52 protein-coding genes (2 of these 52 cut by a window edge) are annotated in these 55,723 nt (G+C 71.0%); 29 read left to right on the top strand and 23 right to left on the bottom strand.

Going from position 1 to position 55,723, the window contains the following annotated elements:
- Both HNQ09_RS06885 and HNQ09_RS06880 read right to left on the bottom strand, forming a co-directional pair.
- Positions 1-1,182: the 5' portion of an aminotransferase class V-fold PLP-dependent enzyme gene (locus HNQ09_RS06885; protein WP_184027191.1), read on the bottom strand. Its footprint begins 114 nt before the window's first position; only the first 1,182 of its 1,296 coding nucleotides appear in the window; it begins with the start codon at positions 1,180-1,182; its stop codon lies off the left edge, out of view.
- A gap of 66 nt (positions 1,183-1,248) precedes the next feature.
- Positions 1,249-1,725, bottom strand: a complete 477-nt coding sequence (locus tag HNQ09_RS06880; protein ID WP_184027189.1) for an Rrf2 family transcriptional regulator — start codon at positions 1,723-1,725, stop codon at positions 1,249-1,251.
- A 263-nt stretch (positions 1,726-1,988) separates the two neighbouring features.
- Here HNQ09_RS06880 and HNQ09_RS06875 point away from each other — a divergent pair, with 263 nt between their 5' ends.
- From HNQ09_RS06875 to hmpA, 3 genes are read left to right on the top strand one after another with little or no spacing between them, the layout of a single operon-like run.
- Entirely contained in the window at positions 1,989-2,414 is a 426-nt protein-coding gene (locus HNQ09_RS06875) for a group III truncated hemoglobin (RefSeq protein ID WP_184027187.1), read from the top strand.
- Positions 2,404-2,694, top strand: coding sequence for a cupin domain-containing protein (locus HNQ09_RS06870; protein WP_184027184.1), 291 nt, complete (start codon positions 2,404-2,406; stop codon positions 2,692-2,694). Before HNQ09_RS06875 ends, HNQ09_RS06870 begins: the two co-directional genes overlap by 11 nt.
- A 45-nt stretch (positions 2,695-2,739) precedes the next feature.
- Complete coding sequence (hmpA, locus tag HNQ09_RS06865; protein ID WP_184027181.1) at positions 2,740-3,993, top strand: NO-inducible flavohemoprotein; 1,254 nt, start codon at positions 2,740-2,742, stop codon at positions 3,991-3,993.
- A gap of 136 nt (positions 3,994-4,129) precedes the next feature.
- Here hmpA and HNQ09_RS06860 read toward each other — a convergent pair whose 3' ends face one another.
- Together HNQ09_RS06860 and HNQ09_RS06855 are read right to left on the bottom strand one after the other, a co-directional pair.
- Complete coding sequence (locus HNQ09_RS06860) at positions 4,130-5,692, bottom strand: bifunctional metallophosphatase/5'-nucleotidase (protein WP_184027178.1); 1,563 nt, start codon at positions 5,690-5,692, stop codon at positions 4,130-4,132.
- 174 nt (positions 5,693-5,866) lie between these two features.
- Positions 5,867-6,148 (bottom strand): hypothetical protein, encoded by a 282-nt coding sequence (locus HNQ09_RS06855; RefSeq protein ID WP_184027175.1) that lies wholly within the window; start codon positions 6,146-6,148, stop codon positions 5,867-5,869.
- A 487-nt stretch (positions 6,149-6,635) separates the two neighbouring features.
- Here HNQ09_RS06855 and HNQ09_RS06850 point away from each other — a divergent pair, with 487 nt between their 5' ends.
- The 3 genes from HNQ09_RS06850 to HNQ09_RS06840 all read left to right on the top strand — a co-directional run bounded on the left by HNQ09_RS06850 (position 6,636) and on the right by HNQ09_RS06840 (position 9,686).
- Positions 6,636-7,163 (top strand): DinB family protein, encoded by a 528-nt coding sequence (locus tag HNQ09_RS06850; protein ID WP_184027172.1) that lies wholly within the window; start codon positions 6,636-6,638, stop codon positions 7,161-7,163.
- Positions 7,160-8,302 carry an N-acetylglucosamine-6-phosphate deacetylase gene (gene nagA / locus HNQ09_RS06845; protein ID WP_184027169.1) on the top strand — a complete coding sequence of 381 codons (1,143 nt, stop codon included), beginning with the start codon at positions 7,160-7,162 and terminating at the stop codon, positions 8,300-8,302. Before HNQ09_RS06850 ends, nagA begins: the two co-directional genes overlap by 4 nt.
- Positions 8,303-8,465: 163 nt before the next feature.
- Positions 8,466-9,686, top strand: coding sequence for an erythromycin esterase family protein (locus HNQ09_RS06840; RefSeq protein ID WP_184027166.1), 1,221 nt, complete (start codon positions 8,466-8,468; stop codon positions 9,684-9,686).
- Positions 9,687-9,749: 63 nt separating this feature from the next.
- On the opposite strand, the gene HNQ09_RS06835 is transcribed toward HNQ09_RS06840, so the two are convergent.
- Together HNQ09_RS06835 and HNQ09_RS06830 are read right to left on the bottom strand one after the other, a co-directional pair.
- The gene (locus HNQ09_RS06835) at positions 9,750-10,547 is read right to left on the bottom strand and encodes an alpha/beta fold hydrolase (RefSeq protein ID WP_343057643.1); all 798 of its coding nucleotides are present in this window, start codon (positions 10,545-10,547) and stop codon (positions 9,750-9,752) included.
- 56 nt (positions 10,548-10,603) lie between these two features.
- Positions 10,604-12,400, bottom strand: a complete 1,797-nt coding sequence (locus HNQ09_RS06830) for an acyl-CoA dehydrogenase (RefSeq protein WP_184027160.1) — start codon at positions 12,398-12,400, stop codon at positions 10,604-10,606.
- Between the two features lie 117 nt (positions 12,401-12,517).
- On the opposite strand from HNQ09_RS06830, the gene HNQ09_RS06825 reads away from it, so the two are divergent.
- Complete coding sequence (locus HNQ09_RS06825; protein WP_184027157.1) at positions 12,518-13,492, top strand: NADPH:quinone oxidoreductase family protein; 975 nt, start codon at positions 12,518-12,520, stop codon at positions 13,490-13,492.
- Positions 13,489-13,995, top strand: a complete 507-nt coding sequence (locus HNQ09_RS06820) for a MerR family transcriptional regulator (RefSeq protein ID WP_184027477.1) — start codon at positions 13,489-13,491, stop codon at positions 13,993-13,995. Before HNQ09_RS06825 ends, HNQ09_RS06820 begins: the two co-directional genes overlap by 4 nt.
- 84 nt (positions 13,996-14,079) lie before the next feature.
- On the opposite strand, the gene HNQ09_RS06815 is transcribed toward HNQ09_RS06820, so the two are convergent.
- From HNQ09_RS06815 to HNQ09_RS19115, 4 genes are all read right to left on the bottom strand, one after another.
- Positions 14,080-14,751: an alpha/beta hydrolase gene (locus HNQ09_RS06815; RefSeq protein ID WP_184027154.1), complete on the bottom strand. Its 672-nt coding sequence runs from the start codon at positions 14,749-14,751 to the stop codon at positions 14,080-14,082.
- Entirely contained in the window at positions 14,748-15,638 is an 891-nt protein-coding gene (locus HNQ09_RS06810; protein ID WP_184027151.1) for a VOC family protein, read from the bottom strand. Before HNQ09_RS06810 ends, HNQ09_RS06815 begins: the two co-directional genes overlap by 4 nt.
- Positions 15,639-15,712: 74 nt before the next feature.
- On the bottom strand, positions 15,713-16,147 hold the full coding sequence (locus tag HNQ09_RS06805) for a DoxX family protein (protein WP_184027148.1): 435 nt from the start codon (positions 16,145-16,147) through the stop codon (positions 15,713-15,715).
- Positions 16,148-16,213: 66 nt separating this feature from the next.
- A complete protein-coding gene (locus tag HNQ09_RS19115; protein WP_184027145.1) occupies positions 16,214-16,699 on the bottom strand; it encodes a MarR family winged helix-turn-helix transcriptional regulator in 486 nt (161 codons plus the stop codon).
- Between the two features lie 184 nt (positions 16,700-16,883).
- Between HNQ09_RS19115 and HNQ09_RS06795 the strand changes: the two genes are divergently transcribed.
- The gene (locus HNQ09_RS06795; RefSeq protein WP_343057642.1) at positions 16,884-18,257 is read left to right on the top strand and encodes an MATE family efflux transporter; all 1,374 of its coding nucleotides are present in this window, start codon (positions 16,884-16,886) and stop codon (positions 18,255-18,257) included.
- 106 nt (positions 18,258-18,363) lie between these two features.
- Here the strand turns inward: HNQ09_RS06795 and paaK are convergent, their stop codons facing one another.
- The 3 genes from paaK to HNQ09_RS06780 form a co-directional block, all read right to left on the bottom strand.
- Positions 18,364-19,644: a phenylacetate--CoA ligase PaaK gene (gene paaK, locus HNQ09_RS06790; RefSeq protein ID WP_184027139.1), complete on the bottom strand. Its 1,281-nt coding sequence runs from the start codon at positions 19,642-19,644 to the stop codon at positions 18,364-18,366.
- On the bottom strand, positions 19,631-21,061 hold the full coding sequence (locus tag HNQ09_RS06785) for an FAD-binding oxidoreductase (protein ID WP_246363202.1): 1,431 nt from the start codon (positions 21,059-21,061) through the stop codon (positions 19,631-19,633). The genes paaK and HNQ09_RS06785 overlap by 14 nt, the downstream gene beginning before the upstream one ends.
- Positions 21,062-21,174: 113 nt before the next feature.
- The gene (locus HNQ09_RS06780) at positions 21,175-22,320 is read right to left on the bottom strand and encodes an ABC transporter substrate-binding protein (RefSeq protein WP_184027131.1); all 1,146 of its coding nucleotides are present in this window, start codon (positions 22,318-22,320) and stop codon (positions 21,175-21,177) included.
- A gap of 402 nt (positions 22,321-22,722) precedes the next feature.
- Between HNQ09_RS06780 and HNQ09_RS06775 the strand changes: the two genes are divergently transcribed.
- Positions 22,723-25,590 (top strand): sensor domain-containing protein, encoded by a 2,868-nt coding sequence (locus tag HNQ09_RS06775; RefSeq protein WP_184027128.1) that lies wholly within the window; start codon positions 22,723-22,725, stop codon positions 25,588-25,590.
- Here the strand turns inward: HNQ09_RS06775 and HNQ09_RS06770 are convergent.
- Entirely contained in the window at positions 25,575-26,777 is a 1,203-nt protein-coding gene (locus HNQ09_RS06770; RefSeq protein WP_184027125.1) for a PucR family transcriptional regulator, read from the bottom strand. The two genes, HNQ09_RS06775 and HNQ09_RS06770, sit on opposite strands and share 16 nt — an antisense overlap.
- A gap of 121 nt (positions 26,778-26,898) precedes the next feature.
- On the opposite strand from HNQ09_RS06770, the gene HNQ09_RS06765 reads away from it, so the two are divergent.
- The 8 genes from HNQ09_RS06765 to hpaI all read left to right on the top strand — a co-directional run bounded on the left by HNQ09_RS06765 (position 26,899) and on the right by hpaI (position 34,916).
- Positions 26,899-27,699: a fumarylacetoacetate hydrolase family protein gene (locus HNQ09_RS06765; RefSeq protein ID WP_184027123.1), complete on the top strand. Its 801-nt coding sequence runs from the start codon at positions 26,899-26,901 to the stop codon at positions 27,697-27,699.
- Between the two features lie 62 nt (positions 27,700-27,761).
- A complete protein-coding gene (locus tag HNQ09_RS06760) occupies positions 27,762-28,520 on the top strand; it encodes a hypothetical protein (RefSeq protein WP_246363201.1) in 759 nt (252 codons plus the stop codon).
- The gene (gene hpaE / locus HNQ09_RS06755; protein ID WP_184027119.1) at positions 28,517-30,073 is read left to right on the top strand and encodes a 5-carboxymethyl-2-hydroxymuconate semialdehyde dehydrogenase; all 1,557 of its coding nucleotides are present in this window, start codon (positions 28,517-28,519) and stop codon (positions 30,071-30,073) included. The genes HNQ09_RS06760 and hpaE overlap by 4 nt, the downstream gene beginning before the upstream one ends.
- Positions 30,070-30,879: an NAD-dependent epimerase/dehydratase family protein gene (locus tag HNQ09_RS06750; RefSeq protein ID WP_184027117.1), complete on the top strand. Its 810-nt coding sequence runs from the start codon at positions 30,070-30,072 to the stop codon at positions 30,877-30,879. The genes hpaE and HNQ09_RS06750 overlap by 4 nt, the downstream gene beginning before the upstream one ends.
- Before the next feature lie 2 nt (positions 30,880-30,881).
- Positions 30,882-32,369, top strand: a complete 1,488-nt coding sequence (gene hpaB / locus HNQ09_RS06745; protein ID WP_184027115.1) for a 4-hydroxyphenylacetate 3-monooxygenase, oxygenase component — start codon at positions 30,882-30,884, stop codon at positions 32,367-32,369.
- Complete coding sequence (gene hpaD / locus HNQ09_RS06740) at positions 32,362-33,336, top strand: 3,4-dihydroxyphenylacetate 2,3-dioxygenase (protein WP_184027112.1); 975 nt, start codon at positions 32,362-32,364, stop codon at positions 33,334-33,336. The genes hpaB and hpaD overlap by 8 nt, the downstream gene beginning before the upstream one ends.
- Positions 33,326-34,162, top strand: a complete 837-nt coding sequence (gene hpaH, locus HNQ09_RS06735) for a 2-oxo-hept-4-ene-1,7-dioate hydratase (protein WP_184027110.1) — start codon at positions 33,326-33,328, stop codon at positions 34,160-34,162. Before hpaD ends, hpaH begins: the two co-directional genes overlap by 11 nt.
- Complete coding sequence (hpaI, locus tag HNQ09_RS06730; protein WP_184027107.1) at positions 34,152-34,916, top strand: 4-hydroxy-2-oxoheptanedioate aldolase; 765 nt, start codon at positions 34,152-34,154, stop codon at positions 34,914-34,916. Before hpaH ends, hpaI begins: the two co-directional genes overlap by 11 nt.
- Positions 34,917-35,005: 89 nt before the next feature.
- On the opposite strand, the gene HNQ09_RS06725 is transcribed toward hpaI, so the two are convergent.
- From HNQ09_RS06725 to HNQ09_RS06715, 3 genes are all read right to left on the bottom strand, one after another.
- On the bottom strand, positions 35,006-36,490 hold the full coding sequence (locus HNQ09_RS06725; protein ID WP_184027105.1) for a DEAD/DEAH box helicase: 1,485 nt from the start codon (positions 36,488-36,490) through the stop codon (positions 35,006-35,008).
- 266 nt (positions 36,491-36,756) lie between these two features.
- A complete protein-coding gene (locus tag HNQ09_RS06720) occupies positions 36,757-36,957 on the bottom strand; it encodes a type II toxin-antitoxin system antitoxin (RefSeq protein ID WP_184027103.1) in 201 nt (66 codons plus the stop codon).
- Between the two features lie 11 nt (positions 36,958-36,968).
- Entirely contained in the window at positions 36,969-37,886 is a 918-nt protein-coding gene (locus tag HNQ09_RS06715; protein ID WP_184027102.1) for an SPFH domain-containing protein, read from the bottom strand.
- Positions 37,887-38,113: 227 nt separating this feature from the next.
- On the opposite strand from HNQ09_RS06715, the gene HNQ09_RS06710 reads away from it, so the two are divergent.
- Genes HNQ09_RS06710 through HNQ09_RS06695 form a run of 4 tightly spaced genes read left to right on the top strand, consistent with a single transcriptional unit; the run spans position 38,114 to position 42,428 of the window.
- Complete coding sequence (locus HNQ09_RS06710; protein ID WP_184027100.1) at positions 38,114-39,163, top strand: branched-chain amino acid ABC transporter permease; 1,050 nt, start codon at positions 38,114-38,116, stop codon at positions 39,161-39,163.
- Positions 39,160-40,935, top strand: coding sequence for a branched-chain amino acid ABC transporter ATP-binding protein/permease (locus HNQ09_RS06705; RefSeq protein ID WP_184027098.1), 1,776 nt, complete (start codon positions 39,160-39,162; stop codon positions 40,933-40,935). Before HNQ09_RS06710 ends, HNQ09_RS06705 begins: the two co-directional genes overlap by 4 nt.
- Entirely contained in the window at positions 40,935-41,672 is a 738-nt protein-coding gene (locus tag HNQ09_RS06700) for an ABC transporter ATP-binding protein (protein WP_184027096.1), read from the top strand. The genes HNQ09_RS06705 and HNQ09_RS06700 overlap by 1 nt, the downstream gene beginning before the upstream one ends.
- A gap of 39 nt (positions 41,673-41,711) precedes the next feature.
- Positions 41,712-42,428: an HAD family hydrolase gene (locus HNQ09_RS06695; RefSeq protein ID WP_184027094.1), complete on the top strand. Its 717-nt coding sequence runs from the start codon at positions 41,712-41,714 to the stop codon at positions 42,426-42,428.
- Between the two features lie 29 nt (positions 42,429-42,457).
- On the opposite strand, the gene HNQ09_RS06690 is transcribed toward HNQ09_RS06695, so the two are convergent.
- Both HNQ09_RS06690 and HNQ09_RS06685 read right to left on the bottom strand, forming a co-directional pair.
- Positions 42,458-43,336, bottom strand: a complete 879-nt coding sequence (locus tag HNQ09_RS06690; protein ID WP_184027092.1) for a ParB/RepB/Spo0J family partition protein — start codon at positions 43,334-43,336, stop codon at positions 42,458-42,460.
- Positions 43,333-44,109: a ParA family protein gene (locus tag HNQ09_RS06685; RefSeq protein ID WP_184027089.1), complete on the bottom strand. Its 777-nt coding sequence runs from the start codon at positions 44,107-44,109 to the stop codon at positions 43,333-43,335. Before HNQ09_RS06685 ends, HNQ09_RS06690 begins: the two co-directional genes overlap by 4 nt.
- A 723-nt stretch (positions 44,110-44,832) precedes the next feature.
- On the opposite strand from HNQ09_RS06685, the gene HNQ09_RS06680 reads away from it, so the two are divergent.
- The 3 genes from HNQ09_RS06680 to HNQ09_RS06670 all read left to right on the top strand — a co-directional run bounded on the left by HNQ09_RS06680 (position 44,833) and on the right by HNQ09_RS06670 (position 47,696).
- Entirely contained in the window at positions 44,833-46,263 is a 1,431-nt protein-coding gene (locus HNQ09_RS06680) for a replication initiator protein A (RefSeq protein ID WP_184027087.1), read from the top strand.
- Between the two features lie 35 nt (positions 46,264-46,298).
- Positions 46,299-47,121, top strand: a protein-coding gene (locus tag HNQ09_RS06675; RefSeq protein ID WP_184027474.1) for an IS5 family transposase whose coding sequence is annotated in 2 segments (ribosomal slippage) — positions 46,299-46,745 and positions 46,747-47,121 — 822 coding nt in all. Because the reading frame shifts where the segments join, the coding sequence is not laid out codon by codon here.
- 8 nt (positions 47,122-47,129) lie between these two features.
- On the top strand, positions 47,130-47,696 hold the full coding sequence (locus HNQ09_RS06670) for a hypothetical protein (RefSeq protein ID WP_184027085.1): 567 nt from the start codon (positions 47,130-47,132) through the stop codon (positions 47,694-47,696).
- Positions 47,697-47,777: 81 nt separating this feature from the next.
- Here HNQ09_RS06670 and HNQ09_RS06665 read toward each other — a convergent pair whose 3' ends face one another.
- From HNQ09_RS06665 to modA, 3 genes are read right to left on the bottom strand one after another with little or no spacing between them, the layout of a single operon-like run.
- Complete coding sequence (locus HNQ09_RS06665) at positions 47,778-48,404, bottom strand: DsbA family oxidoreductase (protein ID WP_184027083.1); 627 nt, start codon at positions 48,402-48,404, stop codon at positions 47,778-47,780.
- A gap of 52 nt (positions 48,405-48,456) precedes the next feature.
- The gene (locus HNQ09_RS06660) at positions 48,457-49,269 is read right to left on the bottom strand and encodes an ABC transporter permease (protein ID WP_343057638.1); all 813 of its coding nucleotides are present in this window, start codon (positions 49,267-49,269) and stop codon (positions 48,457-48,459) included.
- On the bottom strand, positions 49,266-50,066 hold the full coding sequence (gene modA, locus HNQ09_RS06655; protein WP_184027080.1) for a molybdate ABC transporter substrate-binding protein: 801 nt from the start codon (positions 50,064-50,066) through the stop codon (positions 49,266-49,268). The genes HNQ09_RS06660 and modA overlap by 4 nt, the downstream gene beginning before the upstream one ends.
- Positions 50,067-50,274: 208 nt before the next feature.
- Between modA and HNQ09_RS06650 the strand changes: the two genes are divergently transcribed.
- The 3 genes from HNQ09_RS06650 to HNQ09_RS06640 all read left to right on the top strand — a co-directional run bounded on the left by HNQ09_RS06650 (position 50,275) and on the right by HNQ09_RS06640 (position 54,247).
- Positions 50,275-51,702, top strand: coding sequence for an aldehyde dehydrogenase family protein (locus HNQ09_RS06650; RefSeq protein WP_184027077.1), 1,428 nt, complete (start codon positions 50,275-50,277; stop codon positions 51,700-51,702).
- A 198-nt stretch (positions 51,703-51,900) separates the two neighbouring features.
- Positions 51,901-52,305, top strand: a complete 405-nt coding sequence (locus HNQ09_RS06645) for an HU family DNA-binding protein (protein WP_184027471.1) — start codon at positions 51,901-51,903, stop codon at positions 52,303-52,305.
- 1,465 nt (positions 52,306-53,770) lie between these two features.
- Positions 53,771-54,247, top strand: coding sequence for a hypothetical protein (locus HNQ09_RS06640; RefSeq protein ID WP_184027074.1), 477 nt, complete (start codon positions 53,771-53,773; stop codon positions 54,245-54,247).
- Positions 54,248-54,336: 89 nt separating this feature from the next.
- On the opposite strand, the gene HNQ09_RS06635 is transcribed toward HNQ09_RS06640, so the two are convergent.
- The gene (locus HNQ09_RS06635) at positions 54,337-55,182 is read right to left on the bottom strand and encodes a universal stress protein (protein WP_184027070.1); all 846 of its coding nucleotides are present in this window, start codon (positions 55,180-55,182) and stop codon (positions 54,337-54,339) included.
- 361 nt (positions 55,183-55,543) lie between these two features.
- On the opposite strand from HNQ09_RS06635, the gene HNQ09_RS06630 reads away from it, so the two are divergent.
- On the top strand, positions 55,544-55,723 hold the beginning of the coding sequence (locus tag HNQ09_RS06630; RefSeq protein WP_184027068.1) for a DUF1175 family protein. 525 nt of this gene lie beyond the right edge of the window; only the first 180 of its 705 coding nucleotides appear in the window; it begins with the start codon at positions 55,544-55,546; its stop codon lies beyond the right edge, outside the window.

Below are 55,723 nucleotides of genomic sequence, written 5' to 3'. Positions count from 1 at the left end.
CACCCCCAGCGCCCGCATCAGCGGCTGGGCGCAGTGGTGACCCGCCCGCACGCAGATGTGCGCCTCGTCCAGAAAGGAGGCCACGTCGTGGGCGTGCGCCCCCCGCACGTTGAAGCTGACCACGGCGCTGCGCCCGCCGCCGGAAGCGTCCGAAGAATCGAGGGCAGGACCGTAAAGGGTCAGACCCTCGATGGGGCGCAGCTGCTCCAGCGCATAGGCCAGCAGCGCCCGTTCGTGCCCTTCGAGGCGAGCCATCCCGACCGTATCCAGATAGTCCAGCGCGGCCCCGAAGCCCACCACCTCCGCGATGGCGGGCGTTCCGGCCTCAAACCGGGCGGGCGCGCCCGCGTAGGTGCTGTGGGTCGCGAACACCTCGCGGATCATGTCGCCGCCGCCCAGGAAGGGAGGCAGGTCGCCCAGCCGCCCCGGCCCGGCGATGAGGGCACCCACGCCGGTCGGGCCGAACATCTTGTGGCTGCTCAGCACGTAGAAGTCCGCCCCCAGCGCCGTGAGGTCGAGCGGCAGGTGCGGCGCCGCCTGCGCCCCGTCGAGCAGGATCGGCACCCCGCGCGCGTGGGCCAGCCTCACCAGCTCGCGCGCCGGGTGGACCGTGCCCAGCAAGTTGCTGACATGCTGAAGCGCCACCAGCCGCACCGGAAGCCGGGCCAGCTTGGCCGCGTAGTCTTCCAGATCCAGGCGCCCGTCAGGGGTCATGCGGACCGCCTCGACCCGCGCGCCGACCCGCGCCGTCACCAGATGCCAGGGCACGAGGTTCGCGTGGTGTTCCATCTCGCTCACGAGCACCACGTCCCCGGCCCTCAGCCTGTCCAGGCCCCAGCTGTACGCCACGAGGTTGACCGCCTCGGTGGCGTTGCGGGTAAACACCACCTGGTCGGGCGACCCGGCGCCGAAGAAGCGGGCCACCTTCTCGCGCACCGCCTCGAAGCGCCCGGTGGCCTGCATGGACAGGCCGTAGGCGCCGCGGTGGATGTTGGCGTAGTCGTGCGCGTAAAACTCCGCCACCGCCTCGATCACCTGCCGGGGCTTCTGGGCCGACGCCGCCGAGTCGAGAAAGGCGAGTTCGGGCCGGTGCGTGAAGATCGGAAAGTCGCCGCGCAGCTCGGCGCTCAGCGTTCCCGCCAGCGTGGGGGAGCCGTGGGGTGCCGGGGAGGGAAGGGTCATGGTGGGGGCCTCCTGGAGGTAGACCTGCCGGGGGAGCGAGCGGGGACGCGCGTGACGTTGGGCCGCTCAGGGGGCGGACGGCTCCAGCGCGCGGGCGAGCAGGCCCGGCGCCGGGTCGGGCGTTCCCGTGCCCGGCGCGCCCGGAACCGTGAGCGCCGGGTCGATCATGTCGTGCAGCGTCTTGCTGGCCAGCTGGCGCTCGATGTGGGCCACGGCGTCGTCGATCTGGCGGTGCAGCGGGCACAGGGCCGTGTGCTGGGGCAGGCCCAGCGGACACTCGCGGACGCGCCCCAGCGGCCCCACGGCATTCACGACCTCCAGCATCGGGATGGCGTGCGCCGGGCGGCTGAGGCGGTAGCCCCCGCGCAGCCCGCGCGAGGCCTGAATCAACCCGGCCCGGCCCAGGGTTTGCAGCACCTTGGACAGGTAGCCGGGCGGCACCTGGGTGCGTTCGGCAATCTCGGCGGTGGTCAGCGGGCGGTCTGCCGCACCCGCGAGCGTGACCACGGCCCGCAGCGCGTATTCGGTCGTCTGTGAAAACACGGGCGCCTCCTCCTGATCCCCGGTCCACCGCAGGGTTCCAAAGTGGACCTTGACATCCAGTTTACCGCGCTTTAGCCTGACGCCGTCAATGGATAAGTGGACCCGTATGTCCACAACTCCGGAGGTCACCCCATGTCCACCCTCGCCTGCCCGTCCTCGCCCTGCCTGCCCGGCGCAAGCCTCCGCGCCTCCTGCCGGGCCGGGGGGCCTGGCCTGAAGCTGCCCTCCCCTCTCCCCCCCTGCGGAACTGGCGCGGTGGTCCGATGACGCTGTCCCTCACCCCGGAGACGAGCCTGTTTGCCCGCGTGGGCGAGGAGGCCTTGCGCCGCCTGCTGTGGACCTTCTACGCCCGCGTGACCCAGGACCCTGACCTCGGCCCGGTCTTTGCCCGCAAGATCGGTCCCTTTCCGCGCGCAGGCTGGCCCCTGCACATCTCCCGGCTGGAAGGCTTCTGGCGGGCGGTGACGGGCGGGCCGAGCGCGTACCGGGGTCAGCCCGGCCCCGCGCACGGCGGCCTGGGCATCGGCCCGGCGCATTTTGACCGCTGGCTGACGCTGTGGGAGGAGACGCTGAGCGAGCAGCTCGGTCCCGCCGAGGCCACGGCCATGCTGACCCTGGCCCGCCGGATGCGCCCCAATCTGGAACGTTTCGCTCAGCCTTTCCCGGAGGTCCCCGTCCATGACCACTGACTCCATCCGGCCTGCCGCCCCGCAGGTGCTGGTCAAAGCGCCCGGAGGCCGCGCCCTGCTGTTCGAGTACCGCGCGGGCCAGGGCCTGCCGCCGCACACCCACGCCGGACAGGCCGTGGTCGTCGCCGTGCTGGGTGGGCGGCTGCGCCTGCACGTGGACGGCCAGCCGCGCGACCTCGCGGCGGGCGAGGTGACCCACGTCCAGACGGACGGCTTCTTTTCCAGTCAGGCGCTGGAGGACGGCACCCGCGTCCTGGTTACCCTGCTCGACCTCGCCTGAGCCTTCCTTCCCGCCCCCTTTCCCGCTCACGGAGAACCCCGACCCATGCTGACCCCCCAACAGACCGCCATCGTCAAGGCCACCGTTCCCGCGCTCGAAGCGCACGGCGAAACCATTACCCGGCTCTTTTACGCCTCCATGTTCCAGGCGCACCCGGAACTGCTCAACATCTTCAACCCGGCCAACCAGAAGACCGGACGGCAGGCACGCAGCCTGGCCGCCTCGGTGCTGGCCTACGCGGCGAACATCGACCACCCCGAGCGGCTGGGCGGCATGGTGGGGCGCATCGCGCACAAGCACGTCAGCCTGGAGGTGCTACCCGAGCACTACCCCATCGTGGGCGAGCACCTGCTGGGGGCCATCGCCACCGTGCTGGGCGACGCCGCCACACCCGAGATTCTGGACGCCTGGGCGGCGGCCTACGGCCAACTCGCCGAGATCATGATCGGCGTGGAGGACCGGATGTACACGGGCGCGGCCGAGCAACCCGGCGGCTGGCGCGGCTTCAAACCCTTCCGGGTGGTGGGCAAGGTGCAAGAAAGCCGCGTGATCGCCTCGCTGGTCCTTGAACCCGTGGACGGCCAGCCGCTGCCGGACTTCCGGCCCGGGCAGTACCTCAGCGTGAAGGTGCGGGTGCCGGGCCAGGACACCGACCAGATTCGCCAGTACAGCCTCAGCGACGCGCCGAACAGCCGCACGTACCGCATCGCGGTCAAGCGCGAACTCGCCCCGCAGAGTGACCCCTTCGCCCCCGGCGGCCTGATTTCCAACTTTCTGCACGACGACGTGCAGGAAGGCGACGAGCTGCTGGTCCACACCCCGGCGGGCGACTTCTGCCTGCAAGATTCGGAGCGCCCGGTCGTGCTGCTGAGCGGCGGGGTGGGGGTCACGCCCATGCTGTCCATGTTGAATGCGCTGGTGGCCTCCGGCTCTGACCGCCCGGTCCTGTTCGTCCACGCGACGCTGGGCGCCTCGGCCCACGCCTTCCGCGAGCATGTCAACGAGCTGGCCCGCACGCACGCCCACATCCGCAAGCTGGTCTACTACACCGACGTGACCGCCGAAGACCGCCCCGGCGAGCACCACGACGAGGCCGGGCTGATCCGGCTGGAGACGCTGCGCCCGCACCTGCCGCAGGGGGGCGCCGAGTACTACTACTGTGGCCCGGAAGGCTTCACCCAGGCTGTGGAGAACATCCTCGACCGCCTGAATGTGCCCGCCGAGCGCCGCTTCACCGAGACGTTCGGCCCCAGCCAGAGCTTCGCGCCCGTGCTGGCGCCAGCGGGGGCGGCAGGCTGACCCGGGGGGGCTGACTCTGGCCCCCCGGCCCGCGCCGGATCACTCGGGGCGGCAGGCTTTCGCTTCAGCACACAACACCGCACACGGGGGAGGCACGCTCTACACGCGCCTCCCCCGTGTGATTGCAGGTCTGGAGTTACTTGGGTTCGTTCACCAGCACGATGCGGCCTTCCGGCTGGGCGTCCACGGTGGGGTTGGCCTTGAAGTAGTTCACCAGCAGGTCCACGTCGAGGGTGCCGGTGTCCAGGCGGCGGCCCTTCGCGTTCTTGAACACGTCGAAGCCGTCGCCGCCCTTGGCGGTGAAGGTGTTCATCGCGACCGTGTAGGTCTGGGTGTCGGACAGCGGCTGACCGTTCAGGGTGACGGCGGTGACGCGGCTTCCGGCGGGTCTGGAGAGGTCGAAGGTGTAGCTCACGCCCTTGGAGACGTGCAGGAACTGGCCCTTGTTCTCGCTCCAGGTCGCCACGCCGTGCTCCAGCGCCTGCTTGATCTCGGCGCCGGTCAGGTCGAGGATCGTCAGCGTGTTGCCGAACGGCTGCACGGTGATCGCCTCCTCGAAGGTGATCGGCCCCGCGTCGATGGAGGAGCGCACGCCGCCGCCGTTGACGAAGGCCATCACCGCACCGGCGCGCTGCCCGGCGGCCAGGGCGGCGTCGGCCAGCACGTTCGCCATGCCGCTCTCGCGCTTGCGGACAATTTCGCGGGCGCCGTTGAGGCCCGACGTCGTGTTGCCGATGACCTGACGGCGCAGGGCGGCGATGGGCACGCTGAGCGTCTCGATCATGCGCTTGGCGGTGGGGTCCTCGGCCACGTCGGCGGACACCACGATGGGGTTGCCCTCGAAGGCCTCGACCGCGCCCGCGTCGTTGAAGGTGACCTTCAGGCGGCCCAGCACCTTGCCCCATTCCCAGGCAGCGACCAGCAGCGTGCGGTTGCCGTCGGGGTTGGGGACGACCGTGGGGTAAGGCCCCTCCGGGGTGGGGAAGTCCTTGTTGTCGAAGGTGCCCAGCAGGGTGTGCGAGTGCCCGCCCACGATCACGTCGATGCCGGGCACGGTCTTCGCCACTTCCTGCTCCAGCGTGTAGCCCAGGTGCGAGACCAGAATGACCTTGTTGATCCCCTCGCCCTGAAGCGCCTTCACACTGTTGTTCAGGCTCGCCATCAGTTCGAGCATCTTCACGTTGTCGCCAGGCGAGCTGATCAGGGGCAGATCGGGCGTCACGGCGCCGATCACCCCGACCTTCTGCCCGCCCACGTTGAGGATCGCGTAGGGCTTGATCAGGTCTTTGAGCAGCGGCTCGGCGCTGAGGTCGAGGTTGGAGGCCAGCAGCGGGAACTGGGCCTTCTGGGCAAAGCGGGCGAGGGCCTCGGGGCCGTTGTCGAACTCGTGGTTGCCCACCGCCATCGCCTGATAGCCCTGGTAGTTCATGAACAGCACGTCGGCCAGCCCCTGGTAGACGTTGTAAAAGAGCGTGCCCTGGAAGGTGTCGCCGCCCGACAGCACGAGGGGATTGGGGTCCTCGGCCGTGTGCTTGCGGACCAGCGTGGTCTGGCGGGAGTAGCCCCCGTAGGTGCCCTCGCCCACCTTGACCGGATCGAGGTGACCGTGCAGGTCGTCGGTGTGGAGGATGGTCACGGTGAGGGGCGCGGCGGTCGCGGCGGACCCCAGCAGCGCGGCGGTAAGCAGCCAGAATTTCATAGCGGGTTCATCATAGGGGCTGGGTCGCCGCGCTGGATGGGAATGGAGGTCGGTTCAGCCTGCTCCCCCGACTGGTTCCGCGCCGACCCTCGTTCAGAGCGGCTGAAGCAAAAACCGCCCGGCCCAACTTGCAGAAAAACCTACCCAGGCCCACTTTGCCGACCGGACGATGCATCAATCCGCCAGCACACCGTCAAAAGTGACCAGCTCACCACCCGTTACGTTGATGGGCGGGAAGCCGAAATGAAGGGGGTGACCGTCTACGGTGCAGCGATAATTCCTCGTATCCGAGTCCGTGAGGCAAATGAAGGAGCGTGACCGGCCGTTTAAATTCACGTAATCTCGACTGACGACATCCTCTCCTATAAAGGTATGACGCCGCACAAAATCGCGCCCCGCTTCCGAAGCAGCGAATTGCTCCATGCTGACGCCCTGTAACCCCAGATACTCCCTCATAGCACTCTCTCCAGGCACCAGATAGATACGGGGAGAACCGAGGTCACCGTATCTCTGAAAAGGGATACAGCCGGAGTGGATACAGCTTCGAAGTTCACTCCTCGCGGTGGTAGGAACCAAGGAATATCGCTCGCAACTCGTCATGATTGCCAAACTCAGGGCGCTCGACAGAAGCACTGCTCGTGAAAGCAGGCCGGTTCCGGTGGGGTTGCTGGGCAGCCCGACGGCCATAATCTCCTCCTGAGCATCCTGGGCGGTCAGGCCCTGAATACAGCCTCGACGGGGAACCAGCCTGAGCCTCACTGCTATTATTCCAGGAAGATCGGGATTTTGCAGGTCAAGTTGTTAGAACGATTCACCTTAACATGGGCATAGGCAGCTCGACTGCGAAAGCCTCAATCACGGTCACCCAGAGACCAACATTCCGGTTACAGGGAGTGCTGGGCCTACTGGCCGAAGGAAGCGCGGGCATGGCAGACTCGGGAGCATGACCCAAGCAGAGTGGAGCGGGAGCGTGGCGACGTTGCGGTCCCTGGGAAGCTCGCCCGCCGAGGTAGGCGCGCGGCTGGAGCGCGAGCTGAACGCCTTCGAGGCCGCCGTGGCCGCCGCGCAGCCGCGCTGGCACCAGCGGCTGCCGGGCCGCGAGTGGACGGCCGCGCAGGAGAGCGAGCACGTGATTCTGGTCAACGAAAGCTCGGCGCGCATCGCGGCGCTGCTGGTTTCCGACCGGGCGCTGCGGCCCACGCCCCAGGTGCCCGGCGAGCAGATCGGCGGCAAGCGGGTGGCGCCGCCCGGCACGGTGCCGGGGCCGGATCAACCCTGGGAGGCGCTGGCAGGGCGCCACGCCGCCGCCCGGGCGGCCCTGCTGGCGGGGCTGGAGCGGGCGACCGACAACCCGGAACGGACCTTTTTCCACCCCTTCATGGGCGAGCTGACCGCGCTCGACTGGCTGCGGATGGCCGCCTACCACGTCGGGCACCACCGCAGGCAACTGGAGGGCCGGGGGCAGGGTTGAGCCGGGGGCCACAGACCGTCTTGCGTGGCCAGCTCGTGGGGCCGGGGGGCGTGGTTCCGGGCGAGCTGCGCTTCGGCGAGCGGCTGGAGGCGGTCACCCCGCTGGAGGGGGCGCCGGACGACCTGTACCTGTTGCCCGGCTTCGTGGACACCCACGTCCACGGCGGGGGCGGCGGCGACACGATGGACGGCCCCGGTGGGATCCGGACCCTGGCCCGCCTGCACGCCCGCCACGGCACGACGACCCTGCTGCCCACGACGATCACGGCGCCCTGGGAGCAGGTGCTGGCGGCCCTGCGGGGCGTGCGCGAGGTGATGAACGCGGGCGGCGTTCCGGGCGGCGCGGACGTGCCCGGCGCGCACCTCGAAGGCCCCTTCATCAGCCCGGGGCGGCTGGGGGCGCAACCGCCGCACACGCTGGAGCCGACGCTGGGGCGGGTGGCGGAGGTGCTGGCGACGGACACCCTGCGGGCCGTGACCCTGGCCCCCGAGGTCCCCGGCGGGCGGGAGGCCGCGCTGGCCTTTGCCCGCGCGGGGGTACGGGTGGGGATCGGCCACACCCGCGCCGACGCCGACCCCGTGACCGCGCTGCTGGAGGCGCTGCACGCGGCGGGCGGGCGGACCTGCGCCACCCACCTGTTCAACGCGATGGGGGGCATAGAGGGCCGCGTTCCCGGCCCGGCGGGGGCGCTGCTGGCCGATTCCCACGCCTGCGCCGAGGTCATTCTCGACGGGCTGCACGTCCATCCCACCGTTTTCCGGCTGGCGCGCGCCGCCGCCCAGGGCCGGGTACTGCTCGTCACCGACGCGATGCGCGCGGCGGGCCTGGGCGACGGCGAGAGCGAGCTGGGGGGACAACCCGTGACCGTGCGGGGGGGCCGCGCCACCCTGGCAGACGGCACCCTCGCCGGAAGCGTGCTGACGATGGATCAGGCGCTCAGGAACGCCGTCGCGGCGGGCGTCCCATTGCCTGGGGCGAGCGTGATGGCGAGCACGGCCCCCGCCGCCTCGGTCGGGCTGAAGGACCGGGGACGGCTGGAGGTGGGCCTGCGCGCCGACGTGGTCGTGCTCGACCGCGCATTGCAGGTGCGCGCCGTGTACGTGGCGGGCAGACCGGTTGAGCTGACAGCTCGCGCCTGACTGTAAGCGGCGCGCCGCTGCGCTGGACCTTCCCCTTCGACACAGCCGCCGCCGGGAGATTCATAAAGGTTCGGTCAAGACAATCCCGTAAGAGTCCTCACATCTTCCACAGGAAGCATGAGGGGGCCAGAGCGGGCGCGCCCTGTGGCAAAAGGAGCACACCATGTCTGACCGGATCCCCCGGCCACCCGGCTGGGACATGACCGAGCCGCGCCGCGCCCTCTCGGCCTTTCTGGACGCCTTGCCCGCCCGGCCCCAGTTGCTGGGCCTGGGTGAACCCACCCACGGCGTGGACGCCTTCCCCGCGTGGCGCAACCGCATCTTCCAGGCGCTCGTGGAGGACCACGGCTTCCGCTCCATCGCCCTGGAGAGCGATATCGTCGCGGGCCTGCGGGTGGATGCCCACGTCACGGCGGGGCAGGGCACCCTGGACGGGGCCATGCAGGGCAGCTTCAGCCACGGCTTCGGCGGGGTGCAGGCCAACCGCGACCTCGTGGCGTGGATGAGGATCTTCAACACGGGCCGCGAGCGCGCCGACCAGCTGCGTTTCTACGGCTTCGACCCACCCCTGGAGTGGTGGGCGCCCAGCCCCCGGGCCAGCCTGCTCGCCCTGCACGCTTTTCTAAGCGAGCAGCTCGACAGCCTGCCCGTGGACCGGGCCACCCTGGAGCGCCTCTGCGGGGACGACGCCCGCTGGGCTGATCCGGCCGCCGTGATGGACGCGGCGCAGTCTATCGGGAACAGCCGTGAGGCCCGGCAGCTCCGGTTGCTGGCCGACGACCTCTGGACCCTGCTGCAAACGTCAGGGCCGGGGCTGGCCGATCACCCGGATGTCTGGGAGGCGCAGCTTCAGGCCCGCACGGCGGTGGGGCTGCTGCGCTACCACGCGGGGCTGGCGGACCCCGCCCCGAACTACCGCCGTCTGGAACGGGGATCGGCCCTGCGTGACCTGATGATGGCCGACCACCTGGGCGCCATCGCCGAGCGCGAGGGCGGGCGCGGGCCGACGCTGGTCTTCGCCCACAACGTCCACCTGCAACGCCCCCGCAGCACGATGAAGCTGGGAGACTGGAGCGTGGCGTGGTGGAGCGCCGGAGCGCACGTCAGCAGGCGCCTCGGCACCGGGTACGCCTTTATCGCCAGCGCTCTGGGAACGGCGCCGGACAGGGGCATCGGAGACCCGGCCCCGGACACGCCAGAGGGTGCCCTGGTGGACCCGGCTCACCCGGCCACCCTGTACGCCTCCCGGGAACTGACCGCCGCCCTCCCGGGAGGGCTGGCGACCCGGACGGATCTTCCCGCTCAGGCCGGGTATTTTCCGCTGGAGGTGGAAGGGCTGGCCCTCACCGACGGCGTGCTGATGCTCAACCGCGCCGCCGACTGAGCCTCTCGGGGGCCACCCGGGGGGTCACGCGCCCCTGGCGCTCGGCGTGGCCCGCCCCAGCGTTCAGCCGTGCGTCTCCAGAAAGCCGCGCAGGTCGCGCAGGAAGTCGGCCGGCCGCTCCAGGTGCGGCATGTGCCCGGTGCCGGGGTACACCCGCAGCCCGGCGCCCGGAATGCCCGCCGCCAGCCGTTCGGCGTTGGACAGCGGAATCAGGTCGTCGTGCTCGCCGTGCAGGACCAGGGTGGGCGCCTGGATGCGGGCGAGGCCCGCCGTGGTGTCGTGCGCGCGGATCGCCTGGAACTGCCGCCGGAAACTCTCGGCGCTCATGGGATGGCGCTCCGCGTTCGCGGCGGCCTGGGCCAGCGCCCCCGGGTGGGCCTCCGTGAAGCCCGGATGGGTCATCAGGGTCAACGCCTGACGGGCACGCTCGGGGGCAGGCAACTCGGCGGGCAGGAACAGCGCCGCGCGCCCCCGCTCGGTCGCCGGGGTGGAGGCGCGGCCTCCCGGCGTGGTGGCGACCAGCACCAGCCCGCGCACCAGCTCCGGGTGCCGCAGCGCGAGGTGCTGCGCGACCATCCCGCCCATGCTTAGGCCCACCACGAAGGCAGGCGCGGCGGCCACCGCCCGCAGAAAGGCCGCCGCGTCGTCCGCGAGATCGGCCAGCGTGAAGGCGTCCGCGCAGGCCTCCGAATCCCCGGTGTCGCGGTGGTCGGGAGCGAGGGCGCGGTAGTCCTGCCCCAGCTCCCGCACCACGTCCGCCCACCCCAGCCGCGAGCCGCCGAGCCAGGAGAGAAACAGGACGTGGGCGCGGGGCTGGGCCGGGGCCACCTCCAGGTAGGCGAGCGTCCTGTCCCCCACCACGACGCGCTGAACGTCCTGCCCAGCGGACGGCGGACCGCTGAGAGCCGACCGCGCCCTCAAAACCACGCCTCCGCCATCTCATACGTCGTCCGGTCCGCGCTCGCCAGCAGGTCGGCGTGTGCCTTCACCTTGGGCAGCTCGTACACGGCAAAGAAACGGGCGGCGTGCAGCTTGCCCCGGTAGAAGTCGGCGTCGTCGCCCCTCGCCTCCGGGAGCTTGCGGGCCGCCACCGCCGCCTGCCGCAGCCACATCCAGCCGATCACCGTGTGGCCCAGCATCTCCAGCGCGCTGTTCGCGTTGGCGAGAAAGAGGTCGGGGCCAAGCTCCGGGGCCTTGCCGAGGACGCTTTGCAGGGCCGCGCCGCTCTGGGCCACGGCTTTCTGAAGGGCCGCGCGAATCTCGTCCAGCCCTTCCAGCCCCTCGGCGGCGGCGAGATCGGCCTGAATCTTCTCGACCAGCACCTGCAACCCGCGCCCGCCCGATTGCGTCACCTTGCGGCCCAGCAGGTCGTTGCCCTGGATGCCCTCGGTGCCCTCGTGGATAGGGTTGAGGCGGTTGTCGCGGTAGTACAGCTCGACCGGATAGTCGCGGGTGTATCCGGCCCCGCCCATGACCTGAATCGCGTCGCTGAGTGCCTCCTGGCTGTACTTGCTGGGCCAGGATTTGACGATGGGCGTCAGCAGGTCGAGCAGCAGTCCCGTGTCCTCGCGGCTCTCCTGGGGGCCGGTCTGCTGGTCATCCACCAGTGCCGAGGCGTACAGCCCCAGCGCGAGGCCGCCCTCCACGATGCTCTTCTGGCGCAGCAGCAGGCGCCTCACGTCGGCGTGGCGGATGATCGGGATCATCGGGCTGGCCGGGTCCTTGGCGCTGGCGGCGCGGCCCTGGAGGCGGTCGCGGGCGTACTCCAGGCTGGCGAGATAGCCCGCGTAGCCCAGCATCACCGCGCCCATGCCAACGCCGATGCGCGCCTCGTTCATCATCCGGAACATGTACGCCAGACCCCGGCCCGCCTCGCCCACGAGTTCGCCCACCGTCTCGCCGCCCTCGCCGAAGTTGAGCAGCGTGTTGGTGGTGCCCCGGTAGCCCATCTTATGGTTCAGCCCCGCCAGGACGACGTTGTTCGGTTCACCGACGCTGCCGTCCGCGTTGACCCGGTAGCGCGGCACGATGAACAGAGAGATGCCCTTCACCCCCGCCGGAGCGCCCTTGATACGTGCCAGGACGAGGTGGACGATGTTCTCCGACAGCTCGTGCTCGCCGCCGGAAATCCACATCTTGGTGCCGCTGATCGAGTAGGTGCCGTCGTCTCTGGGCGTGGCGCTCGTCGTGATGTCGGCCAGCCCCGACCCCGCGTGCGGCTCGGAGAGGGCCATGGTGCCGAACCAGCGGCCTTCGAGCAGCGGGAGCATGTATTTCTCCTGCTGCTCGGGCGACGCGAACTCGCGTTGCAGGTTGGCGTTCCCGATGGTCAGGAAAGGATAGCCGCTGCTGCCGATGTTCGCCGCCTGGAAATGCGCCTGCACCGCCTGCATGACCACCCAGGGGAGTTGCAGGCCGCCCAGCTCCTCGTCGTGGTGGGCGCTGAAAAATCCGGCGTCGCGAAAGGCCTTCATCGCCTCCGTGACGGCGGGCACCAGCCGCACCTTGCCGTCCACGACGTGCGGCTCATTCAGGTCGGCCTCGCGGGTGTGGTTGGCGAAGTACTTGTCGGCCACGTTGTAGGCGAGGTTCAGCACGTCGTCATAGACCTCGCGCGAGTGCTCGGCGAAGCGGGGGCGCCCCGGCAGCGCGGCGGTGTCGAGCACCTCGTAGAGCTGGAATTGCAGGTCACGGCGGGACAGGAAAGGGGCCATTGCGCAGCGTCTCCTTGGGGGCGGGAGGGGGGGATGTGTCCGTGAACGTCAACTTTGAACGTTGGCGTTAATATAGGCCAATCCGCCCCGCCCCTTCCCGCTTCACCGGAGGTATTCATGCGCGCCCTGACCTGCACCGCCTTTGCCGAACCCGAGGCCCTGACCGTCCAGACCCTTCCCGACCCCACCCCCGGCCCCGGCCAGGTCGTGCTGGACGTGCGGGCAGCAGGTGTGAACTACCCCGACGCCCTGATGGTGATGGGGCAGTACCAGGTCAAACCGCCGCTGCCTTTCACGCCGGGGGCAGAGGCCGCTGGGGTAATCGCTGCTGTCGGGGAGGGTGTTCAGGGGTTGCAGGTCGGGCAGCGGGTCGTCGCCTTCACCGGGACCGGGGCCTTCGCGGAGAGGTTGCTCGCGCCCGCCCATGCCGTGATGCCCCTTCCCGACGGGCTGGATTTCGATGTGGCGGCGGGACTGCCGCTGGCTTACGGCACCTCGATGCACGCCCTGAGCGACCGGGCGGGGCTGAAGGCGGGCGAGACGCTGCTGGTGCTGGGCGCGGCGGGCGGCGTGGGCCTGGCGGCGGTCACCATCGGCAAGGCGCTGGGGGCGCGGGTGATCGCGGCGGCGAGCAGCGAGGAGAAGCTGGCGATCACGCGTGAACATGGGGCGGACGAGACGCTGAACTACGCTGCGGAAGACCTGCGCGCCCGGTTGAAGGAGCTGACCGGGGGCCAGGGGCCGGACGTGATCTTCGACCCGGTCGGCGGCGAGCTGGCCGAACCCGCCTTCCGGTCCATCGGCTGGGGCGGGCGCTACCTGGTCGTGGGCTTCGCGGGGGGCGAGATTCCCCGGCTGCCGCTCAACCTCCCGCTGCTCAAGGGCGCCTCGCTGGTGGGCGTGTTCTGGGGCGAGTTCGCGCGCCGTGATCCACGCGGCAACGCCCGGAATCTGCGGCAGCTCGCGGCCTGGGTGGAAAGTGGCACCGTGCGGCCCCTGGTCAGCGAGCGCTACCCGCTGGAGCGCACACCGGAAGCGCTGCGTGCCCTGCTGGAGCGACGGGTGACGGGCAAGGTGGTGGTGACGCCCTGACCTCCCCCTCCTCGGTCACCTTCTACACGACCGCCGAACTCGCGCGGGAAGCGGGCGTGACCCGGCGCACGGTGATGCACTACGCGGACCTGGGGCTGCTGACGCCCGATCAGGTCACCGCGTCGGGCCGGGCGCTGTACGGTCCCTACGCGCTGCGGCTGCTGCGCGACGTGATGGACCTGCGGGCGCTGGGCGTGCCGCTCGACGAGGCGCGCGACATGGTGACCCTGCGCCGCGCCACCCATACGCTCGACGGCACCTACCGCCGCGACTGGACCCGCGACGACATTCCCCTGGGCGACGAGCGCCTGCGCGCGGTTCACGCCCGGCTGCGGCTGCTGCAAGACGCCTACGCCCGGCAGGCCGAGGGGCTGGCCCGCTTCGACCGCTGGCTCACCAAGCGCTTTACCGGGGGGGACCTGCCCGCGCTGGACATCGGGGAGGGCGGCGAGGAAGAGGCGGCGGAGAGCGGGGCGCCGGAGAGCGCGGAAAAACAGGGCTGAGGGTCACTCCTGCCGGGAAAAAACGCCCGCAGAGGTGACCCCCGCCCTCCTTGTTTCGGCTGAACCTGTTCCCGCCTCGGCGCTTCAGGGGAGCCGGGCCGCGTCCCCCAGCCAGGCGTTCAGGTCCGCGATCTCCTCCGCGCCGATCTCGTGGCCTAGGTCGTACTCGCGGTAGGTGAGGTCCACCCCGAGGTCGCCCAGCAGCGCCCGGCTCGCGCGGGCATGGTGGATGCCCAGCTTGCCGTCGTGGACGCCGTGGCCCACGAAGACGTTCAGGGCGGCGAGGTCCTCCCTGGACCGGAAGTGCGGCTGGGCCTCGGGCAGAATCCGGCCCGACAGCAGGGCCAGCCCCGCGACGAGGTCCGGGCGCGAGAGGGCCACGCTCGCCCCGATGATCGCCCCCTGGGAAAAGCCCAGCAGAAAGACCCGCGCGGGGTCGAGGTCATAACGGCGCACCAGCTCGGGCAAAAAGGCGATCAGCGCGGCGCGGCTGGCTTCGGCCTCCTGGGGCACGATCACGGGTTCGGGCGTGAAACGCACGTGGAAAAACCCGTACCCCCCCGAGGCCAGCGCCAGCGGCGCGCGCACGTGGACGAGCGCGAAGCGCCCACCCAGCCGCGCGGCCAGGCCCGCCAGGCTGGTCTCGTTGCCGCCGACCCCGTGCAGCAGCACCAGCGCGGGCGCCTTGCCCGGCTGCGGCGAGCGCGGGGGCTGGAAGGTGTGGACCAGGGCCGGGGCCGCCGCGAGGTCGGTCACGCGCCTCCCCCGAGGAAGGTCAGGCGGGTTCCCGCCGGGTCACGCACTTCCAGACGGCCCGCCTCGCGGGTGAAGGGGACCCCGGCGGCCTCCAGGCGCCCGGCGAGGGGATCGAGGTCCGTCTCCTGCGGCAGCGTGAAGGTCACGCCTTCCAGCCGGGCCGTGCCCTCCGGCGCGGGCCTGCCCCCGGCGCTTTGCCAGGCGTTCAGGCCCAGGTGGTGGTGGTAGCCGCCGACCGAGACGAACAGTGCCCCCGGCCAGCGCGCGACCACGTCGAAGCCCAGGACCGAGCGGTAGAACGCCTCGGTGGCCTCCAGATCGCTGACCCGCAGGTGGACGTGGCCCATCACGGTGCCGTCCGGCAGGCCCGCGAAGGGCTGCCCCGCCCCCGGCTCGTTCAGCAGGCCCGCGACGTCGATGGGGTCGGACGCCATCTGCACCTGATCGAGTTGCCAGCGCCACTCGCTGCGGGGCCGGTCGCGGTAGACCTCGATGCCGTGCCCGTCGGGGTCCTGAAGGTAGAACGCCTCGCTGACGAGGTGGTCACCCTGCCCCACCCGCAGGCCCAGGCCCGCCACGTGCCGGACCCAGCGGGCGAGGTCGGCGCGGGTGGGCAGCAGCACCGCGAAGTGGTACAGGCCCGGCGAGCTGGCGGGCGCGGGCCGGGCGCCGGGACGCTCGCCGAGGCGCAGCAGCGGAAGCGTGCCGACCCCCAGCGTGGCCGAGCCGTCCGCCTGCGCGAGCACCTCCAGGCCCAGCACCTGCTGGTAGAAGTCGAGGCTGCGGCGCAGATCGCTGACGGTGAGGTCCACCGGGCCGACGCGCAGGTCGGGGTGCAGGCGGCCGGGGGCAGAAGGGGCAGGCGTCTGGTGGGCAGGCTGGGTCATGGGGGGGTCCTCCCGGAACAGGGGCGCGAAGACGGAGCGGCGGTGTGTGGGGGCGGCGGCGGTGGGGAGGCGGGTCAGCGGCGGCGCAGGGCGTCGAGCGAGAGGCGGCCCGGCCCGGTCAGCGCGAGGGCCACGCTGGCGGCCAGCAGCGCGAGGGGAAACTCGACCCCGTTCGGGGCGAAGAATCCGGCGGGCAGGTGAACCAGCAAGATGGCCCCCAGCATATCGAGCGCGAGCAGCGAGGCCACGACCCGGGTCAGCAGACCGGCGACCAGCGCCGCGCCCCCGGCCAGTTCCAGCACCGCCACCAGCGGGGCGACCAGCCCGGGCAGCGGCACGCCCATCTCGCCAAACGCGGCCGTGGTTCCCGGCAGCGTGAAGGTAAAGAGCTTCTGGGCACCGTGCGCGATGAAAATCAGGCCGATCACGACCCGCAGCACGGTCAGGGCGAGGTCGAGGCGCTGGGCAGCGGAGGCGGTCGGGGCGGCGGGGGCACTCTGCGTGGTCATGGGGTCTCCTGGGTGGGGGAACGATGGTCGTTAGAACGAATAACAGGCCGGAGGAGAAAGGCGGGGTCAGCCGGGGCTGCCCTCCTCGGCGGTCGGGGGCGCGGCGGCCTCGTACAGGAGGCCAAGCAACGCCCCGAGCCGCTCGGGGGGCAGGTGCGCGAACTGACGCCGGTGCAGCTCGGCCAGGGGAGCGTCGAAGCGGCCCAGCAGCGCCCGGCCTTCCGGGGAGAGGTGGGTCAGGACCACCCGGCGGTCGTGTTCGCTGCGGGCGCGCTCGACCAGGCCCAGCTTTTCCAGGCGGTCGAGCAGGCGGGTCACGTCGGGGTCCTTGTTGATCAGCCGCCCGCCGATCTCGCCGCAGGTCAGGCCCTCACGGCCCGAGCCGCGCAGGATTCGCAGCACGTTGAACTGCGTGACGCTGAGGCCCCCCGTCTTGAGCAGCGCCTCGGTCTCGTCCCGCAGCCGGGTCGCGAGGCGCTGGAGGGTCACGTAGGCCTCGTGTTCCGGGCTGGAAAAGGGTCTGGGGGGCGAAACGGCGCGGCTGGTGCTCATCTCCTCTCTCCTTGAGGCCGGTCGGCCTGACCTGAAATATATTTGTTATAACGACTTTCGTCAAGAGGCAGGCGCACGGCGGTTCCGGTTGCGGGTCGGTGCGGCAGAACCGGACGGCGCCGGAGACCCTCTCTCCCGCCCACTTCCCGGCATGGCCCGGCGCGGGGCCGCGTACACTCTGGCGGTGACGCCCGGTACCCGTCCTCTCCCCTTTCCCACCTCGCGGCGGGCAGAGCTGTCGGCGCTGGTGCGGCTGGCGGGGCCGGTGGTCGTGTCGCAGTTTGCCACCAACGCGCTGACGCTGGTCGCCACCGCCGTGATCGGGCGGCTGGGCGCGGCGCAGCTCGCGGCGGCGGCCTACGCCAACGCCACCTACTACCTGGTGTTCATCGTGCTGGTGGGCGTGCTGCTGTCGGTCGGCCCCCGGGCCGCGCAGGCCCACGGGGCCGGGGACGCGGCGGGCGTGGCGCGGGCGCTGCGGGGCGGGCTGTGGCTGGCGCTGGCCCTTTCGGCGGTCGCGCTGCCGCTGATGTGGGGGGTCGCAGCGTTGCTGCCGGGGCTGGCGCCGGAGGGCATCCGGGCCGACCTGGCGGCGACCTACCTGCGGGTGTACGCGCTGGGCATGTTGCCGGTGCTGGCTTTCACGGCGCTGCGGGGAGCGCTGGAGGGCACCGGGCAACCGCGCACCGTGACGGCAGTCGCGCTGGGCGGGGTCGGGCTGGTCTTGCTGCTCAGCCCCGCGCTGGCGTTCGGGTGGGGGCCGCTGCCCGCGCTGGGGCTGGCGGGCGCGGCGGCGGCGAGCGCGCTGACCGCCTGGGCGACCGCGCTGACGCTGCTGCCGCTCGCGCTGCGGCGGGCGCCGCGGGTGCCGGGCATGGGCAGCGTGCGGCCCGAGATCGGCGCGCTGCTGCGGCTGGGCTGGCCCATCGGCCTGACCCTGGGCGCCGAGGGCGGCATGTTCAGCGTGACCGCCCTGCTGATGGCCCGCTTCGGCTCGGACGCACTGGCCGCGCACAACGTGGCCCTCCAGGTCATCACGGCGGTGTTCATGATTCCGCTGGGGCTGGCGACCGCGACCGGTATCCGGGTGGCGCACGCGGCGGGGGCGGGCAACCTGCCGGGCGCGCGCCGCGCGGGCCTGACCGGCATCGGCCTCGCGGCGGGCGTGATGGTCGCTTTCGCCGCGCTGGAGCTGCTGGCCCCGCGCACGGTCCTGGGTGTGTTCGTGAACGTGGACGCCCCGCAAAACGCCGCATTGATCGGCACCGCGACCGCGCTCCTCGCCATCGCCGCCCTGTTTCAGACGGTGGACGGGATGCAGGTCACGGCCAACGCCGCCCTGCGGGGCCTGCACGACACCCGCGTGCCCATGCTGATCTCGCTGCTGGCCTACTGGGCGGTCGGGCTGGGGGTGGGGTCGCTGCTGGCCTTTGCGCTGGACCTGGGGCCGCGCGGCCTGTGGTTCGGGCTGACGGCGGGGCTGGTCACGGCGGCGGCGGCGCTGCTGGGCCGGTTCCTGCGGCGCACCCGCGCGGGCAAGCCGCCGCGCCCGGCCTGAACCCGGCGCCCGGCGGCAAGACGAGGAACCCGGTCCAGGCCGACGGGGAATCCCTGCCGCTCTGCGCCTGCATTCCCCGCCCCCTGTCTCCCGCGCTCTCCTGCGCTCAGTCCAGCACGCGCAGGTCCGTCACCCGCTTGAGTTTGCCGCCCTCGCTGCGGGGCAGGCTGCCGGGCACGCACAGCTCGCAGCGCACGGTCACGCCCACCAGCGCCTTGACGCTGCGCTCGATCTCGGCGCGCAGGGCGGCGTTCTCGGTGCCGGACTCGACGCGCAGCAGCAGGTCGTCGCGGGTACCCGTGCGGGTCAGGACGATGTGGTAGTGCGGGCTGACCTGCCCCATTCTCAGCAGCACCGCTTCGAGCTGGGTGGGGTAGACGTTGACCCCGCGCAGGATGATCAGGTCGTCGGCGCGGCCCCGGATGCCGTCCATGCGGCGCAGCGTGCGCCCGGTCGCGTTCGGCTCGGGAATGAGCCGGGTGATGTCGCCGGTCCAGTAGCGCAGCACCGGCAGGGCGGTGCGGGTCATGGACGACAGCACCAGCACGCCCCACTCGCCGTCGGGGAGGACCTCGCCCGTCTCAGGGTCCACGATCTCGGGATAGAAGTGGTCTTCCCACAGGTAGCTGCCGCGCTGCTCGGCGGCGTCCTCGTTGCTGACGCCGGGGCCGATGATCTCGGAGAGGCCGTAGATGTTGGTCGCGGTCACGCCCAGGCGGGCCTCGACCTCGCGGCGGGTCTTCTCGGTCCAGGGTTCGGCGCCCAGCACGGCGGAGCGCAGGGCCGTGTCCCCCGGCCCCACGCCCAGCCGCGCGAACTCGTCAGCCAGAACGAGGGCGTAGCTCGGGGTGCAGGCGATCACCTCGGGCTGGAGGTCGAGAATCAGCCCGACCTGCCGCTCGGTGCCGCCGCCCGAGACCGGCACGGTGCACAGGCCCAGGCGCTCGGCACCCCCGTGCAGCCCCAGGCCGCCGGTAAAGAGGCCGTAACCGTAGGCGTTGTGAAAGGTCATGCCCGGCCGCGCGCCCGCCGCGTACAGGCTGCGGGCGACGACCTCCGCGAACACGCCCAGGTCGTTCTGGTCGTAGGCGACCACCGTCGGCTTCCCGGTCGTGCCGCTGCTGGCGTGCAGCCGCCGGAGCTGGCTGCGCGGTACGGCGGTCAGGCCCAGCGGGTAGTTGTCGCGCAGATCCGCCTTGCGCGTCAGCGGAAAGCGGGCGAGGTCCCCCAGCGTCCGCAGGTCGTCCGGGGTCAACCCCAGCGCCTCGAAGCGGGCGCGGTAGGCGGGCACGCACTCGTATTGCCGGGCCACCATCGTCTGGAGGCGCGCGAGTTGCAGGGCGCGCAGCTCCGCGAGGGGCAGCGCTTCACGGTCAGGTTGGAACATCGGGCCTCCAGTTGGAATTCCAGCCGGGCAGGGTGGACGGGTCGCCCACGACCTTGCCGGGGTTGAGCAATTCAAGCGGGTCCAGCAGAGCCTTGAGGTCGCGCATCACGTCCAGCGCGTCCCCGTGCTCGGCGCGCAGGTAGGCCCGCTTGCGCAGGCCGACCCCGTGTTCGCCCGTGCAGGTGCCGCCGACCGCGACGGCGTGGGTGGCCAGGGCATGCAGGACGTGGTCGATGCGGGTCCAGGCGTCCTCGTCGTCGGGACGGGCGTGCAGCAGCAGGTGCAGGTTGCCGTCGCCGATGTGGCCGACCAGGGGCGCAGTCAAGCGGGAGGTTTCCAACAGGTGCTGGGCCAATGCCGCCGTTCCCGCCAGCGCGGGCAGCGGCACGCACACGTCCGCGATGCGGGTCGCGTGACCGGGCCAGGCCGCCCGCAGCGCGTCGTAGACACCGTGCCGGGCGGCCCACAGCGCGCTTTCCGCCTCGGGCGTGCGGGCCTCGCCCACCAGCGTGCCGCCGTGGGGCGCGGCGGCCTCGCGCAGCAGGGCGAGCTGCGCCTCCACGTCCGCGCGGTCGCGGCCCGCGACCCCCACCCAGAGGGTCGGCGCTTCCGGGTCGCGGCGGTCACGGTGGCGGTTGACGGCGGCCACCGTCGCCGCGTCCACGAATTCCAGCCGCTCGGGCGCGAGGCCCAGCCCGCGCACGCTCACGCTGGCCGCCACCGCCGAGGCCACGTCCCCGAAGGCGAGCTGCACGCTGGCCGCGCTCGGCGGCAGGGGATGCAGCCGCAGCGTGAGCGCCGTGATGACCCCCAGCGTGCCCTCCGACCCTATAAAGAGCTGCCCCAGGGCATACCCGCTGCTGCTCTTGCGCGCGGCGCGGCCGAGGCTCAGTACCCGCCCGTCGGTCAGGGCGACCCGCAGCGCCGCCACGTTCTCGCGCATTCCGCCGTAGCGCACGGTGGTCGTGCCGCTGGCGTTGGTGGCCGCCATCCCGCCTAAGCTCGCGTCGGCGCCGGGGTCCACCGGAAAGAAGAGGCCGTGCGGGCGCAGGCGGCGGTTGAGGCTCAGCCGCCGCACCCCCGGCCCCACCGTCACGGTAAAGCCGACCGGGTCCACCTCGCCCACCCCGTCCAGGCCGCCGAGGTCGAGCGAGAGCGCCCCCGGCAACGGCAGCGCCGCCCCCTCCAGGCTGGTGCCCGCGCCCCAGGGCGTCACGGGCACCCGGAAGGCGCGGGCCACCGCCAGCGTCTCCAGCACGTCCGCCTCCGACCCGGCGAAGACGACCGCGCCGGGCGTCCAGGTCAGCGGGGTGCCCTCGTCGTGCGCGTGCGCCGCCAGGTCGCCGGGCTGGACGCTGACGCGCCCCTCCAGACGTGCGCGCAGCTGCTCCAGCCAGCCTGCCGCCGGGTCCGTCAAGGGTCCACCTCTCCTCTCCCCCGTCATCGCTTCCGCTTGTCTTCATAGGTTGGGGGGGGTGCCGGATACCACGCTGCGCCCGGCCTCCCCCCGCCTCCCGGGTCCGCCGCGCGTTACCTCAGCAGCTTCCAGGTGCCGTTCACGACCTGCACCATCACGCGGCTGCGGGCGTCGAGGCCCAGGTGGTCGGTGGGCGACATGTTGAAGATGCCGTGCGCGCCGATCACGTTCTTGGTGCCTTCCAGGGCGTCGCGCAGGGCGGCGCGAAACTGCGGGGTGCCGGGTTTGGCCTTTTTCAGCGCGACCGGGATCGCCTTTTGCATCAGCAGCCCGGCGTCCCACATGTGCGCTCCGAAGGTACTGACAGAATTCTGACCGAAGCGCGCCTCGTAGGCCTGGGTGTAGCTCAGGCCCACCCGGCGGTTGGGGTTGGTCGCGGGCAGCTGGTCGGCCACCAGCACCGGCCCAGCGGGCAGAATCGCGCCCTCCACATCCTTGCCGCCCACCCGCAGAAAGTCGGCATTGGCGACCCCGTGCGTCTGGTAGATCTTGCCCGCGTAGCCGCGGTCGTTCAGCGTCTTTTGCGGCAGCACGGCGGGCACGCCCGAAGCGCCGATCAAGACCGCGTCGGGGCGCGCGGCCACGACCTTGAGAATCTGCCCGGTCACGCTGGTGTCACTGCGGCCGTACTTCTCGACCGCCACCACCCGGATGCCGCGCGCCGCCGCGTTCTTCTGAAGTTCGGCGAGCCAGCCCTCGCCGTAGGCGTCGTTGAAGCCGATGTACCCCACGGTCTTGACCTTGTTCTGCTGCATGTGCGCGGCGATGGCGGCGGCCATGATCGCGTCGGTCTGCGGGGTCTTGAAGACCCAGCTTCTCCGGGCGTCCACCGGCTTGATGATCGCCTCGGACGCCGCGAGGCTGATCATGGGCACCTTTGCCTCGGCGGCCACATCGATCATCGCCAGCGAGGCGGGCGTGGTCGTGGTCCCGACGATCAGGTCCACCTTGCCCTCCTGAATCAGCTTGCGCGCGGCGGTCACGGCGGCGGTGGTGTCCGAAGCGTCGTCGAGGATGGTGTAGACGACCTTCTGGCCGCCGATCGTCTGGGGCAGCAGGGCCACCGTGTTCTTCTCGGGAATGCCCAGGCTGGCCGCCGGGCCGGTCGAGGAGACCACCACCCCCACCCGCACGTCGGCCAGCGCGAGCGAGGAGGAGGCGAGCAGGGCGGTCACGAGCAGACGGGCAGAACGCTTCATGGGATAGACCTCCACGGGGGGACGCGCCGCTCGGGCAGAGGGCCGGACGGCAGGAACGCTGAAACTGTGCTTGCCCGGATGCTAGCAGAAGGCGCGGCCAGCGCGGCGGCGGGGCGCGCGCCCCTGTCCACGCATGCCGTCCGGTCTGGCCGGGCACCCCCGCCCGGCGGGGGGCACGCCGCACACCTGCCGGGCGCTCTTCATCCTGTAAGGCATCTCTCCAAGAGGAAAGGAAGCCGGACTCTACATTGGCGCGCCGCCTGGCCCGCGCGCCCCGGGCGTAAGACTTCTGCAAGCGGCGTCATGTCCTGATTCGTCTACCGCCGCTCCCGCACCCTGCCCGGGGTGGCCCGGTCCCCTCTCCCCCTGTGCCCTGGCCGCCTTTCTGCTTCCGAGGTTTCGATGTCCGCTGCCCCTGACCCGCCTTCCGTCTCCTTTGCCCTGTCCACCCTGCCCGCCGGGGCCTTTGCGCCGCTGCTGCGGTTGTGGGCGCGGCTGCTGGGCGCCCGCGCCGCCACGCTGAGCCTCCGGCAGGGCGGGGACCTGTGGCAGGGCAGCTGGCCGGAAGAGTTCACGCCGCCCGCCTGCGGGGAGGCCGAACCTTCGGCGCTGACCTTCGAGCAGGGCGACCTGAGCGGCTCGCTGCGGTTCTGGGGGGCGGCGGCGGGGCCGGGCCGCCTGCCGGGCGACTCTGGCGGTCAGGCCGGGCCGGATCCGCTGGTGGCCTGCTTGCTGCACGAACTGGAGCTGCACGCCGAGGGGACGCGGCTGCGCGAGGCCCACGACCAGCTCGAGGCAGTGGTGCAGGCCGCGCCGCTGGCGGTGTACGCCCTGACGCTGGAGGGCCTGGTCAAGCAGTGGAACCGCGCGGCGGAACAGACCCTGGGGCTGCGCGGCAGCGAGGTGCTGGGCCAGCAGATCGCCCACACCCACCTCGCCAGCGCCTTTGCGGCCCTGCGGCGCAGCGCGGCCCGGGGGCAGGTGCCCACCCCCCCGCAGTACCTTCAGCTGCCGCAGCCGGACGGCGAGCAGGCGACGGTGGCCCTCACGGCGGCCCCGCTGCCCGGCGGGCTGGTGGGCACCGTGCAGCGGGTGTCGCGCGAGGAGGGGGCGCACCACCTCGCGCTGCGGCAACTCGCGCTGCTCGAATCGGTCCTGGCCCACGCCAACGACTCGGTGCTGATCACCGAGGCCGAGCCGGTGGATCAGCCGGGGCCGCGCATCGTGTACGCCAACGCCGCCTTTACCCGCACGACCGGCTACGCGGCCGAGGAGGTGCTGGGCCAGACCCCCCGGCTGCTTCAGGGGCCGCGCACCGACCGCAAGGTGCTCGACCGCATTCGCCACGCCCTCGAGCGCTGGAAAAGTGTCGAGGTCGAGGTCGTGAACTACCGCAAGGACGGCAGCGAGTTCTGGGTCGAGCTGTCCATCGCGCCGGTGGCCGACGAGACCGGTTGGTACACCCACTGGATCTCGATTCAGCGCGACATCACCGAGCGCAAGCAGTTTGCCGAGCACCTCGACCGGGGGCGCGCGCAGGTGCTGGAACTCGCGGCCAAGAGCGCGCCGCTGGAGCAGGTGCTGGCGCAGCTGCTGCGCACCCTGGAGCGGCAGTTTCCGGGACGGCGCGCGGCCCTGGCGCTGCCCGGCGAGCGGCCCGGCGCCGCCCCTGAAGTGTTCACGGCCCACCCGGAGGCCGAACCGGCCACCGGACCCGGCGCGCAGCTGAAGTGGGCCAGGGACGCCGGGACGGCGGACGCGGACGAGGCTGGCCCGGCGGGGGAAGAAGACCCCCGCCTCTGGCGGCATCCGGTGACGGGCGGGGACGGCGGCGCCCGGCTGGGCACCCTGCTGCTGCGCGGCCCGGCCAGCGCGGGGGGCGGGCCGCCCAACGCCGACGAACGCACCCAGCTGGGCGCGGCGGCGCAGCTTGCGGCGCTGGTGATCGAGCGCTATCAGGCCCACTCGGCACTGGAGCGCCAGGCCCTCTACGACGCGCTGACCAACCTGCCCAACCGGGTGCTGTTCGAGCGCGAGTTGCAGCGGCGGCTGCAAGAGGCGCGCGGGGCGGGCGAGGCGGTGGCCGTGGGCCTGATGGACCTCGACCGCTTCAAGCTGGTCAACGACACCCTGGGGCACAGCGTGGGCGACGCCCTCTTGCAGCAGGTGGCCGCCCGGCTGCGCGGGGTGCTGGGCAGGGGCGACACCCTGGCGCGCATGGGCGGCGACGAGTTCCTGATGGTGCTGGGCCGCGCCGAGACCGAACAGGCCGTGCGCGGGGTGGCCGGGCGGCTGATTCAGGCGTTCAGTCAGCCGTTCATGCTCTCGGGGCGCGAGGTTTTCGTGCGCCCCAGCATCGGCTTCAGCGTGTCGGGGCCGGGGGGCGCGGTGGTCGAGGCCCTGCTGCAACAGGCCGACACCGCGATGTACCAGGCCAAGCGCCGGGGCGGCGGCTACGCCCTGTACACCCCGGAAGGCGACGAGCGCCTGGCCGCCATGACGCTGGAAAGTGCGCTGCACCGGGCGCTGGAGCGCGGCGAGTTCGTGCTGCACTACCAGCCGCAGTTCGACCCCCGCAGCGGGCGGCTGACCGGCGCCGAGGCGCTGCTGCGCTGGCAGCATCCCGAGCTGGGGCTGGTGCCGCCCGCCGACTTCATTCCGCTGGCGGAAGTGACGGGGCTGATCGTGCCTATCGGGGCCTGGGTGCTGCGTCAGGCCTGCGAGCAGGCGGTCGCCTGGAGCCGCCTCGCGCCAGGGCTGCGCATGGCGGTCAACCTCTCGGCGCGGCAGTTTCAGCAACCCGACCTGACCGAGGCGGTGACCTGGGCGCTGCGCGCGTCGGGACTGGCGCCGCAGCAACTGGAACTGGAACTCACCGAAAGCATGCTGATGCAGGCGCTGGAAGCCCACGAGACCCTGCACCGTCTCAAGGACCTGGGCGTGCGAATCGCGGTGGACGACTTCGGCACCGGGTATTCCAACCTCGCCTACCTCAAGCAGTACCCCATCGACGCGCTGAAAATCGACCGCTCCTTCACAGCGGGCGTCGCCAGCGGCCTGCCCTCGGCGGCCCGCGACGAGGCGCTGGTGACGGCGGTGATGGACCTCGCCCACGCCCTGGGTCTGGAGGTCACGGCGGAGGGGGTCGAGCATGCCGGACAGCTCGACTTTCTGCATAGGCGCGCCTGCGATCAGGTGCAGGGCTACCTGACCGGCCGCCCGCAAAGCGCCGAGCAGTTCGCCGGGCTGCTCGCTCAGGAGGTGCGCTGAGGCTGACCGCGTCCCGGGTCCCCGGCCCGGGAGCGGGGCGGCGCAGGTGTGCCCGCTTTCCTCTGGGTCTTCTCCCCTCTGGGCGGCTCCCCGGTGCCCGGTTCCGCCTCGAAGGCCAGGTAGAGCCGGGCGAGCAGCGAGGGATCGCGCAAGCTACCCTCCAGCGCTCCCTCGGCGCGGCGCAGGCGGTAGCGCAGGGTGTTGACATGGATGTTGAGCCGGGCGGCCAGCTCGGGCAGCGGGCCGGAGAACCCCAGGTAGGCGCGCAGGGTGGCCTCGGTTCGTCCGCCGTCGTCCAGCGCGCCCAGACGTGCCCGCACCTGATCACGCAGGGTCTCCAGGCCGCCGCCCGCCAGCAGGGCGTAGAGCGGGTCCATCGTGTGGTAGGTCGTCAGCGACCGCTCCTGCCGGGTGGCGGCCAGGGCGTGGCGGGCCTCGCGCTCGGCGGCGGGGGCGTGCTGGGGGCCGGGGTGCACCCCGCTGACGCCCAGGCGCACGTCCTGCGCGGTGCTGGCGGTCAGCGCCGCGTGCAGCCCCGCCGCCTCCCGCGCGAGGTCCCCCGTCTGCCACAGCCACACGGCCCGCCCGCCGCGCACGGTGGAATACGAGGCCAGCCCGCGTTCCAGAAAGTAGCCCTCGCCGGCCGCCGCCAGCACGTCGAGGGCGTGCGCGTGGGCGCTCCGGGCCGCTGTGCCGGGAGCCGGGGGCCGGGCAAAGGCCGCGACCCCCAGCGCCACGGCCTCGGTCTCGGCGGCTCCCCCCTCGGCCCGGCCGCCCGACAGCAGCGCGTCCAGGGTCCGCTCGCCCACCCGCCGCCGCGCCGCGCCCGCCGCCGCCGCTTGCAGCCGCGCCAGCAGGGCATATTCCGCCGCCAGCGGCAGCAGCGGCGCCCAGGCTTCCGCCGCCGCCAGGGTGAGGCGGCCCACCTGCCGCTCGCCGCTCGCGTCCCCATAGCTCAGGCGACGGGTAACGGGTGGCCCCGCCGCCTCCCCCGCCGAGGCCACCACATCGCCCCAGCTCGCGCGGATCTCGGCCCGGCCGCCCGTCACCCGCGCGAGCAGCGTGACAAGTTCGCGCTCGGGCTGCGCGCCCCCGACCGCCGCGCGCAGCGCCGCGAGCAGCGCCGTCACCCCCGGCAGGGCGAACAGGTCCTGGGGGCCGAGGTCAGGGGGCGCCGTGTCCCGCATTTGTCCAACCCTACAACGCGGCGCGGCCAGATTCACCCTCCGCACCAGTAGGCCCGCCCCCCGGCGGACCGTATGCTGAGGGCCACCGCCACGTTTTCGCCTCTCTGAACGGAGTCCCACCTTGAAATATGCCCGCTTTATCGCCGGGGGCCGCTCGCTCAGCGGTCATCTCCACGGCGGCCAGCTTATCGACGCGGCCGGAGTCGCCCACGATCCGAACGGGGTGCAGTTCCGCCTGCCCGTCGACCCGCCCAAGGTGATCGCCCTCGCGCTGAACTACAACGACCACGCGGGCGAACTCGGGCTGACGCAGCCCAGCGAACCGGCCCTCTTCTGGAAACCGAACACCACGCTGCTGCCGCACCGGGGCACCGTGATCTACCCGCGCGGCGCGGAGTTCATGCACTACGAGGTCGAACTCGGCGTGATCATGGGCCGGGACGCCCGCCGGGTGAAGGCGAAGGATGCGATGGACTACGTCGGCGGCTACACTATCGGCAACGACCTCGTGGTGCGCGACTACGTGACCAACACCTTCCGCCCGCCCCTGCGCGGCAAGGGCTGGGACACCTTCGGGCCGTTGGGGCCGTACTACGTGACCGCCGACGAGATCGCGGACCCGCACGACCTCGCGCTCACCGCGCACGTCAACGGCGAGCTGCGCCAGCAGGGCAGCACCCGCGACATGATCTTCTCGATTCCCGAACTGATCGAGCACATCTCACGCTTCATGACCCTCCAGAAAGACGACGTGATCCTGACAGGCACGCCGAAGGGCATCTCGCACGTCCACCCCGGCGACGTGATGCGGTTGGAGGTCGAGGGGCTGGGCGTGCTGGAAAACGGCATTCAGGAGGAGGACGAAGGGGCCGAGCCGATCAAGGGCAAGGAGGCCAGGGAAGGCGAGTGGGACGGGCGGTGAACCGGGCGAGGGGGCCAGCCAAGCGGGGGGCAACGCTCATGCGGCGGGCGGAAGCTGCGGGCATGAAGCGCAAGACTTTGCTGACGCTGGGCTTCACACTCTCGGCCCTCGCCCTGGCCGCGCCGCAGCGGTATGAGATGCGGTCATACATGCAGATTGACGGCAAGGTGCAGCCCGCCTTTGCCTGGTGCGACGCGCCGGACCGGGTGATAGGCGTGACACAGCCGCAGAAGCTGGGACCGGCACCCCAGCCCATCCAACTCCGGCAGGTGCTCAAGCGGCCCGCGCCCAATACGGACGCCTTCGACTATGTGGCTGAATACAACCTGGGGCCGTCCGACGCTGGAGCCGGGCAGGTCTATACCGCCATCACGTTCCCGCTGAGCGGGGGGCGCTATTTCATTCGCACCAGCAACGTCGAGAACGTCCGTGATCCTGCCTACCGGATGACCCGGGTGAACGAGTTTCGCACCCCGGAAGGCACCTTCCCCTGCCGCTATCAGCCGCAAGCGGCGTTCATGGGCGCGACGAGCCGAGAGACGGTCATCGTGTGGGACAACGGCAAGACGGCGACCTACGCCACGCGGAACTTCGACGGCACGCCGGGGGTGTATGTGACGGGCGGACGGAAAATTAATGTCGCAGGTACCGGAGTTATTTATGACTTTCCCGGAGGGAACGGCTCTACCTACCGCGTTATCACCGGTTCTGCCCCCGGCACGTCGGCCATGTTGAACACCACGACACGGGAGGCCCTCAAAGGGCTGACCCAGTCCTTCCTCGCCTACTCCATCAGCCTCCCCGTCAAGGAGCAGCCATGACCCAGACCTCAGCGCACCCCAACCACGACCTCGCCCGCGAGTTGCGCGAAAGCCAACTCACCGGAGGGTTGAAACACTTCATCGGCGGCGAATGGGTGGACTCGCAGAGCGGCGAGACCTTCCAGAGCCACACGCCCACCGACAACTCCGCGCTGGTGACCGTGGCGAGCGGCGACGCGGCCGACATCGACCGGGCTGCCCGCGCCGCCCACGACGCCTTTCAGACGTGGCGCGAGGTGAGCGGGGCCGAGCGCCGCAACATCCTGCATAAGATCGCGGACCTGATCGAGAAGCGGTCGCAGGAGATCGCCGTGCTGGAGAGCGTGGACACCGGGCAGGCCATCCGCTTCATGAAGTCGGCGGCGGCGCGTGGGGCGGAAAACTTCCGCTTCTACGCCGACCGCGCGCCCGGTGCCCAGGATGGGGAGAGCCTGCCCGCGCCCGGCTTCCTGAACTACTCCATCCGGCAGCCCATCGGCCCGGTCGGAGTGATCACGCCCTGGAATACGCCCTTCATGCTGAGCACCTGGAAGATCGCCCCGGCGCTCGCGGCAGGCTGCACGGTCGTCCACAAGCCCGCCGAGTGGAGTCCGGTCACGGCGACCCTGCTGGCCGAGATCATGGACGAGGCGGGGCTGCCGAAAGGGGTCCACAACCTCGTCCACGGCTTTGGGGAGAGCGCGGGCAAGGCGCTGACCGAGCACCCACTGATCAAAGCGGTCGCCTTCGTCGGGGAGACGGTCACCGGCAGCCACATCATGCGGCAGGGGGCCGACACCCTCAAGCGCGTGCACTTCGAGCTGGGCGGCAAGAACCCGGTCGTGGTGTTCGACGACGCGGACCTCGACAAGGCGCTCGACGCCGTGGTCTTCATGATCTACAGCCTGAATGGGGAACGCTGCACGTCGTCGAGCCGCGTGCTCATCCAGGAGGGCATCTACGACGAGTTCACCGCCCGCATCGCCGAGCGGGCGCGGAACATCCGGGTGGGCGACCCCCTGGACCCCGACACCGAGGTCGGGCCGCTGGTTCACCCGCGCCACTTCCAGAAGGTCATGGGATACTTCGACAAGGCCCGCGAGGAAGGCGCCACCATCGCGGCGGGCGGCGAACGCGTGGGCGGCGAGGGGAACTACGTCTCCCCCACCCTCTTTACCGGGGCACGCAACGACATGCGAATCAGCCAGGAGGAAATCTTCGGCCCGGTCCTAACCGCCATTCCCTTCACCGACGAGGCGGATGCTCTGGTCCTCGCCAACGACGTGAAATATGGCCTGGCCGGTTACCTGTGGACGAACGACCTCACCCGCGCCCACCGCTTCGCACATGGGCTGGAGGCAGGCATGATCTGGGTGAACTCCGAAAACGTGCGGCACCTGCCCACGCCCTTCGGCGGCGTGAAGAACAGCGGCATCGGGCGCGACGGCGGCGACTATTCCTTCGAGTTCTACATGGAGACGAAGAACATCGCCATCTCGCTGGGGACGCACAAGACGGCGCGGCTAGGGGTCGGGCAGGCGCCCGTGGTGCAGAAGGAGGTGGCGGAGGGATGACGCCCCACACCGTCCTCCTCACCGGAGCCGCCGGGCAAGTCGGGTCCGCCCTCCGCGACGGCCTGCGCGGGCGCTTCCCGGTCCTGCGCCTGACCGATAACCGCAACCTGGGAGAAGCGCAGGCGGGCGAGGAGATTGTCCCCGCCGACCTGACGAACTTTGACGAGGTCCGGGACGCGATGGAGGGCGTGGGCGCCGTGATCCACCTCGGCGGCATCGCGGACGAGCACACCTATGAGCGCATCCGCGACGTGAACTTTGACGGCACCTACCACGTCCTTGAAGCGGCGCGGCAATTGGGCGTGCGGCGGGTGGCCTTCGCCTCCTCCATTCACGCGGTCGGCTTCTATCCGCGCTCGGAGAAGATCGGGCCGGACGTGCCCGTGCGCCCGGACACCTATTACGGGGTCAGCAAGGTCTTTGGCGAGGCGCTGGGCCGCATGTATTTCGAGCGGTACGGCGTCGAGTTTGTTGGGGTCCGCATCTGCTCCTTCCAGCCGAGGCCGAAGGATGCCCGGCACCTCTCCACCTGGCTCAGTCCCAGGGACGCGGTGCAACTCTTCGAACGGGCCGTCACCACGCCCGACGTGGGCTTTCTGACCGTCGCGGGCATCAGCGGCAATACCCGCCGCTGGATGACCCCCGACGGCTGGGACGTGCTGGGCTACGTGCCCCAGGACGACGCCGAAGCCTACGCCGCCGAGGTCGAGCACCTTCACGGCGACCCGCAGGACATCACCGAACAGCGGCAGGGCGGCATTTTCGTGGACCCCACCTACACCGGCCTCGCCGGGAAGGAGAACTGAGCATGGCAGCCATCACCGGGCAGCAGTTTCTCGACCGCCTGCGGAAAAATCCGCCCACCCTCTACATCGACGGGCAGCGGGTCGAGGACCCCACCACCCACCCCGCGACCCGCAACATGGCGCACTCGCTCGCGGGGCTGTACGACCTCCAGCACCAGCCGGAGCTGCGGGAAAAACTGACCTACGAGGAGAACGGCGAGCGCCACCCCATGAGCCTGATGGTGCCGCGCACCAAAGAGGACCTCGCCCGCATCGGGGAGGCGCACCGCATCCGCGCGAACTACTCGCTGGGCTTCCTGGGCCGCGCTCCCGACTACATGAACGCCAACGTGATGGCGGCGGGCATGGGCGCGGACTACTTCGCCCGCTGCGAGGTGGAGGGCGACCATAAGCCCGACTTCGCGGGCAATATGCGCCGCTACTACGAGTACGTGCGGGAGAACGACCTTTGCCTGACCCACGCGCTGACCAACCCGCAGGTCAACCGCGCGAAGATGGCCTCCGAGATGCCCGACCCCTACATCGCCCTGGGGATCGTGGAGGAGCGCGAGGACGGCGTGGTCATGCGCGGCGCCCGCATGATGGCGACGCTGCCCATCGCGGACGAGATTCTGGTGTTTCCGTCCACCGTGCTCAAGGAGAACGCCGACAAGAGCCGCTACGCGATGGGCTTTGCCGTGCCGACGAACGCGCCCGGCCTGAGCTTCCAGTGCCGCGAGCCTTTTGACGTAGGCCGCGACCCCGAAGACCACCCGCTGGGCAGCCGCTTTGACGAGCAGGACGCCTTCGTGATCTTTGACAACGTGCTCGTGCCCTGGGAGCGCGTGTTCCTGCTGTACGACGTGGAGCTGGCGAACAAGGCCTATGCTGCCACCGACGCCGTGCTGCACATGGCCTATCAGGTCGTGAATCTGAAGGTCGCCAAGACGGAGGCGTTCCTGGGCACCGCGCAGAGCATCGTGAACGCCATCGGGTCGGGGCAGTTCCAGCACGTGCAGAGCAAGGTCGCCGAGATCATCGTGATACTGGAGATCATGAAGGCGCTGGAGGTCGCCGCCGTCGCGGGGGCCACCGTCAACGAGTACGGGGTGATGACCCCGGCGCGTGGCCCGCTGGACGCCGCCCGCAACTACTACCCGGCGGTGTATGCCCGGCTGCCCGAACTGCTGCAACTGCTGGGCGCGTCAGGCATCATCATGATGCCGAGCAAGGCCGACCGCGAGGGACCGCTGGGGCCGCAGATCAGCAAGTATCTGCAAGCCGGGAATGCGAGCGCAGAAGACCGCCTCAAGCTGTTCCGCCTCGCCTGGGACATGTCCATGAGTTCCTTCGGCGGGCGCCAGAGCCTCTACGAGAAGTTCTTCTTCGGGGACCCCGTGCGGATGCACTCGGCGCTGTACGAGGTCTATAACAAGCAGCCCTACGTGGAGCGCATCGGGGCGTTCCTGAACCGCAGCGGGAAGGCGGAAGGGGTGGCCGCCGATGACTGATCCCCGCCCGGACGTGATTCGCATCGCCCACACGGTCTTTACCGTCACTGACCTCGAAGCCTCGCGTGACTTCTATGTGAATCTGCTGGGCTTGAACGTGCTGCACGAGGAACCGGGCGCCCTGTACCTGCGCGGCGTGGAAGACCGCGAGTGGACGCTGAAGCTGGAGCAGGCGCCGGAGGCAGGCGTGCGGCACCTCGCCTACCGGGTGCGGACGGACGCCTGCCTGGACGGATTGGTCGCCCTGGCCGAGCGCGAGGGGCTTCCCTACCGCTGGGAGGAGGAACTGGACCGCCCCCGCGTGCTGCGAATGCAGGACCCCTTCGGCGTGCCCGTCGCCTTCTACCGCGAGAGTCGCACGCACCGCTGGCTGCTTCAGGATTACCACCTGCACCGGGGGCCAGGCCTGCAACGGGTGGACCACGTGAACGTGATGACGCCCGACGTGGGCAGCATGATGGCCTGGTACGGCGAGCGGCTGGGCTTCCGCGCCTCGGAGCTGACCGAGGACGAGGAGGGGCGCATCTGGGCCGCCTGGATTCAGCGGCGGGGCGGCGTCCACGACCTCGCCATGACGAACGGGGCCGGGCCGAGGCTGCACCACTGGGCCTACTGGATGCCCGACGCCATGAGCATCATCCGCGCGTGCGACATCCTGGCGGGGGCGCGGCAGCCCGAACGCATCGAGCGTGGACCGGGGCGGCACGGCATCTCCAACGCTTTTTTCCTGTACGTCCGTGACCCTGACGGCCACCGCATCGAGCTGTATACCTCCGACTACCTCACCGTGGACCCCGACTTCGAGACGATCCGCTGGCAGCGCGACGACCCCCGGCGACAAACGCTGTGGGGCGCGAAGACCCCCCGGAGCTGGTTCGAGGAAGGGTCGCGCATGGAGGCGTTCGGGGGCGGCTGGGCGGCGCTGACCGAGAGTGAGTTGAAGGGGATGCCCATCAATGTCATCTGAGCGGGTGATTCGGGACGACCTCCTGCCTGGCCTGGCCGACGAGCTGGAGGGGGCAGAGGCGACGGGCGTGCAGCTCCCTCCCTTCTCCGAACGCTTTCCCGGCATGACGGTTGCCGATGCCTACGCCGTGCAGCGGGCCTGGGTGACGCGGAAGGTCGCGGGTGGGCGGCGCATCCTGGGGCACAAGATCGGGCTGACCTCGCGGGCGATGCAGATGGCCTCGCAGATCACCGAGCCGGATTACGGGGCGCTCTTGGACGACATGTTCTTCGAGCCGAACGGAGATATTCCCCTATCCCGCTTCGTGGCCCCGAAGGTGGAGGTCGAGTTGGCCTTTTTACTGAAGGCCGACCTGCATGGCCCCGGCGTGACGATCTTCGACGTGCTGCGGGCCACCGAGTACGTGACGCCCGCCGCCGAGATCATCGACGCCCGCATCCAGCGGGTGAGCCGGGAGACGGGCAAGCCCCGCCGGGTGACCGACACCATCAGCGACAATGCGGCCAATGCCGGGGTGATCGTGGGCGGGCGAGCGATGCGCCCGGATGACCTCGACCTGCGCTGGGCAGCGGGGCTGTGCCTGCGCAACGGGGTGGTGGAGGAAACCGGGGTGGCAGCGGGCGTGCTGGGACACCCGGCGGCGGGCGTCGCGTGGCTGGCGAACCGCCTCGCACCCCACGGGGAGGGCCTGAAGGCGGGGGAACTCGTTCTCGCGGGGTCGTTCACCCGCCCGGTGGACATCGCCCCGGGGGACGTGTTCACCTTCGACTACGGGCCACAGGGCAGTTTCTCGTGCCGCTTCACGGGGGTGGCCCGTGGGGGATGAGAACGGGTTCAAAACCGCCCTGGTCCGTGGCGACACCCTCTACGGCCTCTGGCTCTCGCTGGCGGATGCCTACAGCGCCGAGGTCTGCGCTGGGGCCGGGTTCGACTGGCTGGTCGTGGACGGCGAGCACGCGCCCAACGATCTGCGGAGCATCCTTGCGCAGCTTCAGGCGCTGGCCGCGTACCCCTCGGCCCCGGTGGTGCGCTTGCCCGTGGGCGACCCGGTACAGATCAAACAGGTGCTCGACATCGGCGCCCGCATCCTGCTGATCCCGATGGTGGAGTCGGCGGCGCAGGCACGTGAAATGGTCGCGGCCACCCGCTACCCGCCGCAGGGCATCCGGGGCGTGGCGAGTGCGCTGGTGCGGGCCAGCGGTTTTTCGCGGGACGCCGATTACCTGCGGCACGCGAACGACGGCATCTGCCTGCTGGTGCAGGTGGAGTCGGTGGCCGGGCTGGAGGCACTGGACGAGGTCGCGGCCGTCGAAGGCGTGGACGGCGTATTTGTTGGCCCCGCCGACCTCGCTGCGAGCATGGGCCACCTGGGAAACCCCGGACAGCCGGAAGTCCAGGCGGCCATCCGGAACGCGGCCACCCGAATTCGAGCGGCGGGCAAGGCGGCGGGCATCCTGGCGACGGACGAGACGACGGCGCGGCGGTATCTGGGGTGGGGTTACACCTTCGTGGCGGTGGGCGTGGACGTGCTGCTGCTGACCCGCGCCAGCACGGAACTTCTGGCCCGCTTCAGAAGTTGAGACGGGTTGCTCGTCACGTGACGAGCAAATGGAGAGGGAGGGGAAAGCCCCTCACGGCTCTCCCCTCCCTTCACCTTGAAACCCTGCGTTCAGCGGCGGCGGCGCGCAGGCTGCGGGCCGACGCGCCCGGCCCCGGTTCCGGTATCGAGGCGCTGGGCATTGTGGGGGTGGGGCTTGGCGGCCCGCTTCTGGCCCTGCTCGGCACGGCCGTGGTTGGACGCTCCGGCGTCGCGCGGGGCGCGGCTCTGATGCTGCCCCTGGCCTCCGGGGCGTCCGCCTCCACCCGGGCCACGTCCCTGCCCGCCTCCACGTTGGCCGCCGCCACCGCCCTGGCCCTGCTTTTCCTGAATGGCCTTGTCGATCTGACCTTCCTCGCGGGTCAGCGGCGGGTGGAGGGCAGCGGGCAGACCCCGGCGCACGTTGCGCCACAGCTCGCGCTGCTCGGGAATCAGCAGGACGAGGTTGACGCCGGGGCGCCCGGCGCGGGCGGTGCGGCCCGAGCGGTGGACATGGTCTTCGGAGGTGGACGCCACGTCCATGTGGATGACCAGGCGCACCTCCGGCAGGTCGATGCCGCGCCCGGCGATGTCGGTGGCGACCAGCACGCGCGACTTGCCCTCACGCAGCAGGTCCATGGTGCGTTCGCGCTTCTTCTGGTCCATGTTGCCTTGCAGGGCGCTGACCTCCTCGCCGCGCAGCAGCTCTCCCAGGCGCTCGGCGCGGCGTTTGACGAGCGACTTCGTGCGGCAGAAGATCACCACGCAGCCGCCGGGGGCGCGCAACGCCTCGCGGGTGTGCTCGGCGGCCACGTCCAGCACGTCCTCGCGGGTGGTGTGCAGCAGCAGGTGGGTGGCCCCGGTCGCGCCGCCCAGCACGTCGCCGCTGTGGTTGGAGGCGTCCGAGGAGCGGTCCGGCGCGATGTCGATGCGCTCGGGCGAGTGCATGAAGCGCTCCGCGACCTCACGAATCGCGGCCGGGAAGGTCGCGGAGGCCATCGCAATCTGGAGGCCCGGGCGCGCCTGACCCTGGGCCGAACGCAGGATGTCGCCCACGTCCTTCAGGAAGCCCAGCGAGAGCAGCTCGTCGGCCTCGTCGAGGACCACGTAGCGCAGGCCCGCCAGGGACAGCTCGCCGCGTGTGATCAGGTCCTTGAGGCGGCCCGGCGTTCCGGCGATCAGTCCCTTGCCGCTGGCCTCGGTGCGGGTCTGCGAAGGGCTGATGCCCCCGGTGATGCGCCCGGCGGTCATGCCGAGTTCGCGGGCCACGTCGCGGATCTGCACCGCCAGCTCGCGGGTCGGCGTGACGACCAGCACCTCGGGGCGCATTCCGCGCGTCGGCGTCATGCCGATGCCGCGCGCCGCCGCTGGGATCAGGAAAGCCAGCGTCTTGCCGCTGCCGGTGCGGGCGGTGGTGATCACGTCGCGCCCGGCGAGCAGGGCGGGAATCGCTCCGGCCTGGACAGGCGTGGGCGTGCGGTCGCCCAGCAGCGTCCGCCAGTCGGTGACGGGGGCAGCGGAGGGGGCAGGCGTGGACGGGGCAGCGGCTCGGGTGGGCCGGTTTCGGGTCTGGGTCATGGATGTCCTGTCGGCAGAACACACCCTGGGGACCGCCGGGAGCGGCTGTCCGGGTGGAGGCGCAGCGCTGGAGAGCGCGCCGGGGAAGAAAAAGAACGCCTCAGGCGGCCTTGCACCTGGTTCTCCGCGCGGGAAGTGGGTCGTCTGCCTGCTGTGGGGGTCTGTTCTGCCGGGAGGTTTCGACTTCACAGACAAACACGTCAGTATGCCTCAACTCGCGCCGCGCACAAAGTGGCCCCGGACGGTGAGGGTCTGGGGCCAGGGGGTCAGGGCGTTTCTTCGGTGGGCGAAGGGGCCGGGGACGCGGCCTCTTCCCTCTCTTTCAGGCGCCCGGCCTGGCGCACGCTCCGGGTCAGCAGGTACTCGATCTGGGCGTTGACCGAGCGCAGGTCGTCGGCGGCCCAGCGTTCCAACGCGGCGTACAGCTCGGGGCTGATTCTCAGCGGGTAGTTCTTGCGAGGGGGCATCGGGGCCGGGCCTAGTACAGGCTGCCCGCGTTGACGACCGGCTGGGTGCCGCGCTCGCTGGTCAGCACGACGAGCAGGTTGCTGACCATCTGGGCCTTGCGCTCCTCGTCGAGGTCCACGATGTTCTGGTCCGACAGCTCGCGCAGGGCCATCTGGACCATCCCGACCGCGCCCTGCACGATGAGTTGCCGGGCGGCGATGATCGCGCTGGCCTGCTGGCGCTGGAGCATCGCGCCCGCGATCTCGGGCGAGTAGGCCAGGTGCGAGAGCCTGGCTTCCAGCACCTCGACACCTGCGTGCCGCAGCCGGGCGGCAAGTTCGCGGCCCAGCGCCTCGGCCACCTCGTCGGGGTTGCTGCGCAGCGAGAAGCCCTGGCCGTCGTGGTCGTCGTAGGGGTACTGCGCGGCGAGGTGCCGCAGGGCCGTTTCCGACTGGATGGCGACGAACCCGCTGTAGTCCTCCACGTCGAAGATGGCCCGGGCCGTGTCCACCACCCGCCACACGATCACGGCGGCGATCTCGATGGGGTTGCCCGCCTGGTCGTTCACCTTCAGGCGCTCGGAGTTGAAGTTGCGGATTCGCAGCGAGACGTTTTTCCGCACCGTGAAGGGGTTGGTCCAGTAAAACCCGTTGCGCCGCTCGGTGCCCACGTAGCGCCCGAAGAGGGTGAGCACCTTGGCCTGGTTGGGCTGCACGATGAAAAACCCGATCAGGCCCAGCGCCAGCAGCGCCGCCAGGACGGCTCCCGGCACCAGCAGATCACCCAACACGATCAGCCAGGCGGCCAGAGCGGCCAGCACGAGCCACAGCAACACCGCCGGGACCCCCGGCAGCCCGAAAGCTGGACGCTCCGAGCTGGCGACCCGCGAATCGGGCGAGACGCCCCCAGCGGGGCCGACGGTGGGCGGAACCTTCTCCAGTTTGCTCATGGTGCCTCCTATCAGAGTGATATCACTTTGATAAGAGATAAGCAAGGTGTCCAGCGGGTCGGGAAGCGCGGAAAGCGGCGTGTTGCCGTCCCCCGCGCCCAGCACGTATGGTGCAGTCACCCACAATCCAGCCTGAAGCGCGCGCCGTGCGCTCCGGCTTTTCCCTGCCCTCCGCCGTGTCCTCGACCCGCCTGCCTCCCTGTTTTCCCCGCTTCGCTGGAGCCTGAATGCAAATTTTCGATCCGACCATCTTTCCGATTCTGGCGGCGGACGGCCTGACCAACGGCGCCGTGTACGCGCTGCTGGCGCTGGCACTGGTGCTGGTGTTCGCCGTGACCCGGGTGATTTTTATTCCGCAGGGCGAGTTCGTGGTGTTCGGCACCCTGACGCTGGCGGCCCTGCAACTCGGCCGGGTGCCGGGGACCCTCTGGCTGCTGCTGGCGCTGCTGGCGCTGGCGGCCGTGATGGAAGCCTGGTCCCAGACGCGGCGCGGACAGCCCGGACGGGGCGGCGTGACCCTGCTGGGCGCGGCGCTTGTGGGGGGCGCCGCGTACCTGCTGACCGGCTGGTTGGCGCCGCTGAGGCCCCCGCTGTGGGCGCAGGCGCTGCTCACGCTGGCGCTGGTGGCGCCGCTGGGGCCGCTGCTCTACCGCACGGTCTACCAGCCGCTGCGGGACGCCACCGTGCTGGTGCTCCTGATCGCCTCGGTGGCGCTGCACCTCGCGCTGACCGGGCTGGGGCTGGTGTTTTTCGGGCCGGAGGGATCGCGCACACCGCCCTTCGCGCCCGGGAACCTCACGGTGGGGCAGGTCACGCTCAGCAACCAGAGCCTGCTGGTGATCCTGATCTCGGCGGGGCTGATGCTGGGACTGTACTTCTTTTTCGAGCGCACCATGCCCGGCAAGGCGCTGCGGGCAACCGCCGTCAACCGTCTGGGAGCGAGGCTGGTGGGCATCAGCCCCTCGTCGGCGGGCATGCTGACCTTTACGCTGGCGGCCCTGATCGGGGCGGTGGGCGGCATGTTGATCGGTCCCAGCGTGGCGGTCAACTACGACTCGGGCTTCCTGATCGGCCTCAAGGGCTTTATCGGCGCGATCATCGGCGGGCTGGTGAGCTACCCGCTGGCGGCGGCGGGCGCCCTGCTGGTTGGCCTGATCGAGAGTTTCGCCTCGTTCAGCCTGTCGGCCTGGAAGGAAGTGATCGTGTTCACGCTGATCTTGCCCGTGCTGCTGTGGCGCAGCCTCACCACCCGGCACATCCCGGAGGACGAGGAATGAATGCCCGCCTCGTCCTGACCGCGCTGGCGGTGCTGGTGGGCCTGGCGCTGCCGCTGGTGTTGCCGCTCTTTCAGGTCACGCTGCTGGTCAACGTCCTGATTTTCGCCATCGTGGTGACGGGGCTGGTGCTCCTGACCGGCATCGTGGGGCTGACCTCCTTCGGGCAGGCGGCCTTTATGGGTGTGGGGGCCTACACGACCGCCGTGCTGAGCACCGGGGCGGGCTGGAGTCCCTGGCTCACACTGCTGGCGGGCTTCGGCATCACGGCGCTGATCGCCTGGCTGCTGGGGGTGGCGACCCTGCGGATGCAGGGGCACTACCTGCCGCTGGCGACCATCGCCTGGGGCATCAGCCTGTACTACGTGTTCGGCAACTCGCCCGCGCTGGGCGGCTTTACCGGCCTGACCAACATCCCCCCGGTCCAGGTCTTCGGCACGCCCCTGACCTCGCCGCGCACCTTCGCCTACCTCGCCCTGCTGGGGCTGGGCCTCTCGGCGCTGGGGGCGCAGTTTCTGCTCTCCAGCCGCACCGGGCGGGCCATGCGGGCGCTGCGCGGCGGGCCGCTGGTCGCGGAGGCCTTCGGGGTGAACACCTTCGGGCTGCGGGTCAAGGTCTTTGTGCTCGCGGCGCTGCTGGCCTCGCTGGCGGGGTGGCTCTACGCCCACAGCCAGCGCTTCGTGAACCCCACCCCCTTCAGCCTCCAGGCCGGGATCGAATACCTGTTCATGGCCGTGGTGGGCGGCTCGCAGCACGTCTGGGGCGGCCTGCTGGGCGCGGGACTGATCACCGGCCTGCGCGAGTGGCTGCGCGACGTGCTGCCGGGCCTGATCGGCGCGCAGGGCAACTTCGAGGTGATCGTCTTCGGCGTGCTGGTGATTCTGACCCTGCAATTCGCCCGGCGCGGGCTGTGGCCGCTGGTCGAGCGGGTGCTCCCGCAGGAGGGCTTGCGCCTGCTGCCCGAGCGCACCCGCCTCCCCGAGCGCGTCAAGCCCCAGCCCGGCACGCCGCTGCTGCGGGTCGAACACGCGGTCAAGCAGTTCGGCGGTCTGCGCGCCGTGAACGACGTGTCCTTCGAGCTGCGGGCCGGGGAGATCCTGGGCCTGATCGGGCCGAACGGGGCGGGCAAGAGCACCCTCTTTAACCTGATCACCGGGGTGAATCCGGCCACCAGCGGGCAGGTGACCTTCGCCGGGCGGGACATCACCCGCCAGAGTGCCGGGCAGATTCACCGGCTGGGCCTGAGCCGCACCTTTCAGCATGTCCACCTGCTGCCCGACCTCTCCTTGCTCGCCAACACCATGATGGGCGGCTATGCCCGGGGCCGCGCCGGGATGGTCGCCAGCCTGCTGCACCTCGAACGCGCCGAGGAGGCGGCCCTGCAACACGAGGCGCTGCGGCAGCTGCGGCGGGTCGGGCTGGGCGAACAGGCCCACCTGCTGGCCGGGAACCTCGCGCTGGGGCAGCAGCGCACGCTGGAAGTCGCCCGCGCGCTGGTGGCCGATCCCACCCTGCTGCTGCTGGACGAACCCGCCGCCGGCCTGCGCTACGGCGAGAAGATGGAACTGGTCGCCCTGCTGCGGCGCCTGCGCGACGAGGGGGTGACCATCTTGATCGTGGAGCACGACATGGACCTGGTGATGAGCCTGGTGGACCGGCTGGTCGTGATGAACTACGGCGAGCGGCTGGCCGAGGGCACGCCCGCCGAGATTCGCGCCAATGCGGCGGTGCGCGAGGCTTACCTGGGTGTGGACCTGACGGACGAGGTGGCCTGATGCCCCTTCCCCCGACTCCCGCGTCTCCCCCACCGCTGCTCGACGTGCGCGGCCTGCATACCCGCTACGGCCGGGTCGAGGCGCTGGGCGGCGTCAGCCTTCAGGTTCAGGCCGGGCACATCGTGAGCGTGATCGGCGCCAACGGGGCAGGCAAGACCACCCTGCTGAACTCGGTGATGGGCGTGCTGACCCCCTCGGCAGGCGAGGTGCTGTACGGCGGCGAGTCGCTGCGTGGGGTCCCGCTGGAGGCCCGGGTGACGCGCGGCATCACGCTGGTGCCCGAGCGGCGCGACCTCTTCGCTTCCATGACGGTGGCCGACAACCTGCAACTGGGCGCCTACACCCGCCGCCGCGGGCCGTGGCGGCAGGACCTCGACGGAGTGTACGCCCGCTTTCCCCGGCTGCACGAGCGGCGCACCCAGATTGCGGGCACCTTGTCCGGCGGCGAGCAGCAGATGCTGGCGATTGGCCGGGCGCTGATGGGCCGCCCCCGCCTGCTGCTGCTCGACGAGCCGTCGCTGGGGCTGGCGCCCCTCATCGTGCGCGACATCCTGCGGATCGTGCAGGGCCTGCGTGACGAGGGCGTGACCATCCTGCTGGTCGAGCAGAATGCCCGCGCCAGCCTCGCCATCAGCGACGAGGGCTACGTGCTGGAAACCGGCGAGGTCCGCCTGCACGGCCCTGCCCACGAGCTGGCCCGCAACGAGGCGCTGAGCGCGAGTTATCTGGGAGGCTGAAGGCTCGGCCCGCCCCCTCGCCGCTCTAGAGTGGCGGGCATGATCGTCGCCTTTGTCAATCCGGCGGGCCTCTACACGGCGTCCGGGCCGCAGGACGCCGGCCCCGGCGCCGCCGCGCTCGCGCTGGGCGCCCTCCTGACCGCGCAGGCCGAGCTGATCCCGGTCACCGGGCTGGACGAGGAAGGGCTGCTCGACGTTCCGGCGCCCTTCACCTCCTGGCAGGTGCTGCGGCACGGCGCGGTGGTCCTGACCCCCGACGGCGAGGAGGACCCCGCCTGGCGGCGCCTGACCCGCGAGACGCTGACCGAGCGCGAGGGCGCCCTGCGGCTGGCGTTTCAGGCGGCGCAGCATATCGGCTGGCTGGGGCAGCTTGGCACCGAGGCCGAGTTGCACGAGCGGGCGGGCCTGCCCCTCCTCGTCACAGTACGCCACCCCCACGGCCTGGCCCACGCGCTGAGCGCGGCGGCCCGTGAGTGGCGCGCGTGGCTGGAGGAGGGACCTTTTTCCGGGCAACTCCGCCTGATCGAGGCTCCAGACGGCCTGACCCTGCTGCCGCGCGAGGTCAATCCCGAGAGCGCCGTCAACTACGTGCTGGAGCAACTCGGAGATGAGGTGGACCTCTCGCTGGGGGTCAGTGCCCACGCGGCCGACGCCGCCTTTCTGGCGCTGTGTGACTACGCCGCCGCGCCGGGGGGCGGGCCTCTGCTGCGGGCTGCCCTGGCCCAGCTCGACCCGCCGGACACGGAGCGGGAGTAACCTGCTCGTCACGTGACGAGCAGGCCGGGTCAGTTCTGGTCGAGCAGCTCTGCCACCTGCCCCAGCAGCCGCTCGACCTTGCGCCGCCGGGCCGCGTCCAGGCCCGCCAGCGTGCGGCGGTCGGCCAGCCGGCGGGCCAGCGCCTGCACCGGATCGCGGCTGGCGGGCCGGGTCGGGGTGACCTGAGCACGCAAGTCCTGCACGGTCGCGCCCCCAGCCGCCGCCTCAAGCAGCGCCGCCCGCGCCGCCGGGTCGGCGGCCCGGCCGACGATCAGCGCCTTGCGGTAGTCCAGCCCGCCGCGTACCGCCTGCTGCACGTCGTCCGGCAGGTTCAGGACGGCGGCGCGGTTTTTCACGAAAGAACGCCACGTCTCGCGGCCCAGGGCGCCGAACACCGCGTCGAGCCGGGCCACCGCCTCCGGGTCTTCCTCGGGGCGGCGGTCGAGGGCAAAGAGGCGGGCGACTGCCTCCTCCACCGGCACCCCCAGGCTGGAGGCCGCCACCTGAAGCCGGGCGCGAACCTCCTCGATCACGTTGAGGTCCTCACGTTGCAGGTTCTCGACGGCGGCGGCGAGCTGGGCCTGAGCGTCGGTCAGGTCGCGCAGCAGCACCGGCACCTCGGCCAGTCCGGCAAGCTGGGCGGCCCGCCAGCGGCGCTCGCCCGCCACGATCTCGTAACGCCCCCCGGACAGAGGCCGCACCAGCAACGGTTGCAAAACGCCCTGCTCGCGAATGCTCTGGGCCAGCGCCTCCAACGCCCCGGGCGAGAAGTGCGCGCGCGGCTGAAAGGTGCCCGCTTGCAGCGCTTCGACTGGGAGCGTGGCGGCTGCCGGTTGCCCCAGCGCTTCGACCCCCTCCACCAGCCCGGTGAGTCTCGCCCCGATGGCGGGCCGGGCGCGGCGGGTCACGCCTTCACCCCTGGAATCTGTACGCCGAGGCCCACGGCCCGCGCGATCTCGGCCGACACCCGCAGCACGTCCTGATGCACCGGCGACCCGGGCGCGTACACCCCTACCGGCTGCCCGGCGCTGGCGCTGTCGTTCCACACCGCGCCCCGGTCGGGAACCGGGCTGGCGAGCGGGCGAAGCATGCCCTGCAAGGCGGCCAGCGCTTCCCGGTCGTGCGAGCGCCGGGCGTCGTAGAGGGTGGGGACGTACAGCGCGACCGTCAGGTCCGGGCGCAATTTGCGGTAGGTCGCCATCGCTTCCGACAACCCCGCCAGGGCGTTCATTCCCTTCTGGCGGGTGGGCACCGGCACCACCAGATGGTCGGCGGCCAGCGCGCCCAGGATCGAGAGCTGGCCCAGGCTGGGGGGGCTGTCGATCAGGGCCACGTCGTATCCGGCAGCCACGTCTTGCAGCGCCTGACGCAGGTGCAGGTGTGCGCCGACAACCCCCATCATCTGTCCCTCGGCCAGGGCCAGCGACACGTCGCTGGGAATCAGGTGCAGGCCGTGCGCCGGGGTAGGGGAGGGAAGAGGCTCGCCGCGCGCGGCGGTGCCGTACACGGTCTGCTCACGCGTGACGCCCGATACCCCCAGCCAGTCGGTCAGGTTGGCCTGCGGATCGAGATCGATGACCAGCACGCGCAGACCAGCCTGAGAGAGCGTGTGGCCCACGTCGCGCGTGAGGCTCGTTTTCATGACCCCGCCCGCGTGGTTGAAAAACGTCAGCGTCCGCATTCGCTCCAGCCTACCTCGCCCGCTCGTCACGTGACGAGCAACGCCGCTCCCCCCGGCCAGACGCTATCGGACAACTTGTGCCGTTTTGGCGTCTGTGGCGAGGGACAACAGGTCAGCAGCCCCCATACCAAAAGGCCCTCTGGCCCTGCCCCTCAGTCGTTATGAAAGTCACGCCTTGCAGTGCGCAAGGGCAACGTCAAAAAGCCATTCGAAAAATTGGCCCTTGACGTAAACGCCTTTGTAATTATGTCAAAAACATTAAAACTTACTATCGGACAACTTGCGCCGTTTGGAAACCAACGACTATCGGACAACTTGCGCCGTTCTGGAATAGACTCCTTGCCAGACGCTGTTTTTCGCTGTAAACCTCTGCACGAGGGGAGTATCGGACAACTTGCGCCGTTTGGCCTCCAACTATCGGACAACTTGCGCCGTTTGGGGCCTGGGGTATCGGACAACTTGCGCCGTTTTGGGAGTCTACCTATCGGACAACTTGCGCCGAAAGTATCGGACAACTTGCGCCGTTCAGGCGCGACTATCGGACAACTTGCGCCGTTTTGACCCCAAAACTATCGGACAACTTGCGCCAAACTATCGGACAACTTGCGCCGTTTGACCCCCTGGAGTCCGTCCAGCACGCGAGGAGGGCCGCCGCTTGTTGTTGACAACATATAATCTTTTAAAGAATTAAAAGATCTAAAAAACAACAAACAAGGGGTGCCCGTGTCCGAAAAAGGAATCAAACGCTTCGACGAACTCAACATCGCCCGGTTGAGCCTCATCAGCGTTCAGGAGCGCATCCCGCCCGACTACCGCGACTGGAGCGTGGAGCTTGAGGACGGCGACCGCCGCTACAAGGTGACCTGCCAGGCGATGCCCGAGTACGGCGTGCCCCACGGCATCGACACCGACATCAGCGCGGCGCTGGTCAACCTGTACATCGACCAGGGGTCACCCGCCGACGGCAGCGTGACCTGCACGCCCTACCAGCTGCTTCAGATGGCGGGGCTGGACACCAGCGGGCGTTACTACGCCGCGCTTGACGAGAGCCTCAAGCGGCTGCTGACCACGAACTATTTCATCGCCGAGGGCTGGCGCGACCATCCGCGCAAGCGCTGGACCAACGTCAACTTCCGCTACATCGACCGCCTGGAGTTCTCGTCCGGCGAGGCCGAGCGGCTCGATGCCAGCAGCATCCTGAAGATCACGCTGCCGCAGGAGATTGCCCGCAGCGTGCGCTCGGGGTACATCAAGCCGCTGGACCTGAGCTTCATGCAGACCCTCAAGCGGCCCCCCACCCGCGCCCTGTACCGCCTGCTGGACTCGCAGCGCCGCGACCCGGAGAACCCCGAGCGGGTCGCGATGTCGTACCAGGTCGGCCTGATGGAGTGGGCGGAAGCCTGCAAGATCGTCAGCGACCGTCCCAGCATGGCGCAGCGCACCCTGGACGCCGCCCACGAGGAGCTGCTGGAAAAAGGTTTCCTGAAAAACGTTGAGTACCTGGGACGCGGCAAGAAAAAGCTCCTGCACTACACCTTCGGCGAGGCGTTCATTCCGCCTGATCCGCTGCTGGTCCAGAACCTGGCCGGCATCGGCATCACCCATACCCGCGCCCTACAGCTCGTCCGCGAGTACGGCGAGGCCAGCGTGGCCGACACCCTGGAGCGTTACCAGGCCATCGTGGCCTCGGGGTACAAGCCGCGCAGTCGCCCGGCCTTTTTCGTGGACCTGCTCAAGAACCCGGAGAAGTATCAGGTGCCCGCAGACCCCTTGCTGGCTCCAGAAGGCCCTCAGAAGGCCCAGCGAGCCTCCAGGGGCGGCAGCGGTGCGCGGAGGGCTGCCGAGGCCCCTTCACGGCCCTCTCAGGAGGAAGAGGGCGTGGACGCGGCCCTGCGCGCCCGCCCCCGCGAGGAGCAGGTCGAGGAGGTCATGCGGACCCTGACCTTCCTGCTGCGCAACGACCTCAAGCTGCCCGAACTCGACACCCTGCGTCTGGCGCTCGATGAAGGGCTGGAAGACCCACTGGACATCAAAACCTGGATTTTGCGGGGCGTGAGCAGCGGGCAAAAGGCCGCAGTGATCCGCGACCTGCGCGCCCGCCTGAGTCTGAAGCCCGCCTCGGCGCAGGCGGCCCTGCCCGACCGCCTGTTCTAGGCCGCGTTGACGAAAGGGTGGGGTAACCTGCGGAACTGTGCCGTTATGACCTCACCGACGATCAGTGGGGCAAGCTCGTCCCACTTCTCCTACCTCAACGCCCGTCACGTGGCCGTCCTCCCCATGACCACCGACGGGTGCTGAACGGCATCCTCTGGATCCTTCGCTCAGGCGCGCCTTGGCGCGATCTCCCCGAACGTTACGGTAAGTGGAACAGCGTCTACGTCCGCTTCCGTCGCTGGACGCACGCTGGGATCTGGCAGCGTCTGCTGCACCACCTGCAACGCGATGCCGACGTTAAGGGTATACTCGACTGGCAGACGTACTTCGTGGATGGCACCGTTATCCGCGCGCATCCCTGCGCTGCTGGTGCACCTGGCGGGCAGGACGGCCAGGCGCTTGGCCGTCCGCGTGGCGGGTTCAGCACCAAGCTCCACCTACGCGCGGAAGGGAACGGCAAGCCTATGGCCTTCGTGCTCTCTGGTAGGGGAGCGGCACGAAGCAAAGTACCTGGAGCCTCTGCTGAACCTTGGTCGGGTGAAGCGCGAGCGGCAGGGACGACCCCGCTCGCGACCCGCCGTGCTGGTCGGGGACAAGGGTTACAGCTACCCGAGTTTGCGGCGCTTGCTGCACCGACGGCACATCCAAGCCGTGATTCCCAGGCGCTCCGATCAGGGACGACCGAGTCCATTCGACCGCACGGTGTATCGGGAACGAAACAAGATTGAGCGGCTGGTAGGGCGGCTTAAACGGCACCGCCGAATCGCGACGCGCTACGACAAACTCGCCATGATGTTCGAGGCATGGGTGACGCTCGCGTGTGTATTGGAGTGGATGGACGTGCCGAGCTGGGTATAACGGGACGCGTGAACCTCGGCGAAGCCTATCTTGACCACTACGAACGTTACCTGGGGAGCTTCGCCTCCGACTTCCACGCACGCTTTGAACATGAGGGTGTCACCGTTCAGTTGCTGGACTTTGCAGGGGCCATGCAGGACACCCACGTCCTGGCGTCGCTTGGACTGACGCACTACCAGGACGTGTTGGGCGAGGTGGTGGAGGTCATCGTGCCCGTGTCCGAGCTAGACGACGTCGTGGTGAACGCGGTTGCGGCGTCCTTGACGTTCCTGCTCAATCTCCGGGTGACGGTTCCAGAGGTGAGCTATCTGCGTCACCTCCACCGAAGCGTGCCGGAGTTCGCTGAGCGCTATGGGAAGGTGGCATTCGCATTCACCGAACCGTACCCGTTCCCGGATTCATTCGCGCAGCTCGCCCTGTCGAAGTCAGCGAGCGTCGGGAAGGTGCGGATGGGCTTCTTCTTGTCGGAGGCCGAGGTGAGGATGGTGGAGCGGGAAGGATTTGATGTCCTGTCTACGTTGTTCGAGGAGCAGCAAGTTGATGCGATTGACCTGCAACGTCCTTCCGTGGTGTAGACCTTTGGTCAACACGCCCTAGCCGTGCTGGGAGAGGCGGCCCTCTCAAAGCGCGGCGGACGAGGAGGCGGGCAGTGCGCTTCAGCGGGGGCGCTTGATCGTCTCGATGGCCGCCTCGGAGTGCAGGACCTCGCCGTACAGGTTCCAGAGGGTACGGGCTTCGGCCTCGTCACGGATCAACCGGGAAAAGCGCAGGTAAGCTGCGTTTCCGTCCGGCAGGACGAACGTCGGCGTGCCGAAGACGCCCAGCGCCGCCGCGTCCCGCAGCTCGCTGCCCAGTGCCTGCCGCAGCCCGGCGTCGTCGGCCAGATCGGCCACGAAGCGGTCGAGGTCCAGCCCCGCCGTGTCGGCCGCCCCGATAACCGTTGCGCTGTCCAGCTCGCCCTGCTGTTCATGACGGGCACGGAAGAGCGCGAGCGCGTAGGCCCAGCTCGCCTCCTCGCCCTGCCGGGCCGCCGCCTGGGCGCCCAGAAAGGCCCGCAGGCTGCCCTGCTGGTGGGTGGCGCCCTCGTTTGCTCCCTGCTCGTGCAACCACCACGCCGGGGCCTTGCGGTCGGGGTTCTGCGGGTGGTTGCCCTGCACCAGCGAGAAGTGCCGCAACCGGAAGGGCCGCTCGGGCGAGCGCAACACCGAGGCCAGTTCCACGCCGCGCCACGCGAAGGGGCACAGGAAGTCGAAATACACGTCGGTCACGCCGGGCGGGGTCATGCCCCGACGCTAACACGGGGGCGGCCCCGACATTTGGGCGACAGAAGCGCGGTCACCTCCTCGCCAGCAGCCGCAGCAGCAGCAGCACCCCGAAGGCCAGGACCACCATGACCGCGCTGAGGACCAGAGCGGGGGCAAGGTCGCTCTCGGCGGCGCTGTAGATCGCCAGCGGCACGGTGCGGGTGCTGCCCTGAAGGCTGCCCGCGAACAGCAGGGTCGCGCCGAACTCGCCCAGCGACCGCGCCCAGGCGAGCACCGCGCCCTCCAGCAAAAAAGGGAGTGCCAGCGGCAACGTGACCCGCGTGAACGTCGCCCGGCGCCCCGCGCCGTCCACGCGGGCGGCGGCCTCCACGTCGGGGTCGTAGGCCAGGAATCCAGCCTTGGCGGCCCGCACGTAAAAGGGGGCGCTGGTAAACACCTGCGCGAGCACCACTGCCGCCGGGGTAAAGGCCAGGTCCACCCCCGCGACCTCCAGCGGGCGCCCCAGCAGGCCCGTGCGTCCGAACGCCAGCAGCAGCGCGACCCCCGCCACGACTGGCGGCAGCACCAGCGGCAGGTCCAGCAGCGCGTCGAGCACCGTGCGGCCCGGAAAGCGCCGGCGCGCCAGCAGGTAGGCGACCGGAGTGCCCAGCCCCAGCGTGCACAGCAGCGCCACGCCGGTCGTGAGCGCGCTGACGCGCAGGGCGTCCGTGACGGCGGGCGAGGTCAGGGTGGGCAAAAAGTCCGCGTTCAGCCCACGCAGCAGCAGCGCCGCGACCGGCAGCAGCAAGAAGGCCCCCATCAGCAGGCTCAGCGCGACCGGCAGCGGATGAAGCGGGCCGCCTGCCCGCGCGCCATTGTCCCCACGGGTGGAGGAGGAGGTCACGGAAGCGACAGGAAGCCCCACTTCCGCAAAATCGCCTGTCCCGCAGGCGAGCGCACGAACCGCACAAAGGCCTGGGCCGCCTCCGGATTCTGGCTGGCCTTCAGCACCCCGATGGGGTAGGCGATGGGCGGATTGAACTGGCCCGGCAGGGCGACCGAACGCACGCTGCGGCGCAGCTCCGGCGTGAGGTCGCTGCCGTAGACGACGGCGGCGTCGGCCTGCCCGAGCTGCACTTTCAGCGCGACCTGCCGCACGTTGGGTTCCTCGCTGACCACGTTGCGCAGGGCACGCTCCGCGAAATCTCGCCCGTAGGTCCCGGACGCCGCGATCAGGTCAAAGGTGCGCCGGGTCGCCTCGCCCGCCGGAACCGCCCGGTCGGCGATCACCAGCCGCAGCCCGGGCCGCGCCAGATCGGCCAGCGTCCGCACGGCCGGGCGGGCTGCCGGCGTGATCACCACCAGACGGTTGCGGGTAAAGTCCTGCCCCGGCCCGATCAGGCCCGCCGTGACCAGCGGCGTGAACTGCGCGGCGCTGGCGCTGGCGAACACGTCGGCCCGCGCCCCCTGGGTCAGCTGGGTCCGCAAGGTCTGGGACCCCGCGAAGCTGAAGGTCATCCGGTGCCCGGTCTGGGCGCCGAAGGCCCGCCCGATCTCACCGAAGGCGTCTGTCAGGCTGCTCGCCGCGAAGACCGTCAGCCGCGCCGCGTCCGCCCCACCCGCGAGCAGGGCGCACAGCAGCACCAGGGCGCGCCGGGTCCGGCCTGGCGCCGGAGGAAGAGCCGCGCTTCGCCGGATCATTCCTGAAGCTAGCCTGCCGGGGGGGGGGAGCGTCAATGCGGGGGCGGCATTCGGGTAGACCGAAACCGAGCCGGAACGCGCCCGCGTCTCTCAGGCTTGACCTGCTCGTCACGTGACGAGCAGGCGGCGGGGCGGGGTGCCGGGGAGCGCCCGTCAAACCGGAGGCGCGCCACCGGACGCCGGAGGCGGCGCGCCGTACAGTGGGGCCATGACCACCACCCTGACCCGCGTGCCCCTCCTGATCGGCGGACAGGCCGTGCAGACCGGGAGACACGACACCGTCACCAACCCTTTTAGCGGAGAAGCGCTCTACCAGGTCGCCCAGGCAGACGCGGAGCACCTGGAGCGGGCGCTGGAGGCCGCGCAGACCGCCCTGGCCGAGTACCGCCGCTGGCCCGCGCACCGCCGCGCCGACGCCCTGCGCCGCGCGGCGGCCCTGCTCGCGGGGCGTGCCGAGACCTTTGCGCGGACCATCGCCGCCGAGGCGGGCAAACCGCTCAAGGCCGCGCGGGTCGAGGTGGCGCGCAGCGTGGAGAACCTGGGCTTTGCGGCGGACGAGGCGGCGGGCCTCAGCGGGCAGGGCATCCCGCTGGACGCCAGCCGCTTCGGGGAGGGGCGACTGGGATTGACCCTGCGTGAGCCTCGGGGCGTGATCGCGGCGATCAGCCCCTTTAATTTTCCGCTGAACCTGACGCTGCACAAGGTCGGCCCGGCGCTGGCGGGCGGCAACACGGTGATTCTCAAACCCGCGCCCCAGACCCCGTTGACCGCCCACCTGCTGGGCGAACTGATCGCGGAGGCGGGGTTTCCGGCAGGAGCGCTGAACGTGCTGCACGGTGGGGGAGAGCTGGGCGCGGCGCTGGTGTCGGCGCCCGGGGTCGCGCTGGTGACCTTTACCGGCAGCCCGCAGGTCGGCGAGGCCATCAAGCGCGGCAGCGGCCTCAAACCGCTGGTGCTGGAGCTGGGCAACAACAGCGCCAATCTGGTGGACCTCGACTGCGACGTGAGGCTGGCCGCGCGCAAATTGGCCGCCGCAAGCTTCGCCTATCAGGGGCAGGTCTGTATCCATCCCCAGCGCCTGATCGTTCACGCGGACGCCTACGAGACCTTCAAGGCCGCCTTTCTGGACGCGAGCCGCGCGCTGGTGGTGGGCGATCCGCTCAGTGAAACGACCGACGTGGGGCCGCTGATCAATCCCGCTGCCCTGGCGCGCCTGGAGGCTTGGATCGCGGAGGCGCAGACGCTGGGCGGCAGGTTGCTGCTGGGCGGCGTGGCCCAGGGGCTGCTGCTGCCCCCCACCGTGCTGGAGGACGTGCCCGAGGAGGCCCTGCTGGTGCGTGAGGAGGCGTTCGGCCCGGTGGCCGTGCTCTCGCGCGCCAGGTCGTGGAGCGAGGCGATCGCCGCGGCCAACCGCAGCCGCTACGGGCTTCAGACGGGGGTGTTCACCCAGAACCTCGCGCACGCCCTGGAAGCTGTGCGCGATATCGAAGCGGGCGGCGTGATCGTGAACGACCCCAGCACCTTCCGGGTGGACCAGATGCCCTACGGCGGCATCAAGGACAGCGGCTTCGGCCGCGAGGGCGCCCGCAGCTCTCTGGAGGAGCTGACCTACCTCAAGACGGTGGTCCTGAGCTGAGGGCCGGGCGCTCCGGCGCGGGGGCCAGATGGCGTGTGGCACGTCCTTTGTGCTGCTGGACCGGGCCTAAAGTGAGTAGATGAACGTTTCCAGAAAATGCGTGCAGTACGGCAAAAAAAGCGTCTGTCAACCGGGAAGTGCGTGCTGGCGGGGCTGTACGGCTGCGGCCCCCCCTTCACGGCGGCCCTGACGTATGTCATGCTGCTCACCATGACGAAAAAGTCGACGAAGGCCCCTGCCGCCAAGAAGCCCGCCGCCAGCAAGGCCAGCGCCCGTGACGAGGGCCAGGGCCGCTCGACCCGCGCCGCCGGAAATGAGAGCGGCAGCGGGAAGGTCGCCAAGACCCAGCTTGTGGAGATGGTCGCCGACAAGACCGGCCTGACCAAGAAGCAGAGCGAGGAGGCCGTCAGCGCGATGCTCGACGTGGTCGTGGACGCCATTCGCGGCGGCCAGAGCGTGGGCCTGCCCGGCCTGGGCACCCTGAGCGTCAAGGCGACCGCTGCCCGCACCGGCGTGCGCCCCGGCACCTCCGAGAAGATCCAGATTCCGGCCGGGAAAAAGGTGGCCTTCAAGGTCGCCAGCACCCTCAAGGGCAACCTCTAAACGTTCCCCCTGCTGACCGGGCCGCCCCTCCACCGGGGGCGGCCCCTTGTGCTGCCTTTCCCCGGTGCTGGGGTGGGCAAGCGTCCCACCTGTCCCCGCTCCCATTTCGGTCGCCCCGGCTGGTTTATAAAGGCCTTCTCGTGGAATTGGGAGGTGGGGCATGAACCGGACCGAGGTGCTGGTGATCTGTTTTCTGGCCGTGCTGGTCTCGCTGGCGCTGATGTTTGCCTCCCAGCTTCAGGCCTGGTTGGTGCGCCCGGCGCTGGCCGCCACGGCGGCGGGGCCGGTGGCCGCCGCTCCGGCCAGCCGAGCGGTCCCGCCCGCGCCCGGGCAGGGGCCTGCGCGGCCAGGGCAGGCGGTTGCCGCAGCCGCCCCGCTGCTGGAAAGAGAGGTCAGGGAAGGGGAAGCCGCCGCCAAGACCCGTGAGGCTCCCATTCCTGCGCCGCCCGCCCGGACGGTGGAACAGCGCGCCCCCGCTGCTGCCCCCAGCCGCCCGGCGCTTTCAGCCGGCGAGCGCGCGGCGAAGGCGGCGCCCCGTTTGGCCCCGGCGCCCCGTACTGCGTCCGAACGGTCCGCTAGCCCGGCAGGCGAGACGGCGTCCAGAGCGGTCACGCCCCGGGTGGCAGCCGGGGCCAAAGCCCCGGACACGGCGGGCGCCGCCGCGTCTCCCCCGGCTCGGGTCGCCTCGCGCGCCCCGGGGCGGCCCCCGGCGAACCCCGCCGCCCCGGCAACCCGCCCGCAGGCTCCGGTCGCGCCTCCCGCGCCGAGAGCCGCTCCGGCCACGCCGACCCGGACCCCAGTTGCGGCGAAACGAGCGGCGGTGGCCCCGGCGCCCCGGCCCCAGGAAGCCGGGCGGCCCCCGGCCCCCGTTGCCCGTCCGGCCGCCCGCCCGGCGGCGGTGAAACCAGCGCCGCTTCCCCCCCGGGTGACCCCGGCCCAGTTGCTGGGACCGGAAGACCCCCCACCCCTGGCCCCCGGCGCCCGCGCAGCCACCCGGGGGCCGGGAGCGAACGCCGCTCAAGCGGCGAGGGTTCCTTTGCCCCCCGCCCTGCCCCCGGCGCCCGCACCGCGTGTGACGGCCCCCCGGGTGCCCGGCGCGTCTGCACCAGCGGCCTCACGCCCAGCGGCGCCGCGTTCAGCAGCGGCGGCGCAGGCCCCGGCGGCCCGCCCCCTGGCCGCGCGCCCGCCTGCCCCGCCGCTCTCTTCCGGCCCGCAGGTCCCGGCGCCCCGTCCCCCCACCCCCCAGACGGCGCCCCCCCGCGCGGCGGTGACGCGCCCGGCCCCCCAGCCCCCCTCCCGACAGGCGCCCTCGGGGCAGGCGGCCCCCGCTCCCGCGCCTGCGCGGCCGGGCACGGCGGGCCAGTCGGCCTCTTCCTCTTCACCCAGCGCTCCGGTCTCGCGGGCGCCGGAGGCGAGCGCGGCGCGAGGCTCCCCGGCGGGGCAAGCGGCAGCCGACACGTCCCCGGTGCCGCCAGTCGCCACACGGCCCGGCGAGGTCGCGGGCGCGCCGACCCCCGCCCCGGCGCGGGCTGCGGCTGCGGCGCCCGCACCTGCCCCGGTGGCAGAAGACCCGCGCTCCCCGACCCCGGCCGCCTGGCCCGACCCGCTGCGGCGCGGGCGCGAGTTGACGGGCCTGCTGTACGGCGAGCGGCTCGGGGAGCTGTGGGCGGCCTTCTTGCCGTCGGCGCGGGCCGAGTGGCGCGACCTGGCCGCCTTCCAGGCCTACCGCGCGGCGGGCCTTCAGAGCTTCGGGCGGGAGGCGGCGCTGCTGCACGAGGCCGTGATCGAGGAAGGCGGCCTGACCTCCTATGTCCGCACGGCGACTTTCGAGGGTGCCCCGGGCCAGGAATGGACCGTGGTGTTCCGCCTTGACGAGGGGGGACGGGTTCAGGACTTCAGGATCGCGCCCGCCGCGCCTGACAGCGGTGGCCGCACCAACTGAACCCCATCCGGAGTTGAACCGGAGCCGCCCTGCCGCGCCTGCGGAGCGGCTCCGGCCCGCAAAGGGCGCGGCGGCGACGCTTCCGGCGGTCAGGCCGTGGGTCCCGGGGCGCCCCGGGCCGTCAGCACGGGAACCGGGGCGTGCTGCACCACCCGGCGGGCGACCGAGCCGAACAGCAGGCGGTCGAGGCCACGTTTGGCGCTCGCACCTAGGGCCAGCACCGCGTACTCGCCGCCCCGCGCGCGCTCCAGCGCGACCTCGGCCGGGGCGCCCCGGGCGATCTCGCCGCCGCCCAGCGTCTCCAGGCGCTGCCGGGCTTCTGCCTCCCACAGCGCGTTGCGCTGCTGAAGAACCCACGAACTCGCCCCACGCAGCGGCGCGGAGAGGGACGCGAGGGCGAAGGGCGTCTCCAGCGCGTTGCCGTCCACAACATGCAGGCGGTGGACCTCCAGGCCCGGCCAGCAGCGCTCCAGAAAGCGCAGGGCAGCCAGCGCGCCCGGCGAGAAGTCCATCAACACCAGCGCCCGGGTGGGCGGGGCCGCAGCGGGTGAGCTGGGCACCGGCACGCTCAGCACCGGGACCGACGAGCCTTGCAGCACCCGTTCGGCCACCGCACCGACGCGCCCCGGCCCGCCCCCGCGCTCGCCCACCCGGCCCAGCGCGATCAGGTCGGCGCCGCCCTCGCGCGCGCGGCGCAGCACCTCGTCGGCGGGGGACCCCGAAACCAGGGTGCCGCCGCCCAGGGCCTCCAGGCGCTGGCGTGCGGAAGGGTCGGCTCCTCCTCCTCCCGCCGCCAGAGGGGCCGCCAGGGGCGAGCGGGACGGGACCACGTGCAGCAGCTCGGTCCGGGCCTGGGGAAAGGCCGCCCGCACCACCGTGAGGGCCGCCCCCGCCGCCGGGGAAAAGTCGGTCGGAACCAGGATACGCAGCGTCATGAGACCCGCCTTCCGGCGCTGTATCCGCGCCGTCGGAGACGAAGAGGGTCGAGGAGGGCGGGGCCGTTCCTCGGCTGGGTCTGGCCTTCGCTGCGGACGCCGGAAAGCGGTGAGGCTCCCGGACTGACGGCGCCGCGCACCTGTGCTCAGGCGGCTACTCCCCCAGCCTGCGGCTGCGGTTGTACAGTCAGGGTAGCAGGCCCGCCCCCCACCCGAGTAGTGCGGCGTTTCCCAGACGCCTCTCACGGGGGCAGTCGGTGCAGGGCGGGGGGTCCGGGCCGCCGGACCGGGAGGCGAGAGGATGCGGGGCAGCGGCAAGGCGCGGCGCGCAGGGCGAGGGGGGGGCCGGGCGGTCAGGCGGGTGCTGGCCCTCGCCGCCCTGCTGCTGGGCGCGGCCGCCGCCGCCGCCGCCGTCCCGGCCCCCGACCGCGACCGCGACGGCTACCCCGACGCGCTGGAACTTGTCGGGGTGGACCGCGCCGCCTTTGCGGACTGGTTTGCCAGCGTGGCCGAGAGCCAGTATTACGGCCTCTCGCCGGAC

Origin of the sequence: Deinococcus budaensis (genome assembly GCF_014201885.1) — a bacterium.
Taxonomy (GTDB): Bacteria; Deinococcota; Deinococci; order Deinococcales; family Deinococcaceae; genus Deinococcus; species Deinococcus budaensis.
The sequence above is the reverse complement of the archived record's forward strand: the minus strand, read 5'-3'. Positions and strand labels throughout refer to the sequence as shown.

Bases quoted from the DNA above. Each gene is read 5' to 3' on its own strand.
- HNQ09_RS06875 (WP_184027187.1), top strand. From the start codon at position 1,989: ATGACGCTGTCCCTCACCCCGGAGACGAGCCTGTTTGCCCGCGTGGGC.
- HNQ09_RS06870 (WP_184027184.1), top strand. From the start codon at position 2,404: ATGACCACTGACTCCATCCGGCCTGCCGCCCCGCAGGTGCTGGTCAAA.
- hmpA (WP_184027181.1), top strand. From the start codon at position 2,740: ATGCTGACCCCCCAACAGACCGCCATCGTCAAGGCCACCGTTCCCGCG.
- HNQ09_RS06860 (WP_184027178.1), bottom strand. From the start codon at position 5,692: ATGAAATTCTGGCTGCTTACCGCCGCGCTGCTGGGGTCCGCCGCGACC.
- HNQ09_RS06855 (WP_184027175.1), bottom strand. From the start codon at position 6,148: ATGAGGGAGTATCTGGGGTTACAGGGCGTCAGCATGGAGCAATTCGCT.
- HNQ09_RS06850 (WP_184027172.1), top strand. From the start codon at position 6,636: ATGACCCAAGCAGAGTGGAGCGGGAGCGTGGCGACGTTGCGGTCCCTG.
- HNQ09_RS06840 (WP_184027166.1), top strand. From the start codon at position 8,466: ATGTCTGACCGGATCCCCCGGCCACCCGGCTGGGACATGACCGAGCCG.
- HNQ09_RS06830 (WP_184027160.1), bottom strand. From the start codon at position 12,400: ATGGCCCCTTTCCTGTCCCGCCGTGACCTGCAATTCCAGCTCTACGAG.
- HNQ09_RS06825 (WP_184027157.1), top strand. From the start codon at position 12,518: ATGCGCGCCCTGACCTGCACCGCCTTTGCCGAACCCGAGGCCCTGACC.
- HNQ09_RS06810 (WP_184027151.1), bottom strand. From the start codon at position 15,638: ATGACCCAGCCTGCCCACCAGACGCCTGCCCCTTCTGCCCCCGGCCGC.
- HNQ09_RS06805 (WP_184027148.1), bottom strand. From the start codon at position 16,147: ATGACCACGCAGAGTGCCCCCGCCGCCCCGACCGCCTCCGCTGCCCAG.
- HNQ09_RS19115 (WP_184027145.1), bottom strand. From the start codon at position 16,699: ATGAGCACCAGCCGCGCCGTTTCGCCCCCCAGACCCTTTTCCAGCCCG.
- paaK (WP_184027139.1), bottom strand. From the start codon at position 19,644: ATGTTCCAACCTGACCGTGAAGCGCTGCCCCTCGCGGAGCTGCGCGCC.
- HNQ09_RS06780 (WP_184027131.1), bottom strand. From the start codon at position 22,320: ATGAAGCGTTCTGCCCGTCTGCTCGTGACCGCCCTGCTCGCCTCCTCC.
- HNQ09_RS06775 (WP_184027128.1), top strand. From the start codon at position 22,723: ATGTCCGCTGCCCCTGACCCGCCTTCCGTCTCCTTTGCCCTGTCCACC.
- HNQ09_RS06770 (WP_184027125.1), bottom strand. From the start codon at position 26,777: ATGCGGGACACGGCGCCCCCTGACCTCGGCCCCCAGGACCTGTTCGCC.
- HNQ09_RS06760 (WP_246363201.1), top strand. From the start codon at position 27,762: ATGAAGCGCAAGACTTTGCTGACGCTGGGCTTCACACTCTCGGCCCTC.
- hpaE (WP_184027119.1), top strand. From the start codon at position 28,517: ATGACCCAGACCTCAGCGCACCCCAACCACGACCTCGCCCGCGAGTTG.
- HNQ09_RS06750 (WP_184027117.1), top strand. From the start codon at position 30,070: ATGACGCCCCACACCGTCCTCCTCACCGGAGCCGCCGGGCAAGTCGGG.
- hpaB (WP_184027115.1), top strand. From the start codon at position 30,882: ATGGCAGCCATCACCGGGCAGCAGTTTCTCGACCGCCTGCGGAAAAAT.
- hpaD (WP_184027112.1), top strand. From the start codon at position 32,362: ATGACTGATCCCCGCCCGGACGTGATTCGCATCGCCCACACGGTCTTT.
- hpaH (WP_184027110.1), top strand. From the start codon at position 33,326: ATGTCATCTGAGCGGGTGATTCGGGACGACCTCCTGCCTGGCCTGGCC.
- HNQ09_RS06725 (WP_184027105.1), bottom strand. From the start codon at position 36,490: ATGACCCAGACCCGAAACCGGCCCACCCGAGCCGCTGCCCCGTCCACG.
- HNQ09_RS06720 (WP_184027103.1), bottom strand. From the start codon at position 36,957: ATGCCCCCTCGCAAGAACTACCCGCTGAGAATCAGCCCCGAGCTGTAC.
- HNQ09_RS06715 (WP_184027102.1), bottom strand. From the start codon at position 37,886: ATGAGCAAACTGGAGAAGGTTCCGCCCACCGTCGGCCCCGCTGGGGGC.
- HNQ09_RS06710 (WP_184027100.1), top strand. From the start codon at position 38,114: ATGCAAATTTTCGATCCGACCATCTTTCCGATTCTGGCGGCGGACGGC.
- HNQ09_RS06705 (WP_184027098.1), top strand. From the start codon at position 39,160: ATGAATGCCCGCCTCGTCCTGACCGCGCTGGCGGTGCTGGTGGGCCTG.
- HNQ09_RS06700 (WP_184027096.1), top strand. From the start codon at position 40,935: ATGCCCCTTCCCCCGACTCCCGCGTCTCCCCCACCGCTGCTCGACGTG.
- HNQ09_RS06695 (WP_184027094.1), top strand. From the start codon at position 41,712: ATGATCGTCGCCTTTGTCAATCCGGCGGGCCTCTACACGGCGTCCGGG.
- HNQ09_RS06685 (WP_184027089.1), bottom strand. From the start codon at position 44,109: ATGCGGACGCTGACGTTTTTCAACCACGCGGGCGGGGTCATGAAAACG.
- HNQ09_RS06665 (WP_184027083.1), bottom strand. From the start codon at position 48,404: ATGACCCCGCCCGGCGTGACCGACGTGTATTTCGACTTCCTGTGCCCC.
- modA (WP_184027080.1), bottom strand. From the start codon at position 50,066: ATGATCCGGCGAAGCGCGGCTCTTCCTCCGGCGCCAGGCCGGACCCGG.
- HNQ09_RS06650 (WP_184027077.1), top strand. From the start codon at position 50,275: ATGACCACCACCCTGACCCGCGTGCCCCTCCTGATCGGCGGACAGGCC.
- HNQ09_RS06645 (WP_184027471.1), top strand. From the start codon at position 51,901: ATGCTGCTCACCATGACGAAAAAGTCGACGAAGGCCCCTGCCGCCAAG.
- HNQ09_RS06635 (WP_184027070.1), bottom strand. From the start codon at position 55,182: ATGACGCTGCGTATCCTGGTTCCGACCGACTTTTCCCCGGCGGCGGGG.